This is a genomic window from Brachybacterium sillae, assembly GCF_025028335.1.
GTDB classification, from domain to species: Bacteria; Actinomycetota; Actinomycetes; order Actinomycetales; family Dermabacteraceae; genus Brachybacterium; species Brachybacterium sillae.
The window spans coordinates 1,998,918-2,055,276 of record NZ_JAFEUW010000001.1 but is presented as its reverse complement, the minus strand read 5'-3'; the positions used below and the strand labels follow the sequence as shown (position 1 = coordinate 2,055,276).

The following is a 56,359-nucleotide window of genomic DNA, read 5'->3' as shown; positions in this document are numbered from 1 at the left end:
GGTCCACGCCGAGCTGGTCCGCAAGGGCATCGCCGTGGCCCGGTGCACCGTTGAGCGGCTCATGCGCGCTCACGGGTTGCGCGGGATCGCGCGGGAGAAGACCCGCCGCACCACCCTGAGCGAGGGCGCCGAGACGCCACGGCCGGCCGACTTGGTCGAGCGGCGGTTCGTCGCCGAGGCACCGAACCAGCTGTGGGTGGCGGATCTGACCTACATCCGCACCTACTCCGGGTGGGTCTACGCCGCGTTCGTCCTGGACGTCTTCTCCCGGATGATCGTCGGCTGGCAAGTCTCGACCTCGCTGCGCACCGACCTGGCCCTGGACGCCCTGGACATGGGTCTGTGGGCCAGGCGTCGCGCCGGGCAGGACGTCACCGGTCTGGTCCACCACTCCGACAGGGGCGTGCAATACCGCGCGGTTCGCTACACCGAGCGGCTCGCCGAGGCCGAGGCTGTCGCCTCGGTGGGGTCCCGCGGCGATTCGTATGACAACGCGATGGCGGAGGCGCTGAACTCGCTGTTCAAGGCCGAGTGCGTGCGCAACCCGGTCATGCGTCAGGGCGGCTGGAAGTCCATCAGCGACGTCGAGATCGCCGTCGCTGAGTACGTCGACTGGTACAACCACCGGCGCCTGCACGGCGAGCTCGGCCACGTCCCGCCCGCCGAGTACGAGGCCACCTACTGGGCCACCCACTACCCTGACAACCGCGCCCTCATCGAGGCCGGAACCAACTAACCGAGCCTCCACCAAACCCGAGGCGTTGGAGCCTGTCCGTGGTCCGCGTGTTCATTCCTCTGCTCGTTGCGGTCGCCGTCGGCGCGGTCGTCGCCTATCTGTCGGTCTACCCCTATCTGCTCCCGCCACTCGACGGCGTCCTTCCCCCCGGATATGGAATCGCCACCACGGCGCTTCCGGTGGTGGCGGCTGGGGTGATCACGCTCGCCAGCGCCGTGATCCAGACGGCGGCACTGCGCCAGTGGCGCCCGCGCTAAACGAACCCCGCCCGGTATCTGGGCAGCCCACGTCCGGAGGAGGCGCGTGCCGTTGGACAGCGCGCTCCGGTAGGGCGTGCCCGCCACGCCACGCACCACACGCCACGCGGCAGCGCCCGTCAGTCGACAGCGCGGGAGCCGCTGGCCTCCTGCTCGACCTCGTCGTCGAGGTCGACATCCAGGGCGTCGTCGTCGTCGATGGCCTCCGGCTCGGTCCAGTTCGGCAGGGAGGCGAGGTCGGGACGCAGCGAGGCGGAGACCAGGCCCTGTTCCACTCCGAAGTTCTCGGGGAACCGTTCGGCGTGGTCCTGGGCCAGGGTGTTCTCCCCGGTGTCCAGCTCGTCGACGAAGCCGTCTTCGTCGTCGTCCTGGTCCTGGCCCTGCACCAGACGGGGGCTGAGCTCGTCGATCACGTACTGCCCGCCGCGCACGAAGCCGCGGCGGAAGGCGGCCCGCCCCAGCATGGCACTGGCCACCGGCACGGTGGTCATCTGCGCCAGCAGCACCAGCAGCAGGATGCCTGCCGCCGACCACGAACCGATCACCAGGGCCGCGCCCAGCAGCGTCACAGCGATGCCCAGACTCTGCGGCTTGCTCGCGGCGTGCATGCGCAGCAGCGGATCGGGGAACCGTTCAATGCCGATCGCCGCGACGAGGGTGAGCACGGCACCGAGGCTGAGGAGCACGGAGGCGATGATCTCGGTCAGGCTCATGCGCCCTCCTCCTCCCGCGTCGAACCGCGCCCCGGGTCCGCTCCGTGGAAGTCGGGGTGGGAGGGGGTCACATGGATCGCGTCGTGGGCGCCGGTGGAGGTGGGGGTGTCCTCCGCGGCGGTGCCGGGGCGTCCGCCCCGGAGTTCCTCGCGGGCCACGAAGCGCGCTACCGCTAGGGTCGCGACGAACGCGCAGGCTGTCAGTGACAGCATCGCGACCACTCCCCAGGTGGCTCCCGTCTCCGCCGTGTACAGGGCGATACCCATCACCAGCAGCACGGTGAGCAGGTCCACGGCCACGGCGCGGTCCAGGATTGTCGGCCCGACGATCATCCGGTGGATCACCATCGCCGCCGCGAGGGCGTGAACGGCCGCGACCATCAGCAGCACGATCTCGAAGGCACTCATACGCTGCGCACCTCCTCCAGCACGGGCCGGCGGGCCATGGCCCGCAGAAGCCGCTGTTCCTGCTCCTGGGCGGAGCGGCGGGCGTCCTCCACGGCCTGCTCGTCCTCCGCACCGATCACGTGGAGGAACAGGGTGCCGGTCGAACGCTGAGCCTCCACCACCACCGACCCCGGGATGAGGGTCACCGCCAGGGCCGTGGCGGTGAGGAAGAAATCGGACCGGGAGGCCAGCTGCACCGCCACCACGGAACTGCGCGGTGCCGGGCCCGGCCGCAGGATCATGCGGGACACCTGAGCGGAGCTGCGAGCCACATCAAGGGCGAAGCGCCCCACCAGCACGAGGAAAGGCCAGGGCCGCACTGTGAGCTCCCCGCTGGTCGGTGGCATCGGGAACAGCAGGTGCACCAGCAGCGAGGCGACGATGCCGCCCAGCACGCTCTTCACGCTGACCTCACCCCACAGCAGGCACCAGAAGGCGACACCGATCACCAGACCGGCGGCGCGGTGGGGAAGCTGGGACAGTCGCGGAGACGTCATCGCACCTGCACCTTCCCTCCCTGGTCGTCGATGCGGTAGACGAGCTGCTGGGCAGCATCAGGGCCGAGCACCGCCTCCACGTAGGGGGTGCGCTGCAGCACGTCCTCGGCGGCACCGTCGGCGAATCGCAGCAACGGGCCCGCGAACAGTGTCAGGCACAGAGACGCCGCGACCAGTGCGACGGTGGCCCCGACCATCGGGGCCGGCAGCGGACGGTCGACGTCCTCCAGGGGCTCCGGCGGTTCCTGCCAGAAGGCACGGTTCCAGATCTTCGCGATCGCGTAGAGGGTGAGCAGGCTGGTAATGACGGCCGTGGCCACGAGGATCCACGCCAGCGGTGTGCCCACCGCGATACCGGCACGCACCAGCCCCACCTTCCCCAGGAACCCGGACAGCGGCGGGATCCCGGCGAGGTTCATCGCGGGGACGAAGAACAGGACAGCCACCAGGGGCGCGGTGCGCGCGAGGCCACCCAGCCGCACCAGGTTCGTCGTGCCGCCCTTGGCTTCGATCAGCCCCGCCGCGAGGAACAGGGTGGACTGCACGATGATGTGGTGGGCGACGTAGAAGATCGTCGCGGTCATCGACATCCGGGTGGACAGGCCGATGCCGAAGAGCATGTACCCCATGTGGGAGACCAGCGTGAAGGACAGGACGCGTTTGAGGTCCGTCTGGGCGACGGCCCCGAGGATCCCGATCACGAGGCTGAGGGCCGCGGCGATCAGCAGCAGCGTGGAGGTCTGCGACTGGGGGAACAGCAGCGTCTCCAGGCGGATAATCGCGTAGATGCCCACCTTGGTGAGCAGGCCGGCGAACACGGCGGTGACAGGCGCCGGCGCGGTCGGGTAGGAGTCCGGCAGCCACGCGGAGAGCGGGAAGATCGCCGCCTTGATCGCGAACGCCACCAACAGCAGCAGCTCGATGGTCATCCGCACACCCGGCGGCAACTGGTCCAGCCGCACCGCCAGCTCGGCCATGTTCACAGTACCCACGGCCGTGTAGATCACCGCCAGGCCCGACAGGAAGATCATCGACGACAGGATCGAGACGATGACGTACGTGGTGGCGGCGCGCACCCGGCTGGCGGACCCCCCGAGGGTGAGCAGCACGTAGCTGGCGGCCAACAGCACCTCGAACCCGACGTACAGGTTGAACAGGTCCCCCGCGAGGAAGGCGTTCGACACCCCGGTGACCAGCACCAGGTAGGTGGGGTGGTAGATCGCCATCGGGGTGCGGGCCAGCCGTTCGGTGACCGACTGACCGGTGGAGTACACCAGCACCGCGAGGGTCACGAAGCTGGAGACCACCAGCATCAGCGTCGAGAGCCGGTCCCCGACCAGCACGATGCCGAGCTGCGGCGTCCATCGGCCGATCTGCAGCACCAGCGGCCCGTCACGGTCCACGGTCAGCGCCAGCACCGAGGCGACCGCCAGCACCACCGCGAGCGTGGTGATGGTGACGGCCTCCTGCAACCGCAGGGAGTGCTGCACCAGCAGGGCGAAGGCCGCACCGATCAGCGGCAGCAGCACGGGCAGGGCGAGCAGAGTCTCCATGGTCAGTGCTCACCTCCGCTCGCACCGGCACCGTGATGTCCGGGGCGTTCCGGGGCCGGGTTCTCCCCCTCGGCATGCAAATGCGTTTCCGGGGTGAGGACCTTCGCGTGATCACCCGGGTGCCCCCCGGCGGGGTCGGCGATGCGGGCATGGCCCGACGCCGGCCGTCCTGTCGAGGCGCTGCGGCCCCGCACCGACGGTTCCGAGGTGCGGCGCCACCGCGGGCTGGGGTCGCCCTCGTCGGATTCGGTCGGGTCCTGCGGAGCATCGGCCGCGGAGGACAGGTCTCCGCCGAGCAGATCCTCCTCGTCCGCGAGGCCCTGGGAGCGCAGCAGCGCACCGCGACGGTTCTCCTCCGTGAGGCCCTGCGAGCGGGACAGTTCAGGTCCCCCGCCGCCGCGGCGGCGGCTGCGCCCCAGCACGCGACGATCCTCGACGTCGTCGGGCACCTCGTCATGACCGAACAGCTGCCAGGCGCGGTACGCCAGGGCCATGCCGAAGGCCGTGACCCCCAGGGTGATCACCACGGCGGTGAGCACCATCGCGAACGGCAGCGGGTCGGTGAGGTCCTCCACCGGGGCGGAGCCCTCGAACGGCGGCAGGCCGGGTGTCCCGGCGGCGACGATGAACAGCAGATTCACGCCGTTCCCGGCGAGAATGAACCCGAGCATGATCCGCGTGAGGGTGCGTTCCAGCACCAGGTAGACGCCGCAGGTGATGAGCACTCCGGCGGTGAGCAGCAGGGTGAGGCTAACGGACATCGGCATCGGCCTCCTGCTGCAGATCGATCTGGGCGCCCAGGGCGCGCAGGAAGTCCAGCATCACGCCGACCACCACCAGGTACACGCCGATGTCGAAGATCAGTGCGGAGACCAGGTGCACCTCTCCCAGCGCCGGGAGGTGCAGCGTGACCTGGTAGGACTGGAACACCCCGCCGCCCAGCAGCACGGGCACCACGCCGGTGAGCACCGCGATGCTCAACCCGGTGCCGAGCACCAGACCGGCCTGGACGGGCGCTGCCTCGATCAACTCATAGCGACCACCGGCCAGGTAGCGCAGCGTCAGCGCGAGCCCCGCAACCAGCCCGCCGGCGAACCCGCCACCGGGCAGGTTGTGACCGGCCATCAGCAGGTAGAGGGAGAAGATCATCGTCAGCGGGAAGGTGATGCGGGTGACCACCTCGAGCATCACCATCCGCCGCTCGGGCGCGAGGGTCTGCCCGGCCGTCAGCCAGGTGCGCCACCGATTCTGCCCCGGCTCCCCGCCGTCCACGTCGAAGGCGAGCACGTTGCGGGGCAGGTCCCCGGCGTCGCGGCGGCGCCAGATGGTGGCGGTCTCATCGAGGTCCTTGACCCGGTCGATGCGCGGCTCCCGCCGGGTCACGAAGATCAGGGACGCCACGCCGGTGGCGACCACCAGCAGCACCGAGATCTCCCCCATCGTGTCCCACACACGGGCGTCGACCAGCGCCACGTTCACCACGTTGTGGCCGCCGCCGATGGTGTAGGCCGGTTCGATCAGCTCCGGTCCCAGAGGCTGCGCCACCCGGGCACCGGCGGCGAGCAGGGCCGCCGAACACATCGCCACCGCGGTGCCCAGGGCAATGGCCCACCGCACCCAGCGGTCGAGCTTCAACGGCCGTCGGGAGAAGTGCACCGGCAGGCGCCGCAGCACCAGAACCAGCACCACCGTGGACGCGGTCTCCACCAGCACCTGGGTGGTGGCGACATCCGGTGCCCCCGCGAGAAGGAAGAACATCGCCGCGACATATCCGGTGACGGTGATGAGGAAGACGGCCCGCAGACGCCTGCGGGACCGTGCGGCACCGATCGCGCCGAGGGTGGCGAGGGCGAACAGCAGCGGCTCGGCGGGGTGGTGGAACAGCACGAGCCGGTTGTCGACCGGCAGAGCGCCGAGCGTCGTCGGCACGGTCAGGGCGATCAGCACCAGCAACATGGTGCCGAGCGTCAGCGGCAGGGACCCCCGCTGGAATACCGGGGTGACCTCCACCGCCACGCGGTCTACCTCGCGCATCAGGCGACGAAAACCGCGTTCGGCGTCGACCAGATCCCCCAGCGGCCCCTCCCGGAAGCGGTCCGGGGAGACGGCCGCCTGCAGTCGCTCCATCGGCCGCGCCGCCACCGCCAGCAGCACACCGAAGCCGAAGGTGAGCGCGCTCAGCAACAGCGGCACCCCCAGGTGCGGCACCAGTGCGAGGTGGGTCTCCTCCCCCACCTGCGGCAGATCCTCGACCTGCGCGTGCAGGATGCCCTCCACACCCGTGGCCAGGAAAGGCAGCACCAGCGTGCCCACTGCGATCAGCGCGGGCGGCACCCAGAACAGCACCGGCACCGCGGCCGCCGGCACCGCGGGGGCTCCGGGCGAGTCGAGGAAGGCGCCACGCACGAATCGCCACGAGTAGGCGACGGTCAGCACGCTGCCGACGACCAGGGCCGCCAACAGCACCCGATGCCAGCCGCCGGCTTCCCACAGTGAGGTGTACACGCCCTCCTTCGCGACGAAGCCGAACAGGGGCGGCACCGCCGCCATCGAGGCCGCGGAGAGGATGCCGATCACCGCGGGAACGGGGATCACCCGCCACACCCCGCTGAGCCGACGCAGGTCCCGGGTGCCGAAGGTCTTGTCGATGATGCCGACGACCATGAACAGCGGCGCCTTGAACAGGGCGTGGGCGAGCATCATCCCCATCGCGGCGAGGGTGGTGCCACGGGTGCCGAGGGCCGCCACCGCGGCGAGGAACCCCAGCTGGGACACGGTCCCGAAGGCCAGCAGCAGTTTGAGGTCGGTCTGCCGCAGGGAACGCCATCCGCCCAGCAGCATCGTCGCAGCACCCAACACCGCCACCACGGCCGCCACCCGCGGCATCTGCGCGAAGACGGGCGCGAAACGCAGCAGCAGGTAGATGCCGGCCTTCACCATCGCCGCGGCATGCAGGTAGGCCGAGACGGGCGTGGGCGCCGCCATCGCGCCGGGCAACCAGAAATGGGTGGGGATCAGGGCCGACTTCGAGGCGGCACCGGCGATCACCAGCAGCATCGCGGTGACGAGGTAGGGGCCGCCCTGCTCCCACATCCCGCTGGCGAGGATGTCGGAGAACCGGGCGCTGCCGGCGCGCACCGCCAGCATCTGCAGCCCCACGAACATCGCCAGGCCCCCGGCGGTGGTGGAGATCAGCGCGTTCATGGCGGCGCGGCGGGACGCCTGCTTCCCGGCGTAATGGCCGATCAACAGGTACGAGAAGATCGTGGTGAGCTCCCACGCGATGAACAGGACCATCACGTCGTCGGCCAGCACCAGGGCGGCCATCGCCCCGGCGAAGGCGGTGAGCACCCCGGCGAATCGTCCGAGCCCCGGTTCCCCGTCGTGGAAGTACCGGGCGCTGTAGGCCAGGACCAGCGCTCCGACACCGCACACCAGGAGGGTCATCACCCAGCTGAGGGGGTCCATCCTCACCGTGATCGACAGGTCGAACTGCGGCAACCACGGGATCGTGCGCGTCAGGGGGTGCTCGGCGAGCACGCGGGGATCATGGGCGGCGGTCCACACCGCTCCGGCAAGCGGCACCAGGGCCAGCGGGTAGAAGGCGTGGCGACCGATCCGTCGCACCAGCCACGGGGCGATGAGTGCCGCGACGGCGTGGGCGAGGAGAAGGGTCAGCACGCAGTCTCCTCTCGCTCGGGCGGTTTACCATCACCGGGACGGGCACCCCGGGACTCACGGGCGGGGCCACACTGCGGACGCCTCGACCATTCTATCGACGGACGGGGGTTTCACGTGCGTGTGACCCTAGAGTGAGCGCGTGGACCAGAGCCTCCTCATCTCGGGCCCCCAGGATCGACGTCACGCCGTGCGGGCCTTCGCCCTCTGGGACGGTGGCATGTCGGCGTTCTCCTCGGTGATCCTCACCTTCGTCTTCGCCACCTACCTCACGACCGCGGTGGCCGCCGGGGATCTCACGGATCCGATGGAGGTCGAGGCCGCGCAGGCGCGAGGGGCCCAGGTGCTCTCCGCCGCACAGGCCTGGGGGGCTCTCGCGGTGGCGCTGCTGGCGCCGCTGCTGGGGAACCTCGCCGACAGCGGCCGCGCCCGCAACCCGCTGCTGCGGATCACCACCCTCGCGACGGTGCTGGTGATCGCCCTGATGCCGCTGATCGCCCCCGACCGCTCCCTGCTGTGGCCCGGGGCGATCCTCATCGCCCTCGCGGTGGTGCTCTCGGAGCTCGCCGGGGTGTTCGTGAACTCGGTGCTGCCGGAGATCTCCACGGTGGAGAACCGCGGCCGGGTCTCCGGCACCGCCTGGGCCGTCGGCTACTGGGGGTCGATCCTGGCGCTGGTGGTGGTGCTGCTGGGTTTCGTCATGCCGGGTTCCGGTCTGCTGGGCATCACCGCCGAGCGGGCGTGGAACATCCGGGCGATCCCGCTGTTCGTCGCGGTGTGGATCCTGGTGCTGACGCTGCCGTTGATGCTGCGGGCTCCGCGGCACCGGGGTCGGGACACCACACCGGGGGCGGACCGCTGGACGCCCTGGCAGGGGTACGCACAGATCGGTCGGCACCTGGCCCGCTCGTGGCGGGAGGACCGCATCCTGCTGTGGTACCTGGTGGCATCGGCGATCTACCGCGACGGCCTGGGGGCAGTGTTCGCCCTGGCCGGGGTGCTCGCCGCCACCGCCTACGGCTTCTCCACCCCCGAGGTGATCCTCTTCGGGATCGTCGCGAACCTCGCCGCCGGCATGGGCGTGTTCCTCGGGGGCCGGGCCGACGACCGGTTCGGCCCCCGCCGGGTGATCATCGTCGGCACCCTCGCGATCATCGTGCTGGGACTGGTGGTGCTGGTGCTGCCGCAGAAGGCCGTGTTCTGGGTGATGGGTGTGCTGATCAGCTGCTTCGTCGGGCCGGTGCAGTCGGCCTCCCGCAGCCTGCTGTCGCGGATGTCACGGCCCGGCCGCGAGGCGGAGGACTTCGGCCTGTACGCCACCACCGGTCGGGCCCTCGGATTCCTCGGCACCGGGGCGTTCTCGGTGGCGGTCGCGCTCACCGGGGTGCCCCGTCAGGGCTTCCTGGGGATCCTCGTGGTGCTGCTGGTGGGGCTGCTGGCCTTCCTGCCCATCCCCCTGGGGGCGGCGGGACGGTCCGGACGCGAGAGCGGAGCCGCGGGGGACGCCTCCGTCAGGTGAGGTCCGCCGGGTCGACCAGCACACCTTCACCGTCGAGCACGTAGCCGCCGACGGCGCCGCGCACCGCGAGCGCCAGGTGTCCGGCGGTGCGCAGCACCCGGGTCCACCGGTCCCCCGTCGCCGCATCGGGCGTCTCCAGGGCATCCTCCTCCGGATCCTGGGGATGGTGCTGGATGGTGAAGGAGACCGCCTCCGCCGTCCAGGGCGCCGCGGCCAGAGCCGTCGGCACCGGGTCGAGGGGGCCGCGCGCCACCAACAGATACCCCTGCTCGACGGGCACGCTCACGGCGGCGACGTCACTGTCCGGGGCCGTCGGCAGAGCCGCGGCCGTCGGCTCCACGGCCCGCGCCAGGGCGAGGAGTCCGTCGGCGCCCAGCGCCTCCAGGGCGACCACCTGCAGGTCGCGCACCTGCGCGGGGTGCGGTTCGAGGCGGGCCCCGGAGTCGGTGACGACCGCTCCGCCGAGACGCCGCGCGAGGGTCCACGCGAGATCCAGGGCCCGGCGTTCCGCCCCGAACGGCAGTCCCTCCGCGAAGGCGCGGCCGTACCCGTGGGAGTCGGGGAGCTCGGGGGCGTGCTGCTGCTCCCGCACCCGCGGGGTCTCCAGCGCCCAGCGCCCGGGCCGGCGCCGGCTCGGCTCGTGCCGCAGGCTCACCCCCTCCCCCAGGGCGATCGTGTCATCGACCAGCTGCGCCTGTGGACGCAGACTGCGCAGCATGGTCACGACGTCCTCCGGGGGACGGAGGCGGGCAGCTGCAGGCGGTGACGGACGGTGAGCTGCTCGGCCATGGCGATGTCAGTCCTCGGACGGCTCGGGATCGGTGCTGGGCTCAGCAGCGGGATCCGTGGGGATCACGGTGCGGTGGAAGTTCAGGTAGGAGCGGGAGGCCGTGGGACCACGCTGACCGTGGTACCGGTTGAGATTCCCCTCGGTGCCGTAGGGGCGCTCGGCGGGGCTCGACAGCCGGAAGAAGCACAGCTGTCCGATCTTCATCCCCGGCCACAGCGCCACCGGCAGCGTCGCCATGTTCGACAGTTCCAGGGTGATGTGCCCCATGAAGCCGGGGTCGATGAACCCGGCGGTGGAGTGCGTCAACAGACCCAGCCGCCCCAGAGAGCTCTTCCCCTCCAGCCGGGCGGCGATGTCCTCCGGCAGGGTCACCTGCTCGTAGGTGGAGGCCAGCACGAACTCGCCCGGGTGGAGCATGTACGGCTCCTCCGGATCGACCGCGACCTCCCGGGTCAGCGACTCCTGGTTCCGGGCCGGGTCGATCATGGCGTACTTGTGGTTGTCGAACAGGCGGAAGAACCGGTCGATGCGCACGTCCACGGAGGCCGGCTGGATCATGTCCGGGTCGTAGGGGGTTAGGCGCACGCGACCGGCGTCGATCTCGGCGCGGATGTCACGATCGCTCAGGAGCACGGGCCCAGGATATCGGGCCGACGATTCGCCAGCTCGCGCTCTCGCGGGGTAGACTCTCGGACGCCTGACCGGCACCGCCGGTCGTTCGCGGGTGTAGTTCAATGGTAGAACTTCAGCTTCCCAAGCTGACAGCGCGGGTTCGATTCCCGTCACCCGCTCCGGACAGGCTCCCTGCTGCGGCAGGGAGCCTTTCTCCTTTCCGCGTCACCGTGAGGAAGCCCATCGCATGCCCCGCATCTCCGGCCGGACCCTTGCCGAGCACCGCGACCGTGTGCGTCGTCGGGTCTTCGACGCCCTGGGTGAACTGCTGTCCGAGCACGACTACGAGGACCTGACCTTCGCGCAGATCGCGCAGGCTGCTGGCGTCGGGCGCACGGCGATGTACAACCACTTCCCCGACAGGTCGGTGCTGCTGGCGGAGTATGCGCTGCAGGAGACCACCGACTACCTGGAGCGGCTGCGGGCGGGGATCGCGGGAGCAGACGACCCCACCCAGGAGCTTCGGCTGTACGTGCGCACCCAGGTGGAGCTGAACGACGCCTTCCACATGCCCGGCGGTGGGGCGATCCGCACGCCTCTGCCGGCGGAGACCGCGGTGCGGATGCGGGAGCATGTCCTGCTGATCGAGGACGTGCTGCGGCAGATCCTCCACCGGGGCATCGAGGCCGGGGAGTTCCGCACCGACCTGGCCGTGGATCCCACGATCCGGATCATCCACGCCCTGCTGATCGGCCGCCCGACGGCATCGCGGGAGGATCCCCCCGCGCTGGAGGAGTTCATCGTCCGCGGCGTCCTCGCGGCAACCCCGGTCGACTGACGCGGCCACGCCCGGACCCCTCCGCCTGCTCGGCTGTGCCGAACAGCGGTGCGGGAACCTCGGAGGCGTCGTCCTCGAGGTCGGGTTCGGCAGTGGAGGCGGCGTAGACCGCAGCACCACCGAGGAGGGCCAGGGCCAGCAGGGCGATCCCGGCGCGGAGGAACACGTCGACGGTGCCGGCGTACCAGGCGACCGTCAGCGGTACCAGCAGCGAGGCGACCAGGGCGGAGGCGAGCGCCCCGACGGCGAGGGCCGGCCCCAGGGCGCCGCGCAGCGCCCCGGCGGTGGCGACGGTGCCGAGCGCCCCGGAGTGCGCCCAGGACCCGCGCCCGCCGAAGCGACCGGCCTCGATCAGTTCGAGGGCCCGCTCGGCGGCGATCACCAGCTGGGTGGACCACAGGCTGAGCGCCACCGCCCCGCACAGGGCCACCGCCGCATACGCGACGAGGGCGGCGGGACCTGCCGCGCCCGCGACCATCACCGGCAGCAGCACCGCCGCGACGAGCACCAGGGTGGCGGCGCGGCGGGCACCGGGCAGCACATCCACCAGGGGCAGTCGGCCGGTGTCGTCCAGCAGGGCGGTGCGGGTGTCGACGACGGCCCCGGCGCCGAGGCGGCGGCCGATCTCCAGCACCGAGGCGACCTGGACCAGAAGCATCACCACGCCGAACAGCACACCCGCCGCGACGAACGGGGAGGCGACGGAGGCGTCGTGGATGGCCCGGTCCTCCCACACGGTCTCCGCCCGGGACCCGGCGGCGATCACCGCCTGCATCGCCCCGAGCACGCCGAGACCGACGAGAGCCTGTCCCACCGCGAGCGGGGCGGCGGTCTCGGAGTCGCCATGGCGCACCACCCCGCGGTGGTCCTCCTCCAGGCGCGGATCGTCGAGCAGTTCCGCGGCGTGGGCAGGGGCCGCGTGGGCGACGACCACCAGCAGCGCACCGAGCGCGGCGACCGCGAGCAGCGCCGAGCGCAGGGCCTCCACCCCGGCGGAGGCACCGGCCACCCCGGCCGCGAGCAGCGCCAACGGCACCAGCACGAGAGCGGCCCCGAGAGCGGCGCGGCCGGCGGCGGCCAGCAGCCCGAGAGCACCGCCGGTGCGGCTGGTGCGGGCCACCAGCAGGGACCGTCCGCTGTCGCGGCCGGCCATCGCGGCGGTGAGGATCAGGGCCAGCAGCGCCAGGAGGGCACCCGCGAGCAGCGACCCGGCCACGAGCGCCGCCGGTGAGGTGCCGTACAGGGCGAGCACGTCCAGCAGGGCGGTGTCGTCCCGGGCATCGGAGGTCTGGGCGACGAAGGAGCCGAGGTCGCCGCGGCTCTGGAGGATCTGCGGTTCCAGGGACTCCCGCGGCACCCGCTGACCACCGGTGATGCTGGGGTCGGTGAAGTCGGCCATCCCGGCCTGCCGGAACCGCAGGTCCTGATACTCGGAGGGGATCACAAGGCCCAGCCAGGCCGCGAGCGCGCCGACCGGCAGCAGGGTGGCGATGAGAGCGCGCACGCGCAGGGCGTCGCCCTCGCGCCCGCGGGTGCCCTGCAGCGGCAGCAGCGCCACGACCAGCGATGCCACCAGTGCCAGCAGCAGTCCGGCGGCGGCGGTCAGCACGGCCTCGGCCGCGAGCACGGGGGTGCCGAGGGCGGCGGTGAGCCCCACGGCGGCGGTGGTGAGGACGGTCAGGTCGGCAGCGCGGACGGGACCACGTCGCAGCAGGTCGGCGTCCCGCAGATGCGAGGCGCCGAGGTTGCGCGGGTCGTGGCGGTCGAGATCGTTCTCCTGGGTGCCGGCCAGCAGCGTGGCGGCGGACCCGGCGGAGTGGGCGGCGGCGGTGGCCGCATGCAGCGCCAGCGCCCCGAGGGCGGTGCCGACGGTGAGGGCGATGAGGGCGGAGCCGGCGGTGGCACGCACGCTCCACCACAGGGCGAGGATCGGCACGGCGGGCACCGCCACCGAGGTCGCAGCCACGAGACCGCCCAGCCGCGGAACCAGGCCGAGGCGGCGGTCCGCGGCGAGGCCCTGGGCGCGCCACAGCAAGCGACCCGTCAGGGCCGCGGAGATCACCGGCAGGAACAGACCCACGAGCAGCAGCCCGGCCCGCACCAGCCGTCCGTCCAGCGGTCCGTTCTGCGCCAGCAGCAGCAGGGCCGCAAGGGGCACACCGATCCAGCCGAGGGCGGAGGCGACCGCGCCGAGCAGACCCCCCAGCCGCGCCGCGGATTCCGGTCGCAGCTGCGGGTCGTCGGGATCGGTGGCCAGGCGGCGCGGCAGGATGACCGCAGCGGCGAGCACGCCGACGGTCACCACCGACGTGATCAGGAGGGTCCAGGCGATGTCATCGCCGAGGGGATAGGTGGCGAGGAAATCCACGGGTGAAGCTCCCTGGAACAGGTCGGGGTGGGTCGGAGATCAGCAGCAGGGATCGGCAGCCGGCATCAGAGACGGCGGATTCGGCCGGGTCGCCGCGGCGGTCAGCCCAGCAGGGCCAGGTCCAGATGGTCGGGACCACCGTCGACGACGCGGAACGGCACACCCCAGTCCTGCTGGTGCATGTGACAGGCGGGGAATTCGACGGACGGGTCGGCGTCGCAGCTGGCCGCGCGGGCGTTCACATGCAGTACACCCTCGGTAAGCTCCGGGTCCAGCTCGATCGTCCGCTCCAGCTCGGTGGAGGTCCCCCCGCCGCTGCGGAGCATCCCCCTGGGGGTGGTGCTGATGCTCACCTGGGTGGAGGGGCCGAGGGAGTCGTCGAGCTTGTGACCGGGCGGCGGGGTGAACGTCACCCGCACCCGCAGCGGGCCGGGGCCGATCTCGGTGACGGGCCGTTCGGAACGACGGGCACCCTCGTCGATCACCTGCTCGGCGGCCTTGGCGATGGACACCCAGGTGAGGCGGTGGGCGCCGGATTCGACGACGACCAGCTGGCCGATGCCGTCGACGGGCACTCCGACCACCGCACCGGAGGGTTCGGCGAGGTCCGTGGCGACGGTGACGACACTCCCGGCGGTCTCGTCGATCAGACGGATCGCCCCGTTGTAGGTGTCGCTGACGGCGATGCGGCCGTCGGGCAGAGCGGTCACCCCGAGCGGATGCTGCAACCGGGCACCCTCCAGTGGCCCGTCGACATGTCCGAAGTCGAACAGCCCCTCCCCCACCAGGGTGCGGACGGTGAAGGTCTGCGGGTCGATCACCCGCACCGCGGAGGTCTCCGAATCGGCGATGACGATCCGGCCGTCGGGCAACTCATCGGCGCCGGAGGGCTGCGCCCACCAGGAGCGGACGAGGGCGCCGTCGACGAGGCCCTCCTGGGTGGTGCCGCCGAGCACCGCGAGGGCACCGCGCCGCGGATCGAAGGTCCAGATCTGGTGGATGCCCGCCATGGTGATCACCACGGAGTTCAGCACCGACGACCAGGTGAGGTCCCACGGGGTCGACAGGTCGAAGGTGAGGGGGTCACCGCCGCCGACGGGCAGCTGGCGGCCCTGCATCCACTGGGTGCCGCTGCCGGCGACGGTGGTGACGGTGGTGGCGCTGCGGCCGCGCAGCAGCCGGTTGCGCCCCAGGCGGATGCCGCGCAGGCGATGGTTGGCCGTGTCGGCGACGAGCAGGTCGTACCCGGCGGCGTCGGCGACGTCCTCCGGCAGGGCCACGATGCCGTTGGGTTCGGCGAAGGCGGCCTCCTCGGCCTCGCCGTCCGCGTAGCCGCGACGGCCGGAGCCGATCACCTCGTCGACGGTGACACCGTCGTCGGCGAACACCACCAGGCGATGCTGACCGGCGTCGGAGACGACGAGTCGACCGTCGTCCAGGCGCACCACCTTCGACGGGTACCGCAGCGGCTGCTCGGTACGGGCCTCGAGCACCGTCGGGGCCGGGCCGCGGACGAGGGAGCCGTCGGCCTCGCCCTCGGCGACGAGCCGGCCGATCAGGGCATCGAGGTTCTCGGCATGCCCTTCCCCGGAGAGGGTGGAGGCGATGCGGCCGTGGGTGTCGAGCACCACCAGGGTGGGCCAGGCGCGGGCGCCGTACTCACTCCAGGTGCGCAGCTCGGGGTCGTCGAGCACGGGGTGCGTGACCTCGTAGCGCTCGACGTTCGCGGCGAGCGCGTCGGGGTCCTTCTCGAACTCGAACTTCGGGGAGTGGACGCCGATGACGACCATCTCCTGCGCCCACTTCTCCTCCACGGGCCGCAGTTCGTCGAGCACGTGCAGGCAGTTCACGCAGCAGAAGGTCCAGAAGTCCAGCACGACGACCTTGCCGCGCAGCTGCTCCAGGGTGATCTCCCCGCCGCCGGTGTTCAGCCAGCCGCGGCCGCGCAGGGCACTGCCGCGCACGCGGGCGCCGGTGGCGCTGCCGGTGGGGGTGCCGTCCCCCGCGGACCCGGCGGGGCGGGCGAGGGGGGCGTCGTCATGCGAGGGGGTCTGGGTCATGCGCCCCATTCCATCACGATCACCGCCCTGTGCGGCGGGTCACCAGCTGCGGATCCACTCGTGCAGGGCGGGGTCGTCCAGCGAGGAGAGCCGCACGTGGGCACCGGGCACGTCGCCATCGACCGGGGGGACGGCCAGCAGCCGCAGCCCGGCCGCGAGCACCGCCCGGCCGCCGAGGGCGGAGTCCTCCACCCCGAGGGCCTGCTCAGGGGTGGCGCCGAGCGCGGCGACCGCCGCGGCGTACATGTCCCCGGCGGGTTTCGGGTTCTCGACGGTGTCGGCGGACTGCAGGGTGCTGAAGGCGTCGATCAGGCCGGTGCGGGTCAGCTTGTCGACCAGGGCCTCATGCCAGGAGTTGGAGGCGCAGCCGATCGGCACCTTCGCGGCGATCGCCCGGACGGTCTGCTCGGCGCCGGGGAGCAGGTCGAGGTCGGCGCGCAGGTCCTCCTCGAAGCGGCTCTTCAGCTCGGGGAGCACCTGGTCCAGGTCACGGCCGGAGGCGCGGGCGATGATGGCGGCGGCATCCTCGACGGTGGTGCCGACGATGGCGGCGTCATCCTCGGGGCTGAGGGTGGTGCCGTAGCGCTCCAGGATGGTGCGCTGGGTGCCGTTCCACACCGATTCGGTGTCCATCAGCAGGCCGTCGCAGTCGACGACGACGGCGGAGGGGGTCCAGTCACCGAAGGCGCGGCGCAATGGGTTGTCCGGGTGGGGCCGACGGTCGGGGGCGGTCATCGGGTCACCGTCCAGGTGCGCACCCAGTCGTGGAGCTGCGGGTCGGCGAGGGATTCGAGGGTGCGGGGTGCGGCGGGATGCTGCCCGGGGATGGACGGCACCGCGATCAGCTGCAGCCCCGCGTCGACGGCGGCGCGGGCACCGGTCTCGGAGTCCTCGAAGCCGAGGGTGTCGGCGGGGGCGGCACCGAGCAGCTGAGCCGCATGCGCATACATGTCGGGGGCCGGCTTGGGGCGGGCGACGTCCTCGATGGCGACACTCGCGTCGATCATGGGGGCGAGCCCGAGACGCTCCAGTTTGAGGTCCAGCAGCTCCCGCGGTGAGTTGGATGCGACCGCGACGGGTTTGCGCTCGCTGATCAGGGCGATCAGATCCACCACACCGGGAAGCGGCACCAGCTCGTGGTCGACGGAGGTGCCGTGGCGCTGGCGCAGGTCGTGCGCCACCTGTTCGGGGGTGCGGCCGACCGCCTCGGCGAGGACCGCGAGGACCACCTCGGCGCTGCCGCCGGTGATGCGGCGGCGCACGTCGTCGTGGAGTTCGACCTCGTGCTCGCGCAGGTAGGCGGTCTGGGCCTCGACCCACCGGCCCTCGGTGTCGACGAGCACGCCGTCGCAGTCGAAGACGACGGCGGCGGGCTCCCAGCGGGGCGGCCAGTGATCGAGGGGGGACGGGGCGGGGGCGGGCGCGGCGTCGGTCATATCACCCCAGCGTAGGGGTGGCCCTGGGCATCTCCCTGCTCGCGGAACGCCACCACCGGCGGCGGTCACGCTCCCCGGCCCGCGATCACGGAAGGCGCAGGCTCTCCACCGCGGTGCGGGTGCGTCGCAGCGCCTCCCGGCCGAGGTCGGGCAGGCCCTGAGCGACAGCGACGAACACGCAGTCCACGGCGGTGAGCTGAGCGATGCGAGAGGCGGTCGCACCGGAACGCACCGCCGATTCCTGGGCGGAGGTGATGAGCACCTGGTCGGCCCGCCGCGCCAGGGGGCTTCCGGCCGAGCCGGTGATCGCGACACGGAAGGCCCCCTGGTCACCGGCGATCCGCAGCGCCGTGACCAGTTCCTCGGTACGGCCGGAGTGGGACAGTGCCACCACCGCGTCCTGCGGACCGAGCAGCGCGACCGCAGGCAGGGAGTCGTGGGGGCCCAGGTGCATGTGGGCGGGCAGGCCGATCCGGGCGAGTTTCTGCCCCAGATCCGCGGCGGCGAGGGCGGAGGCGCCGGCGCCGACCACCACGATCCGGCGGGCGCCGCGCAGGTGCTCGGCGACCACCTCGAGGGACGCCAGATCCAGCGCCCGGGCGGTGTCGAGCACGGCTCGGGAGTCGGCGGCGGCGATCTTCCCCACCACGGTGGCGAGATCGTCGTCGGGGTCGATGTCCCCGGTCTCGGGTCCGTCGGCACCCCGCACCCGGGTGGAGACCGCGTCGTCGTGGAGGCGGAACCGGAGGTCGCGATAGCCGGTGTACCCGAGCTCATGGGCGAAGCGCACCACGGTCGCCTCGGAGCAGCCGGCCGATTCCGCCAGTTCGCTGATGGTCATCCCCGCCGCCGTCGGAGGGTCGGCGAGGATCACATCGGCCAGCCGTTGCAGCGCCGGCTGCAGGTCGTCGCGCAGGCTGCGCAGACGGACGGTGACGGGCGCGTCAGCGGCGGCGGTCATCTCAACTCCTCCACGGCGGTGCGGATCCCGGCGGGATCCCCGATGCGGTCGGGGTCCTTGGCGTGCCGGGCCACGGCGGGTGCGGCGGTGGCGGCATCGACCCCGGCGAGCAGCGCCACGAGCGCCACCCGCACCGATCCTCCCGCATCCTCCAGCATCGCGGCGGCATCCTCGGTGCTGCGCCCCGTGGCCTGCACCAGCATCCGCACGGTGCGGGCGACGAGCTTCTCGTTCGTCGGCCGCACGTCGATCATAAGGTTCTCGTAGGTGGTGCCGAGCCGCACCATCGTCGCGGTGGACAGCGTGTTCAGGGCGATCTTCTGGGCCGTCGCGGCCTTCATCCGGGTGGATCCGGTGACGACCTCCGGGCCGACGTCCAGCAGCACGGCGATGTCGGCGATCTCGGCGAGCGGCGCCCGCGGGTTGGCGGCGATCAGTGCAGTTCCGGCCCCCAGGTCTCGGGCCTGCTGCAGGGCTCCGCGCACGAACGGGGTGCGGCCGCTGGCGGCGAGGCCGATGACGAGGTCGGCGGCGGTGCACTGCTGCCGGACCACGCGGGCGCCGCCCTCGGGGTCGTCCTCGGCTCCTTCGACGGCGCGCATCATGGCCTCCGGTCCGCCGGCGAGGTGCGCGGTGACCATGTCCTCGGTGGCGTTGTAGGTGGGCACCAGTTCCACGGCGTCGAGCACCCCGAGCCGGCCGGAGGTCCCCGCCCCGACGTAGTGGACGGTGCCGCCGCCATCGATGGTCTCGACGCAGCGGGCGGCGAGTGCGGCCAGTGCCCCGGACTGCGCCTGCACAGCGGCGACGACGGTGGCGTCCTCGGCGAGGATCCGCGCCACCAGCTCCTCCTCCCCGAGGGTGTCGAGATCCCGGGTGCGGGGGTTGCGCTCCTCCGTGGGCGAGTCCAGGCGCACCAGGTCCCGCCAGGTCTCCCCGGCGGGAGCGGGGGCAGTCCGGGAATCGGATGACGTGGTCACAGGACCTCCAGGGTTCTCGACGATCGGGACGACGGCGGGACTCCCCCGCGGCACCGCGTCGGCCCGGGGCCGGCAGCGGCGGGGGTGACACCGTTCCCGCTCAGCCGAGGCCCGTCACGGCGGCGCGCATCATCGCGCGCCCGGCACCGAAGCTGAGGATCACGCGGTCGTGCTCCGGTGCGGCGGCGGGCACCCCGGTGTGGACGATGATCGCCGCCGGATGCCGCTCCAGGGTGCGGTCCAGGGCGGCCCGTTCCTCGGCGTCGCTGCGCGGCAGGCGCGTGAGCACCAGCACCAGGTCGGCATCGGCGGGGCCGACGATCCGACGCCCGGCCTCCCGCAGGGCCTCCTCGAGTTGGGGGGCGCGCGCCCCGGAGGCGTGGTCGGGGCGACGCCGCACGTCGATCACCGCCACCGAGGCGTCCTCCCCGGTGCGGCGCGAGGCCGGGCCCCGGAGCACCGCGGGGAGCGTCACGGCGCGGCGGGCGGCCTCGGCCCCCAGCTGATGGAGCGCGGTGAGGGCCTCGTCGAGCGGCGGGGCGGGGGTGGTGCGGCGGCGGGCGCGCAGGGCGGCCAGGCGGTGGCGGGTCCGGGCGGCTCGGCGGGTGAGCTCCGCGCGGGGGAGGCGCCCGTCCGCCACGGCACCGGTGAGGGCGTCGTGGGCCTCCCGCAGCATCTGCTCGTCGTCGCGGCGCAGGGAGGTGCCCAGGCACAGCAGGTCGGCACCGGCCTCCACGGCCCGCACGACCGCCTCCCGGTAGCCGGGGTCGCGGGAGACGGCGGCCATGTCGAGGGCGTCGGTGATCACGAAGGGATCGGTGCCGTCCGTGATCCCTTCCAGCAGCGGCCGGGACCAGGTGCTGATACTGGCGGGCCCCTCCCCCAGGGCCGGGACCAGGACGTGGGCGGTCATCACCGCATCGGGGGCGGGCGCCACGCGCCATGGCGCCAGGTGCGCCCGCTCGACCTGTTCGCGGGGCAGGTCGATCACCGGCAGCCCGGTGTGGGAGTCGACGGCAGTGGCGCCGTGCCCGGGGAAGTGCTTCCCGCAGGTGCCGACTCCGGCGTCTCGCAGTCCCTCGGCCGCGGCGGACGCATGGCGGGCCACCCGCTGCGGATCATCGCCGTAGGCGCGGGTGCCGATCACCGGGTTCGCGGGATCGGTGGAGACATCCAGCACCGGCGCAAGATCCAGGTCGATGTCGCAGGCGGCGAGCACCCTGCCCAGGGCGCGACCGGCACTGCGGGTGAGCTGCTCGTCGTCGATCCGTCCGAAGGCCCACGCCGTCGGCAGGGAGGAGCCGGTGCCGGCCTGCAGCCGGGTGACATCCCCGCCCTCCTCGTCGATCGCGACGACAATCTCGTCGGCGAGCCCGTGCAGCTGTCGGGCGAGGCGCCCGGCGGTGGCGGTATCGGGGGTGTTGTAGCCGAAGAGGATCACCGCGCCGAGGCCCTGCTGCACCGGTTCGTGCAGCCAGGCGGGCACCTCCGTGCCGGTGAAGGAGGCCATGAGCAGGGCCAGCACGTCGCGGTCCCAGGCGGTGCTCATCCCTTCACCGCTCCCTGCGTGAGACCGGAGGCGAGGTTGCGCTGCACCAGCACGAAGAAGATCACCACCGGCAGCGTGATGACGGTGGAGGCGGCCATCACCGCACCCCAGTCGGCGGTGTTCTGGGTGAAGAAGGTGCGCAGTCCGACACCGGCGGTGTACTTGTCGCTGTCCTGCATGAAGGTCAGCGCCACGATGAACTCGTTCCATGCCGTGATGAAGCTGAACACGCTGGTGGCGACGAGGCCGGGGGCGACCAGCGGCAGCAGCACGGAGCGGAACATGCGCCACCATCCGGCGCCGTCCACGTAGGCGGCCTCCTCCAGTTCCTGCGGCACGGCGGCGACGAACCCGCGCAGGTTCCAGATCGCGAAGGGCAGGGAGAACGCCACGTACACGATGGTCAGACCCAGCAGGGAGTTGAGCATCTGCAGCGAGCGGGCCTGCAGGAACAACGGGATGACCAGCGCCTCGAGCGGCACCATCTGGATCATCAGGATCATGATCAGCACCTGGGTACGCAGACGGAACCGGAAGCGGGCCACGGCGACGGCCGCGAACAGCGCCACCAGGCCGCTGAGCAGCACGGTGCCGAGGGCCACGATCAGGGAGACCTGGAGGTAGCGCAGGAAGTCGCCGCGCACGAACACGGTGTGGAAGTGCTCGAGCGTCAGACCCGACGGGAGCAGGCTCGCGCCGCGGGTGAGCGGAGAGGGATCCACGGCGGTGGAGGCCATCCAGTAGAAGGGGAACAGGCTCACCGTCAGCAGCGCGATGACGCCGAGCGCGCGCAGCAGGCGCCCGAGGGCGGTGGGGCGTCGGCCGATCACAGTTCCTCCTCCTTCATCAGCACCCGCATGTAGATGGCGGAGATGATCAGCAGCAGCACCGTCAGCAACACGGCGATGGTGGAGCCACGGCCGTACAGGCCCTGCCCGAAGGATTCGGTGTACGACCACACCCCGAGGTTCATGACGTCACGGTTGGCGCCGTCACCGCCGGGCATCAGGTAGATCTGGGCGAACAGCTTCATGTCCCAGATGGTCGACAGGATGATGCACACCGCGAGGATCGGCCGGATCGCGGGCAGAGTGATGCGGGTGAACTGCTGCCACCCACCGGCGCCGTCCATGGTGGCGGCCTCGTACAGCTCCCGCGGCACGGTGAGCAGCCCCGCCAGCACGGTGACGGCGATGAAGGGGAACCCGTGCTGCACCACGTTCAGCAGGGCGATGAGGTAGAACAGCCAGCGGTTGGTGAACCAGTTGTAGCTGCCCGGTTCGAACAGGCCGAGCATGCCGAGGCCCTCCGCCACGAAGCCGGAACGCGGGTCGAACAACCACACGAACACGTAGGTGCCGGTGAGGGCCGGCACCGCCCAGGCGACCATGATCGCGGTGGTGCACACGGAGCGCCACAGAGGGCTGAGGCGCTCCAGGAACACCGCGATCGCCACGCCCACCACCATCGTGACCACCACGCAGAGCACGGCGAACCCGACGGTGTTGGGCATGACCGTGGTCCACAGGAACCGATCGCCGAGGATGTCGGTGTAGTTCCGCAGGCCGATGTAGTTCGAGTCACCGCGCAGCAGGTTCCGCAGGCGGTAGTCCTGGAAGGACAGGTTGACCACGCGCGCGAGCGGCCACAGCAGCAGCACGCCGAGCACGATCAGGGCGGGGGCGAGGAGCAGCCACGGTGCGGCGCCGCGCTCGAGGCGGCGCCGCACCGGGAGGGTGCGCTGGGCGGTGGAGGTCATGCTTGGAAGATCTGGTCCATCTCCTGGGCCGCCTCATCGGCGGCCTGCTGCACCGGGGTGCCGCCGAGGATCTTCGTCAGCAGCGTCGGAAGGGTCTTCTTGCCCTCGATCTGGCCCCAGGCCGGGGTGACCGGGACGGAGGTGCCGCCCTCGCTCATCTGTTGCGCGAAGACCTTGGTGATCTCATCGCCCTCCGAGACCACCTGGTCCAGAGCCTCCTGCGACCCCGGGAAGAAGTTCGTCTCCGTGGCCCAACGGGTGGCGAAGTCGCCGGTCGCCATGAGCTTGATCAGCTCGAAGGCGAGCTCCGGCTCTTTGGTCTCAGTGAACCGACAGAGGTGAGACCCACCGAGGAAGGACCCCGCCACAGCCGAATCCTTCGCGGGGATGGTGAAGGCGACGAGCTTCTCCGCCAACTCCGGATTGTCCTGCTTCACGGTCGCCGGGACCCACGACCCCGTCACGAACATCGCGACATCGCCCTGCGTGAAGGCGGCCAGGGAATCGGTCTCCTTCCAGGTCGACGCCGCGGGGGTGGAGGAGTTGTGCTTCAGCGCGAGATCGGCGTAGAACTGCAGACCCTCGACGGCAGGAGGCTGGTTGATCGCGGCCTTCCAGGCGTCCCCGTCCTGGGTGGCGATCTCTCCGCCGGCACCCCAGACGAAGGGCATCATGGCGAACAGGCTCGCACCTGGGACCGGGAAGGGGATGAGATCGGGGTTCTTCTGCTTGAGCGTGGTGATCATGTTGAGCAGGTCGTCCCACGAGGCCGGCTGCTGGTTCACCCCGGCCGCGTCGAGGATCTCCTTGTTCGCCAGGATCGAGCGCACGCCGGCGTACCACGGCATACCGTAGAGACGCCCGTCCAGGGTGCCGGCCTCCACCAGACCAGGGACCAGATCGGCATCGAGTCCGGCCGCCTTGATGTCGTCGGTGAGGTCGTCCAGACCGCCGGCGTCGGCGAACTCGGGAGTCCAGGTCGTTCCGACCTCGGCGACATCCGGGCCGGTGCCGCCGGACATGGCGGTCACGAACTTGTCGTGCGCGCCGTCCCACGGCTGCACCTGCACATCCAGCGTCGCACCGGTGCGCTCGGTGAAGGCCTGCTTCAGTGCCTCCACGTACTCGTCGGTCTTGGCGTTGGTCCCCTCCATGATCCAGAGGGTGAGGGTCTTGCCCTTGTTGGCCTCGGTGTCGGTGGGGTCGGCACCGGAACCGGCCGAACCGCCGCTCCCGCCGCAGGCGGCGAGGGTGAGGGCGGCGGTGCCGACGGCACCGGAGGCGAGAACACGTCGTCGTGCGATCATGAGCACTCCTTGGAAGAGTTTCGGGGCAACCGTTGCGGAAGAAAGTTCCCTTCCGGGCTGCTAGGGTCGAAGTTACCATGAATCGCGTCACATCGGAGCCTCTCGTGCTCGCCGCGGATGTCGGCGGCACCTCCACGCGTGTGCTGATCGCTCCCGCCGACGCCGATCCCGCCGCCCTCCCCCTCACCGCGGACGGCGCCCCGGCACCCACCGCGAGGGGCAGCGGCGCGAACATCCGGTCCGGGGGCCTGGGCGCCCTCGGCGCCGTGCGCGCCACCACCGCCCGCGCCCTCCAGGCCCTCGGAGCCCACGGTGAGCAGGTCCGGGCGGCGGTGTTGGGGATGTCCGGCGCCGGTCCCGCCCGGCGCCGGGAGATCACCCAGCGGGTGCGGTCCGACCTCGCCGAGCTCGGCATCTCCCCCGAGGTCGTCGAGGTGCGCGACGACCTGATCACCGCCTTCCTCTCCGGTGGTGTCAGCCTGACCGGCGTCCTGCTGCTGGCCGGCACGGGTGCCGCCGCCGTGCGGGTGGACCACGGGGTCGCGGTCGCGCGCCGGGACGGCATGGGGTGGCTGCTGGGCGACGTCGGCTCCGCGGTGTGGATCGGCCGCCGGATCGTCGAAGGGGTCGCCGCCGACCTCGACCACCGCGGGCACCCGACCGAGCTCACCTCCCTGCTGCAGGCTGACCTGGGCCTCCCACGGGCCGGGTCCGCGACCACCGGCGACCCGCGCCAGGACCTCATCAGGGCGCTCGACCCCCTGCGGCCCTCGGAGCTCGGACGCTTCGCGCCCCTCGCAGCCCGCGCATCCTCCGATCCGGTGGCGCAGGGGATCCTCCACGACGCCGCCGCGCACCTGCTCGCGCATGTGGAGGCCCTCGACGGCTCCGGCACCCTGCCTGTGGTCCTCGCGGGATCCGTGGTGGCCACCGACGGTCCGGTTCGGGAGACTGTGCATCGACGGCTCGAAGCCTCCGGTCGGCGTGTGGTCACCGCCCGCGACGGTCTACTCGGGGCGTTGACCCTCGCACACCGACTGCTGCAGGAGCCCCGCCACCCATGAGTGCTCGCCCCCGTCGCGCGCCCCGCGCACCGCACCCACGCTCAGCACGCTCCCGGGCCCAGACTCTGGCGCTGCGGACGGAGTCCGGACGGTTGTCGATCGGCATAGCGGTCGCTGTCGTCCTCAGCGTGATCGTGGCCGAGTCGGTGCCGGAGTTCCGGAGCGCCTTGTGGGAAGCCCGCGTCTCGGCGGCGCTGGCACTGAGCGCTCTCATCGTCACCCTGTACGGATTCATCGAGGCGACGCTGATGATCGCCGTCTACCGCCGGCTGTCGCGGCGCGAGCTGATCATCCTGGCGCGCCGCCGACGCGCCCGCCGGGCGATCCCCCTGTACCGCTGGACCGACACCGGGAGTCCCCAGTCCGAGGCCGCACAGCTCGCCGGGGTGGCGGCCATCGGCATCGGACTGTTGCTGACCCGGCCGGACGGTCTGCCCACCGGCCTGCTGATGGCGATCGCCATCGGGTCGGTGATCATGGCGTGGATCAGTTGCGCGAGCGCCTACGCGATCGAGTACGCGGCCCTCGATGCCCACGGGGACGCCCTGGAGGTCCCCGGGGCAGCCCCACCGGACCGGGCGTTCGAGGAATACCTCCACCTCGCGATCATCGTGCAGACCACGAACGGCCCCGCCGACGTCCTGCCCCGCACGCGCGCGGCGCGGCACGCTGTGCGCACGCAGTCGATCCTCGCGTACATCACCACAACCGTGCTCATCGCCATGGGCGCCTCCGTTCTGCTGACCGCGCTGTGATGCCGGACGGGTGAGCGCCCCCGCCAGCCCAGAGCCCCAGCAGGCGCGGCCACTAGGATGTGGGCGATCTGGCCCCGTCCCCGGAAGGCTCCCCATGTCCGAGCTGCTCGACGACACGGTCCCCACGCGCGAGAAGGTCCTCGTCGTGGGTGCCGGCCCCGCCGGACTCGCCGCTGCGGCGGCGCTGAAGGCCCTCGGGGTCCCCTTCGACCTCGTCGACCGCTCCCCCGACGTCGGCGGCATCTGGCATGACGACCGGGTTGACACCCCGGTGTGGTCCGCGATGGAGATGATCTCCTCCACCGCGTTCACGCAGTACGAGGACCTGCTGCAGCCGGCCTCCTACCCCGCGTTCCTCAACCCCGCCCAGATGGCGAAGTACCTGCGCGCCTACGCGGCCCGGTACAACCTCACCGACCATTTCCAGCCGCGCACCGAGGTGGAGCACGCCCGCCCCTTCGAGGAGGGCCGCTGGCAGGTGACGCTGTCCAACGGGCGCATCGACGTCTACCGCGCGATCGTCGCGGCACACGGCATCGCCTCCCGCCCGCATGTGCCCGAGTGGGCCCAGGGGGCTGACCCGGAGCGGGTGATCCACGCCTGGCAGTGGACCGGCAGCGCCGGCCTGGAGGGCCGCCGCGTGCTGGTCGTCGGGTCCGGTCAGTCCGCCGCTGACATCGCCGTCGACGCCGCCCGTCGGGCTCAGGAGGTCCGCTGGTCGGCCCGCAGTGGCCACTGGGTGGTGCCCCGCACCGTCGGCCCCCTCCCGGGGGACGTCGTCGCCTCCCGGGAGCCCGCCCTGCTGGGCCGACTCAACACGACCATCGCCGATGCCGCCATCGGGCGTCTCGCCGGGAACCCGGCATCGGTGGGCCTGCCGGCCCCCCGCGCCTCCGTGCTGGAGGACCGGGTCATCGTCTCCGACGACGTGCTGGACCGGGTGCGCGAGGGCCGCATCACCCCCGTCGCCGATGTGCGGGACCTCGCCGCGGACGGCACCGTCACCCTCACCGACGGTGCCACCTGGACGCCCGACCTGATCGTGCTGGCCACCGGGTACGAATCCGGGGCCGACTACCTCGATGAGGACGTGCTGCCGACCACCGCCGACGGCGCCCCCGACCTGTTCCTCGGCGCCTTCCCCCGCCACCGCGACGACCTCGTGGTGCTGGGGCAGGTGCGGGTCAACGGCGGGGTGCTGCCGGTGCTCGTGGAGCAGGCCGACATCGCCGCGTACTTCCTCCACGCCGTCGCCACCGGTGACCCGCGCGCCGAGGATTTCCGCCGCGTCCGCTCCGGCGGCGACGCCGGGGCACTCGCGGTGGCGCATCGCCGACAGGCTCCGACGGGGCTGCGGGGCCGTGTGCGCCGGGGGCTGGAGTCGGCGCGCCGTCAGGCCCGTCGCACGCCCGCCCCGCAGGCGGTCACCGAGCGCGGTCAGCTGCCGCTGTCGGACCGGGCCGAGCTGCTGGAACGGCTGCGCGGGGTGCGCGAGATCTTCGACTGACCCGTCGTCCCCGGGGACAACGCCTGGTCGGCGTGCGCCCGCCGGATGCCCACCTGCGCGACGATCTGAGCCAGCGCCACCACGGTGAGGGCGATCGCCGCGCCGCGCCGCTGATCGACGAGGGCATCGGCCCACCAGGCCCGGCCCGTCGCACCGAACCAGGAGGGGGCGAGCACGGCGTCCCCGATCAGGGCCACCAGCAGGGCGGCGCCCAGCAGGACGGCCGGGGCGGCCACCGCCAGACGCACCGCTTCGGGGCGCCCCGGGCCTGAAGCGTACGCACGCGCCGTGAGGGCGATGCCCGCCCCCGCCAGCAGCGGCAGCACCACCAGGGCCAGATGCGCCACATGGGATCCGGCGGCGGCGCGCAGCAGCGGGGACAGCAGCGCGGCCACCTCCACCGCCGCCAGCGCGCAGGTCACCACGATCGCGGGGACAGGGCGGCCGGCGACCAGCCGGCGCAGCGGCCGCGGCACCGGCAGCAGCAGCCCGATGAGCGGACCGGCCACCGCCAGCAGCAGTGCCTGCGACACCAGGTAGGCGCTGGCGAGCACCTTCGCGTACACCGCGAGCGGCCCCGACAGCACGAGCAGCAGCACCACCGAGATCAGCGCCAGAGCCACCGCGCGAACCCTCCGCCTCGTCGCCGTGCCCCGTGCCCGCACCGCCACCAGCACGGCGAAAGCCGTCGCCGCGATCGACAGCGGCTCCGGGCGCCAGGCGGTGAGCGCGGTGGTGAGCGTGGGTTCCGGGGGCAGGGGGTACCCGGTGAGGATGGCGGCGGGGCCCAGCGGCGGCACCTCGTCGTCGGCGGGCGGCGGGGAACTCGACAGCGCGGCGGCCAGGGCGATCGCCCCCAGCATCAGGGCGATCTCCAGGGCGGCCAGGTGCCGGTACGCGGCCACTGCCTGCACCTCGCCGTCCTCCACCCGGCGGGCGAGTTCCCGGCGCTGAAGGTGGCCGAGACCTCCCAGGGCCAGCAGCAGCACGGCCTTCGCGAGAGCCAGCTGCACGTACACGCTCGTCAGCACGTCGGACGGCCCGGTCATCCGCACCGCGAGGGCCCACAGCCCGCTGGCGCCGACGGTGACCCAGCAGGCCAGGGCGAGAGCGGAGAAGCGGTGCAGCACGGCGGCGTCATCCCGGGAGCGGGCCGGCAGCAGCTGCAGCACGATGAGGCCTCCCACCCACACGCCGACGGCCACCAGGTGCAGGGCCATGGTGGAGGTCGCGACCTCATGGGCGGTGTTCCCCGCAGCATGGCCGGTCATGCCCTTCGCCGCCAGCGCCAGCACCGCCATCCCGGTGACCGCGCGCGCGAGATGCCCGGAGGTTCCGAGGATCGCCACCGCGGTGCTGGCGGCGGCGGTGATCAGCGCGATGAGCTGCCACAGCCCGAGGTCGGTGCCGAGGTAGACGCCGAGGTCGGAGCCGAAGGCCGGATCGGTCAGCGCCTGCCCGGTGGCGAGCGAGTACCCGAGGAGCAGGCCGAGCAGCTGCGCGAGGGTCCACACCCCCGCGGTGATCGCCGCGATCATGAGGGCCCGGGCCCGGTCGTGGTCCTCTCGCAGCACCCACCCGGCCAGCAGTGCCGCCCCCAGGCACAGGGATCCGGCGATGTCGGCCACCACCGCGACGGGGGCGCCACCGCGACGGGTGAGGGTGTCGGCCGCGATCAGGACGGGGTTGCCCGCCTCGGCGAGCGCCGCCGCCCCGACCGCCACGAGAGCGGCCAGCACCAGTCCGAGACACAGGGCGATGACCCGCTGGCGCAGGGGGCGGGAGGGCACGGCGGCCTCCACGGTGCTCACCTCTGCGGGCGGGGGCGTCGTCGCGCGGGGGTTCACAAGGCCACCGCCAAGCCCGCCCACAGCGCCGCCATTCCGACTCCGCAGGTCAGCAGCAGGTACCCGACGGCGCTGACGGTCGCGCCGCGACGCACCAGCGCCACCACATCCAGGATCATCGTGCTGAAGGTCGACAGGGCCCCGCAGATCCCGGTGCCGAGCAGCGCGAAGGACAGCTGCCCGATAGTCGTCGTCGGGGAGCCGAGCAGGGCCATGACCACCCCGAACAGGAAACACGCCAGCACATTCGCGGCGAAGGTCCCCCACGGCATGGTCACCGCGACACCGGGGGCGCGGCCCTCCTCTCCCGGGACGAGTCGCGGCGTGGGCGGGCGAAGGGCGGCGAGCAGCTCTCCGATCCCCCAGCGCCCCAGGGCGCCGAGCGCTCCGCCGAGGGCGACACACAGCGCCAGACCGAGCTCGAGCATCAGGAGGCCTCCTTCGCGCTCGTCGGCACCGGGTCGGTGCCGTCCCCGGCGGGGGTGCGCCGGCGGCCCAGGCGCATCCCCAGGGCCATGCCGAGGACGGCCGCCCCAAGTCCCCCGAGGACGGAGGCGTTGCCGTACCCGAAGGCGAGCAGCGGGAACCGTGAGCCGACCATCGCGGCCCACTCCAGCACCAGCAGCGACATGGTGGTGAACCCGCCGAGCATGCCGGTGCCGATCAGGGGCCGCCACCAGGCGGGCAGTCGGCGGTCGACCTCGGACCAGCCGGTGAGCAGCCCCAGCAGGAGGCACCCCAGGATGTTCGTCGCCAGGGTGTCCCAGGGGATCTCCACCAGGGTCGGGGAGAACGCGGTCGTGACGGAACGTCCCAGGGCGTAGCGCAGAAGCGCGCCGATCGCCCCACCCGCGGCGACCAGCAGCACGGTGGTGCGGCGCCGCAGCGGCACCGGCGGCGGGCCCGAGCCGATGACCTCCTCATCGCCGCGCAGATCGGCCTCGGTGAGGGCCGCCATCTCCACGGTGCGCATCCGCGGGTCGTCGCGGCGGCGGGGCGAGGAGGGGGTCGAGGTCACCGCACCAGAGTACGGGGCACGCGGCGGCGCCGAGGGGTCAGCCCCAGACCAGGCTGAGCTCCGGCCGCTCCAGCACCGCGGAGATGTCGTGCAGCAGCTGCGAGCCGAGAGCGCCGTCGATCAGTCGGTGGTCGAAGCTCAGGGACAGCTGCACCACCTGTCGCGGCACGATCTGCCCGTCCACCACCCACGGCTTCTCCTGCACCGTGCCGATGCCGAGGATCACCGACTCCCCGGGGTTGAGGATCGGGGTACCGGAGTCGATGCCGAACACCCCGAAGTTGGTGATGGTGATGGTGCCGTGGCGGGTGGCCGACAGCGGGGTGGCGCCCGCGCGGGCGGTGCGGGCGAGATCGTTGATGGCCTCGGCGAGTTCCCGCAGGGTCAGCAGGTGGGCGTCCTTGATGTTCGGCACGATCAGACCGCGCGGGGTGGCGGCGGCGATACCGAGATTCACGAAGTGCTTGTAGACGATCTCCTGGGCGTCCTCATCCCACGAGGCGTTGACCTCCGGGTTGCGGCGGATCGCCACCAGCAGGGCCTTCGCCACGACGACCAGCGGGGAGACCTTCACATCGGCCCATTCACGGTCGTGCCTCAGCCGCGCCACGAGGTCCATGGTGGCGGTGACGTCGACCTCGTTGAACACGGTGACGTGCGGGGCGGTGAAGGCGGAGGCCACCATCGCCTCCGCGGTGCGTTTGCGGACGGAACGGATCGGCACCCGGGTGGTGCGGTCGTCGCTGGTGACCCCGGCGAAGCCCTGGGCGGCGCCGGGGCCCTGCGCGGAGCTGGAGGCCATGGCGCCCTCGAGTCCCTCCGGGGCCTGCGGTGACTCGTCGGGGAAGTACGCACCGTCAGTGCCGCCGACGGCCCTCTGCTGGGCCGCCAGGACGTCCTCCCGGGTGACGGTGCCACCGGGCCCGGTCGCCAGGACATCCGCCAGGGCGATGCCGAGGTCCCGGGCGAGCTTGCGCACGGGCGGCTTGGCGAGGATCCGGTCGACGGGCACCTGGTGGTCGTCACCGGCGCGGCGGCGCCGACGCCTGGACGGGGCCGCCTCCCGGCTGCCGTAGCCGACGAGGGTCGGCGGGGCGGCGTCCTGCGCGCTCCCGGTCTGGTTCTGCGCGGCCTGGTCCTGCGGGTCACCGGGGGCCGTCGGGACCTCCGCGGCGGGCGGTTCGGCGTCAGACACCGCGGCCTCCGCACCGGCGTCATCAGGATCCGTATCCGCAGGGCTCGCGTCGTCGGCGGCGTCGGTGTCGACCTCGATCATCGGGGTGCCGACGGTGATCTCCTGCCCCACCTCGACCAGCACCGCGGTGACGCGCCCGGCCACATGGCTGGGCAGCTCCACCGCGGACTTCGCGGTCTCGACCTCGATCACCGGGTCGTTGATGCGGACGGTGTCCCCCACCGCCACCTTGAGGCTCAGCACCTCGGCCTCGGTGAGCCCCTCCCCGGGGTCGGTCAGGGCGATGCGCACGATGTTCGTCACGGTGTCCTCCGCGCGTGGGTCGAGATATCCGGTGGGTCGGGTGTCGGTCGGGCGGTCAGGCGTCGAGGGCGCGGTCGACGGCATCGAGCACGCGGTCCACGTCCGGCAGGTAGGCGTGCTCCATCCGCGCCGGCGGGTACGGCAGGTGGTACCCGCCCACGCGCAGCACCGGCGACTCCAGGTGGTAGAAGCACTCCTCGGTCACGCGGGCGGCGATCTCCCCGCCGAGTCCGCCGAAGACCGGGGCCTCGTGCACCACCACCAGGCGGCCGGTGCGCTGCACGGAGGCGGTGATGGTGGGCATGTCCAGCGGGGAGAGGCTGCGGGCGTCGATCACCTCGAGGTCGATCCCCTCGGCCTCGGCCATCTCGGCGGCCTGCATCACCAGCGGCACGCTGGGACCCCAGGCGAGTAGCGTTGCGTCCCGGCCCGGGCGGCGCACCACCGCGTCGTGCAACCCCAGCTCGGGCCGCCGGTCGGGGTCCACGTCGCCCTTCTCCCAGTACCGACGCTTGGGCTCGAGCATGATCACCGGGTCATCGGACTCGATCGCCTGACGGGTCATCCAGTAGGCGTCCTGGGCGGTGGCGGGAGCGACCACCCGCAGCCCCGCGGTGTGGACGAACAGGGCCTCGGGGCTCTCCGAGTGGTGCTCCACCGCGCCGATGCCGCCGCCGTGGGGAATACGGATCACCAGGGGCATCCGCACTCGCCCCTGGGTGCGGTTGTGCATCTTGGCGACCTGGGTGGTGATCTGGTTGTACGCCGGGAACACGAAGCCGTCGAACTGGATCTCCAGCACCGAGCGGTAGCCGCGGAAGGCGAGACCGACGGCGGCGCCGACGATCGACGCCTCGGACAGGGGGGTGTCGACCACGCGCTGGGGCCCGAATTCCGCGAGCAGACCGTCGGTCACGCGGAACACGCCGCCGAGGGTGCCGATGTCCTCCCCCATCAGCAGCACCTTGTCATCGGCGCGCATCGCATCGCGCAGACCCAGGGTGATGGCCTTGGCGATCGGCAGACGGGTCACGCTCATCGTTCCTCCTCCCCGTCGTGGGCGAGAGCCTGCCACTGCAGGAACTCCTCGCGCTCGGCCTCGACCAGGGGGTGGGGTTCGGCGTAGGGGTGGTCGAACATGACCACCGGGTCCGGGTCCTCGAGGGCGTGGATGTGGTGGTGCAGTTCCATGGCGAGGTCGTGCGCCTCCTCGTCGCAGCGGGAGATGTACGCATCGTCGATCTCGTCCAGGGAGCGCAGGTGCGCGCGCAGCCGCGCGATCGGGTCCTTCGCCGCCCACTCCTGCTCCTCGTCGCGGGTGCGGTAGCGGGTGGCGTCATCACTGGTGGTGTGCGGGGCCATGCGGTAGGTGAGGGCCTCGAGGAAGGCGGGGCCGTGACCGGCGCGGGCGCGATCCATCGCCACCCGCACCGCCGCCAGGCACGCCAGCACGTCATTGCCGTCAAGCCGGGCGGAGGGAATGCCCCAGCCCCGCGAGCGCTGGGCCAGCGGCACCCGCGACTGCACGGTGCTCGGCACGGAGATCGCCCAGTGGTTGTTCTGGGTGAAGAACACGACGGGCGCCTGGAACGACGCCGCCCAGGTGAAGGCCTCCGACACCTCGCCCTCGCTGGAGGCACCATCGCCGAACAGGGCGAGCACGGCGGTGTCCTCGGTGGCATCCCCGGTGCCGACCAGGCCGTCGCGCTGCAGCCCCATGGCGTAGCCGACGGCGTGGGGCGCCTGCGCGCCGAGCACGATCATGTACGGGTGGGTGCGCAGCTCGTAGGGGTCCCAGCCACCGTGGTTGATGCCCCGCCAGATCTGCAGGATGGTCCACGGCTCGATGCCCCGCGCCCACGCGACGCCGTGCTCACGGTAGGTGGGCACCAGGTAGTCCTGGGTGCGGGCGGCGTGCCCGGCTCCGATCTGGGCGCCCTCCTGCCCCAGCGCACTGGCCCACAGTCCCAGCTGCCCCTGACGCTGCAGGCTGGTGGCCTCGACGTCGGCGGCGCGGATCATCACCATGTCGCGGTAGTAGCCGCGCAGCGCCTCGGGGGTGTCGAGACCCTCGGCGGCGAGGGCCGCGTCGAGCTCGTCGTGCGGGGTGCGGGTGCCGTCGGGCGCGAGCAGCTGCCAGGCGGGCTCGTCGGACGCCGGCTCCGGGATGGTGGTGCGAAGAACGCTCACCCGGCCGATACTAACTTACGGTGCCGTAGGTTGCACGGGGTCTCAGGCATGCGGACCCCATTCCGGACGAGGGGTGTCCGGGCCCCGGTAGGGCTCATCCCCCAGCTCGACCTGCAACCGCGCCAGCTCCGCCCGCAGTTCCGCGACCACCGGTGCGTACGCGGGGTCGTCGACCACGTTGTGCAGCTCCAACGGGTCGACCTCTCGGTCGTACAGTTCGAACTCCTGCGGCACGATCTCGTCGGAGGACCCGGCTGCCCCCATCCCCGCCCCATAGCAGTCGATGTAGGTGTAGCGGGCGGTGCGCACCCCATAGTGGGCGGGGGCTCGGTGGTCGCAGTCCAGATGCTCCCAGTACCGGTAGTACATGGCGGTCGGCCAGTCAGCCGGGACGGTCCCCCGCAGCAGCGGCAGCAGTCTGCGGCCCTGCTGGGCGGGCAGCTCGGCCTGCGGGTCCAGCCCGGTGGCCTCCAACAGGGTCGCGGCGATGTCGACGTTCGTGGCGAGCGCCCCGACAACACCCCCGGCGGGCACCTCCCGCGGCCAGCGCACCATCATGGGCATCCGCAACGACTCGTCGAACATCAGGCGCTTGTCGTACCAGCCGTGCTCCCCGAGGAAGAAGCCCTGGTCGCTGAGGTAGATCACCAGGGTGTTCTCGGCGAGCCCCTGGGCGTCGAGCTCGTCGAGCAGGCGTCCCATGGAGTCGTCGACCGCCTGCACCGTCTGGAGGTAGTCCCTCAGGTACAGCTGATAGTTGCGGTGGGTGCGCGCCTCCCGGTTCTCCTCCCCCTGCAGCTCGGGCGGCAGCGGCTCCTTGAGGTCGTTCTCGGTGAGGTCGTCGGCGATGGTCATCCGCACCTCGCGCATCTGGCGGGAGCGGGAGGCATGGTCGTCGAACAGGGTCTCCGGCTCCGGGATGGACCCGGCCGGGTAGAGGTGGCGGTGGCGATCGTGGGGCTGCCAGTTGCGCTGCGGGGCCTTGTGATGCACCAGCAGACAGAAGGGCTGTTGCGGGTTCTCCCGTCGCTGCTCGCGCAGCCAGTCCAGTGACATATCGGTGACGATGTCGGTGGCGTAACCGGGAACCACCGCACGCCCCTCCGGGCCGATCATCACGGGATCGTGGTACTCACCCTGACCGGGGAAGATGCGCCAGGCGTCGAAGCCGCGCGGCAGCGCCTGCTCGCTCTCCCCCAGATGCCATTTCCCGAACAGGGCGGTGGCATAGCCGTGATCGTGCGGCACCTGCGGGAAGGTGGGCAGGCGATGATCGAACTCGGTGTAGATGGTGGCGGCGCCGTGCACGTGGCTGTAGGTGCCGGTGAGGATGCTGGCGCGGGAGGGCGTGCACACGGAGTTGGTGCACAGCATCGCATCGAGGCGGGCCCCCTCCTGCGCCAGACGGTCCAGGTGAGGGGTCGAGTTGAGGCCACCCCCGTAGGCGGAGATCGCCGCGGCGGCGTGGTCGTCCGACAGGACGATGAGGATGTTCGGTCGGGACGACGCCGCGCCGGATGCCTGGGCGGTCGGTCGGGCGACCGGCTCACGGGTCGACCGGGGGGGTCGACGAGGCCGTCGGCTGGGGGCTCGGGGTGTCGGTCATCGTGTCTCCTCGACGGATCCGGCGCGCGATCTCGAGGCGCGTGCGCACGCCCGCTCCAGTTCCTTCTCGGTGGTCTCCAGCCACCCGATGTACAGGGAGGTGTTCTGCCAGCCCCGGTGGTGGGTCAGGGCCTCGATCTCCATCAGTCACTCCGGGTCGATCTCGGGGACGGTGTCGGGGTTGGGCACCGGCTGGAACGGGCCGGGTTCGGCCGCGCGCTGCGCCCGACGGAACTCGAGCTCGCGGCGCAGGATCCGCAGCGCCACCTCGGGGCCCAGCTGCCCCGCGAAGTTCATCCACACCATGAAGGCCGGATCCATGGGGCGCTCCGCCGGCTCGAACTCCGACTCCCCCCACCGGCACAGCTCGCGGCGGCCCGCCTCGGTCAGGGAGTAGACCCGAGCATCCGGGCCGGTGTCGCGATGCTCGGTGGTGGAGGAGACCAGGCCGTCGGACTCCAGCGCCGCCAGAGCCCGATAGACGGGGGTCATGCTGGGACGGCGACCGAGCCAGCGCCCTTCGGTGCGCAGCCAGCGGCCGATGTCGTACCCGCTAGAAGGTCTAAGGGCAGCATCAGGGGGGCAGACACCGAGACCGCCTCAGTGGTTTCTTCTTCCGTTGCTCTAACCCTCAAGGCCGAACGCCTCTGTGACCTGCTCAATGGTGAACTTCTGCCGAAGCTTCGCCGCGGTGTTCTGGTTCGCGAACATGCCGTTCCTCCAGACCGCTCGCTCGCGTGGCACCGCCTTGATCCACGCGACGGGCACGACCCACTCGGCGTTCTCGTCCTCCGCGTCGCCATCATGCCGATACGTCCCGGCGAGCGGGAGGCTCTGCAGCGGGGTCTCGACGCCGTCGACCTCGACGAGCGCCTGGTCGAAGCGACGGGCCTCACCGATGACGGTGCCGACTCCGACGTAGCCGGACTTGGGGATGTGCACGAAGACTCGTGCGCCGATCGGCAGATTCTTCAGGGTCCGGGAGAACCATGCGCCGCCACCACCCGAAACGAAGCCGTACTTCTGCGCGTCTGCCCACTGGCGGGTGCCGCTGTCCTCGCCGAACGCGACGTACCAGTCGCTCCCGTTCCACGCTTCGCGGGTCTTCGTCTGACGTGCGGGGGCAACGCCGGGAGTCTGCTGCCCGTCGTGCTCAACCAGCCAGCTGCGCGCCAGGTACATCGCACCGTTGTCCTCGAAGTGGCGGAAGAAGACGACGTTGATGGGCACCCCGAAGTCCTCGTTCAGGAAACGCACGATGCGCTCCGTGGCTGCGTCGACGCTCGCGGCCACGATGGTGAACGTCTGCGTGCTATTGACATCCTCGGGGAGGGTCTCGTTGAAGCACTCGGCGAAGGCTTCCTCCAGTGCAACGCCAGGCCTGTACGTCTCGAAGATCGCTTGGATCTCGGCGCGTCCCAGCCCGGCGACCCAGGAGCCGTAATCGAGAGCTTGCGCGGTGACGTCGCGCGGGGTCTTGTCGCGCTTGAGCTCGATGACGTGCACGGCCGCGGTCTCGTCGAGCGCCAGCAGGTCGATGAACCCGCCGAACGCGGTCGCGACCTGCCGCCCGATGAGCAGCAGTGTCTCTCCGAGCATCGACGGATCCGACTCGATGTAGTTCTCGAGCTGGGACTCCAGGCCGATCGAGGTCGGGACGATGCGGCTGAGCTTGTTGCCGTCAGCGCGCCAAAGTCCCATTTCGACCGCCACGATCAGCCCTCCGCCTCGAACATTTCGGGCGCGAGGCCCTCCACAACCCGTCGGTCGTCACCGAACGGGTGACCACGCCGCCCGACATTGGACGGCAACAGCGGAGCGATCCGCTTCCACTGCGCATCCGTGAACACCCGATATCGAGAACCCGTCGACCTCACCCCACCAGACTGCCGCGAACCTCACGATGCATATGGGAGACACGCTCCTAGCCGGCTGCCGGGCCAATAGACCCAGCAGGGCATAGTCCCTCACGATCCCTCCCCGAGCCTGGTCGCACCTTGGCGCATCAGCTATGACCGCCGATGCATAGTGTGGCATGCCGTCGGGCCCGGCGGTGACACCGTGGGGAGAGAGGTCGCGGGCGGCGGCACCGCGGGGAGTGACACCACGGGTGGGAACGCTGCGCGGACCCTGCGGGAACGTCCCGGATACAGTGCCGTCATGCGTGAGGCGTCCGTGCGACTGCACCTGTCCGGTCAGGAGGCACGGATCGTGCCGCATCCCCACCTGGGCGGCTACGCCCTGGAGATGGGTGGTCTCGAGCAGTCCCACGTGGACCTCACTGATCCCACCCAGATCCACCACGAATATCTGCGGCGCATCGCCACCGTCCTGGATGACGCCTTCCCCGCCGGGCAGCCGCTGCGGGTGCTGCATCTGGGGGCGGGGGCGCTCACCCTCGCGCGATACCTGCAGGCCACCCGACCCGGCTGCGCCCAGACGGTGATCGAGATCGAACGGGAGCTGCCGGGGTTCGTCACGGACCACCTGCCGCTGCCCCCGGGCACGGACCTCACCGTGATCATCGGCGACGCGCGCCAGGAACTGGAGCACCTGGTGGCGCAGGGGTGGCGGGTCGACGCCGTGATCGTCGATGTGTTCAGCGGCGAGGCCACGCCTGAGCACCTGACCACCCCGTCATTCCACGCCCTCACCCTGCAGGCTCTCGGCCCCGGCGGGGCGGTGCTCGTGAACGTGGGGGACGATCCGCCGCTGCGGTTCTTCGCGCAGCAGGCGCGGGCACTCGAGGAGGCGACGGCGGAGGCCGTGCTGGAAGGGCCGTGGACGCTCACGGCCTCGACGATGCTGCAGCTGCAGCAGATGGGGAACCTGGTGCTGGCGGCTGGGGATGCGCTCGCTGCGGGCGGGCCCGAGGCGCAGATCCTTCGGCGCTCGCAGTGGCTCGCGGCCGGGCCCCACCCGGCGGCGGTCCTCGACCCCCACGAGACCGCGCAGCTGGTGTCGCGGATCCTCACCGAGCACTGACCGGCCCGGCGGCCGGGCTCAACGCTGACGCCAGGCCCCGCACACCTCGAGGATGCGGTCGTTGGCCTCGTCCTCCGCGATGGTGATGCGCACACCGTCATCCCCGTAGCGGCGCACCACGAGGCCACGGTCGGCGCAGAAGTCGGTGAACTCCTGACACTGCTCCCCCAGCGGGAAGAACACGAAATTGCCCTGCGAGGCCGGCAGCTCCCACCCCTGCTCCGCGAGCCCGGCCATCACCCGGGAGCGCTCGGACCGCAGGTGGGCAGTGCGTTCGGTCATGAGCGCCATCACCTCGGGCTCGAGGGATGCGAGCGCTGCGGCCTGCGCCAGCAGGTTGGTGCCGAACGGAAGGGTCACCTTCAGCAGGGCGTCGGCCAGCCGCGGATGCGCCAGGGCGTACCCGACGCGCAACCCGGCGAGGCCGTGCGCTTTCGAGAACGTGCGCAGCACCAGCAGGTTCGGAAACTCGCGGAACAGGCCCTCCGCGTCGATCCGCAGCTCCGGCTCCACGAACTCGCGGTAGGCCTCATCCAGCGCCACCACCACGTGGGAGGGCACCCGGCCGAGCACGGAGCGCACCTGCTCGGTGGTGAGGATCGGACCCGTCGGGTTGTTCGGGGTGCACAGGATCATCAGGGTCGTGCGGTCCGTGACGGCCGCGACCATCGCGTCAAGATCGTGCTCGAAGGTCTCCGTCAACGGGATCTGCCGACTCACACCCCCCTGCGCCCCGACGAGGATCGGGTAGGCCTCGAAGGAGCGCCACGGGAAGACCACCTCATCACTCGGATCCACCACGGCGCGTACCAGATCCCCGGTGACTGCGACGGCGCCGGTGGAGACCACGATCTCCTCCGGCGTGACGCCATGCTCGGCGGCGAGGGCCTGCCGCAGCTGCTGGTTCATCATGTCGGGGTAGCGGTTCGCGCCCTCCAGCGCGGCGATCACCGCTTGACGCACGGAGTCGATCGGCCCGAACGGTGATTCGTTCGACGAGACCTTGTACACCGTGAGGTCCTCGCGCTGCGGCGCCGGTCTCCCGGCGACATACGCGGGAAGCGCGTCCAGGGCGGGTCGCAGCCGGATCGCCTCCTCCCCCGGGGGGCTCGGCGGGTTCTGCTCGGTCGGCGCGTGCTCAGGGGCCATGCAGGTGAACGTACCCGGTCCCCGGGGACCGGTGTCCCGGGCGTCCGCGGGCTCGGAGCGGCCGCGGGCTCGGGGCGGTTGCTCCGCAGCGACATCGGACTGCGGCGACATGATGTCCCGTAGGTCGCGACATCATGTCGTCTGAGTCCACCAATCCGCGCGCGGCGCCGGCCGCACCGGGCAACGCCGGTACCCCGAGGAGGAGTCATGCAGGGATCCCGAGTCGTATCCCGTGGGGCTGCCGTGGGCACGGTGCTACTCGTCTTCTCGGCCTGTGGTGGCTTCGACACTCCCCTGCCCGCCGAGGACGCCGTCGCGCACTATGACGACGTCGCGACCACTGTCGCCGACGCCGCGGCTCCCGAGGCCTCGTGGAACCACGCCGAGTCCACCCGCCACGTGACGGCCGAGGACCCGGGCACCTGCCGCTACACCCCCGGTGACTGGTCGATGGACGGCCCCCTGATCTCACGTGACGGCAGAACCTGGGACGACCTCATCGGTGATCTCGGGCCGTCCCTAGAGAAGGCCGGTTTCGACCCTGTCGACGCTGCGTCCGAGCAGGCGTCGCGCCGCGTGCTCGAGACCACAGATGCGCACGGTGCGACGCTCCAGCTCACCGAGGACGGCAGAATGCGGATCCACAGCGCCCTCGTGGACGCCGACGCGTGCACTGAGTCCGCTCTCGGCATCGACTGACTGCTCCCCTGCGCACGCCTCATGCTCGCGCACCGCCCGTGATCCTGCCCCCGGTGGTGCGGGCGCGTCGGACGGGCGATGGAACAATGGCCCCATGCCGCAGTCCTTCGCCGACATCACCCCGCGCATCGCCCTGACCCCGCTGGACGGCCGCTACCGCGCGCAGGTCGCACCGCTGGTCGACCACCTCTCCGAGGCCGCGTTGAACCGCGCCCGCCTGGTGGTGGAGACGGAATGGGTGATCCATCTGCTCGACGGCGAGGTCATTCCCGGCCTGCGCCGGCTCACCGAGGAGGAGCGCGCCCTGCTGCGCGCCATCCCCGAGGACTTCGGCGCCGAGGGCATCGCCGAACATGCCGAGATCGAACGCGAGACCGTGCATGACGTAAAGGCCGTCGAGTACTACATCAAGAGTCGCCTGGCCGGCACCTCCCTGGAGCCCCTCGCGGAGATCGTGCACATCTACTGCACCAGCGAGGACGTCAACAACCTCTCCTACGCCCTCATGGTCAAGGGCGCGGTCGAGCAGGTGTGGCTGCCGGCGCTGCGGGAGCTCATCGACGACCTCACCCACCTGGCCCGTGAGACCGCCGAGGTGCCGATGCTCTCCCGCACTCACGGCCAGCCCGCCACCCCCACCACGCTCGGCAAGGAGCTGGCGGTGTTCGTGCATCGCCTGCAGCGGCAGGCCCGCCGCATCGCCGCCGATGAGGTGCTCGGCAAGATCAACGGTGCGACCGGCACGTACGCGGCGCACGCGGTGTCGGTCCCGTCGGCGGACTGGCAGCGGGTCTCCCGCACCTTCGTGGAACATCTGGGTCTGACGTGGAACCCGCTCACCACGCAGATCGAGTCGCACGACTGGCAGGCGGAGCTGTACTCGGATGTGGCCCGCGCCGGGCGCATCCTGCACAACCTCGCCACCGACGTGTGGACGTACATCTCGCTGGGCTTCTTCCGGCAGCGGCTGTCGGCGCAGGGCGGCACCGGCTCCTCCACCATGCCGCACAAGGTCAACCCGATCCGCTTCGAGAACGCGGAGGCGAACCTGGAGATCTCCGGGGGCCTGTTCGGGGTGCTGGAGCAGACCCTCGTCACCTCCCGCCTGCAGCGTGACCTCACCGACTCCACCACGCAGCGCAACATCGGCCCGGCCTTCGGGCATTCGCTGCTGGCGATCTCCAACCTGCGCAAGGGCCTCGCGGGCCTGGACGTCGACGCCGAGACCATGGCCGCCGATCTCGAGGCGAACTGGGAGGTGCTCGGTGAGGCCGTGCAGTCGGTGATGCGCACCCTCGGCGTGCAGGGCACCGAGGGCATGGAGAACCCGTACGAGCGGTTGAAGGAGCTCACCCGCGGGCATCGCGTGGACGGGGCGGCGATGCGCGAGTTCATCGGCTCGCTCGGGTTGCCCCCGACGGAGCGCGACCGCCTGCTGGCCCTCACTCCGCAGACATACACGGGACTCGCCGCGCAGCTGGTGGAGCACCTCGATGACTGAGCACGGGACCGACCGCGCAGCGGCCGGCGAGGTGGCGCCCGATGCCGAGGTGCCTGGTACCGAGGTGCCCGGTGCCGAGGTGCCCGAGTCGTACGACACCCTGGGCCTCGACGGCTCCGGGGAGGCCGACGGGGCCGCTCTGCCGAGCACTCTCGACTCCGCTGCCGCCTCCCCGTCGCCCGATGCCCCTGGGGTCTCCCCCGCGACGCACAGCACGCCGGGGTCGCCGGACGCCTCCACCCCCGCCCCCGGCTACCACGACGCGAAGGCCGCCTACCTGCGCCGCCTGAAGCTGGTGGAGGGCCAAGTGCGGGGGCTGCAGCGGATGATCGAGGACGACGTCTACTGCATCGACGTCCTCACGCAGGTCAGTGCCGTGACGAAGGCTCTGCAGTCCGTCGCCACCGCCCTGGTCGACGACCACATCCACCACTGCGTGCACCAGGCCGCCCACTCCGGAGACCCGGCCGAGCTCGACGCCAAGATGGATGAGGTCATGACCGCGGTCAAGCGCCTCATGCGCTGACAGCCCGCAGTCGGCCTGCGCCGCACCCTCGCACCCGGCCGTCCCGGTCCAGCCCGCCCGCCCCCTCGCGCCCGCGCGCCCGGACGTGTGGAGGATAAAGTGGGGAATTCGGGTCGAATTCCCTACTTTATCCTCCACACGTGGGCGGGGGTCCGCTGTCGGACAGGGGCCCAGACGCGTTCGGCACAATGGCGTGATGCCCGTCCCTCACCCTCGTGTCGAGCCCCTCCCCCGCCGGTGGTTCGACCGGCCCGTTCTCGAGCTCGCGCCGCTCCTGCTGGGGTGCGAGCTGATCGGGCGGGGAGTGCGTCTGAGGATCACCGAGGTCGAGGCGTACGTCGGGGCGCTGGATCCGGGGTCGCATGCGTACCGTGGTCGCACCGCCCGCAACGCGACCATGTTCGGTCCGCCCGGGCACCTGTACGTGTACCGGCACATGGGCCTGCACGTCTGTATGAACGTCGTCGCCGACGCCGAGGGCACCGCGACCGGGTGTCTGATCCGGGCGGGAGAGATCGTCGAGGGAGCCGACCTGGCCCGGGAACGCCGCAGTGCACGTGGCGTCACCCGTCGTGATCGTGATCTCGCACAGGGTCCCGGCCGCGCCACCGTGGCCTGCGGGGTCACCTGGGAGGACAACGGCATGGATCTCTGCACGCCCATCACACCCGGGGCGGACCTCCTGGACTCGCCGGTGTTCCACGTCCTGCCCCGCGATCCGGAGCGGCCGACCCCGGTGGTGGCCACCGGCCCCCGGATCGGGCTGCGCGAGGAGGCGAGCGACCCCGGCCTGTACCCGTGGCGGTTCCGGATCCTCGGCGACGCCACCGTCTCCGGCCCCGCCGCCCTCAACCGGACCGGTTAGCCGCGCGCCACAGCGGCGGCCAGGGACCGCGCCGCCTGCGCCCCGTATCCGCCGCCGAAGAGCAGCGCATGCACCAGAAGCGGCACCGCCTGGTACGGCAGCACCCGCTGCTCCCACCCTGCGGCCAGGGGGAAGGCCGCGTCGTACGCCGCGAAGGCCTGCTCCCCGAACCCGCCGAACAGCCGCATCATCGCCAGGTCCACCTCCCGGTGGCCGTACTGGATGCTCGGGTCGATCAGCCATGAGCGGCCCTGCGGATCGAGCAACCGGTTGCCCGCCCACAGGTCACCGTGCAGCAGCGACGGCGGCTCCGGCGGTCCCAACACCGCGACCACCACTGGCGCCTCTGGATCCACCCCGACAGTCAGCTCGGCGAGACGGTGGGCGTCGCGCACCGCCGCCGCGGGCAGGTTGCCCGCGCGGTGCGCCTGCTCGGCGAGCGGCACGATCCTCCGCCCCACCCAGGACTCGGTCCAGGTGGAACAGGGGGTGAGGTCGATCGGGGCCTCCCCCAGCCAGGCCACGGGGCGCTCCGGGTCACCGTACGGCCCGGGGCGAGCGGTGCGGCGGTGCAGCTGGGCGAGCTCCCGACCGAAAGCCTCCTCCGTCTCCGGGGTGCGGCGGCCCGTGGCGTCGATCCGGTCGATCACCAGCCGCGTCGCATCGACTGACCGGACCTGCGGCACCCGGGCACCGGCGGCGGCGAGGCGTCGCAGACCGTCGGCCTCCCGCGTGAGGAAACCCTCCAACCCGTCGGGCCGTTCCTTGAGGAACACGTCCGTGGCGACCACGCCCTCAGCGGGGCCGCACCGACACGGAGTCGACCACCGCGTCCTCCCCCGCGCTGAGTGCGAAGGCCACCGCCTCGGCCACCGACTGCGGTCGCAGATAGTTCTCGGGCTCGTACTCGCCCTGCTCGAAGTCCCGCAGCTGCCGCTGCATGTCGGAATCCACCCGCCCCGGATGCACGCTGGTGACGCGCACCCCGTGCGGAGCCTCCTCGGCGCGCAGGGCATCGGTGAGGGCCCGCAGCGCGAATTTCGACGCCGCGTAGGCGCCACCGCCGGGATTCGCCCGGAACCCGGAGCCGGAGTTGATGGTGACGACGGTGCCGCGGGCCTGCCGCAGGGCAGGCAGCAACAGCCGGGTGAGACGCGCGACGGCGATCACGTTCACATCGAAGGACCGTTCCCAGTCCTCATCGGTGAGCTGCTCCAGGCTGCCGGAGGCCAGCACCCCGGCTGAATGCACCACGGCGTCGAGGCCGCGCGGCAACTCCAGGGCAGTGACGGCGGCCTCCACGGCAGCGGCGTCGGTGAGCTCGGCGACGAACGCCTCGGCACTGGGCAGGGCGGCCGCCTGAGCAGCCATCGCCTCGCGATCCCGGCCGGCGAGGATCAGGTGGTGCGTCGGCGCCAGACGCTCGACGATGGCGGCGCCGATGCCGCGGGCCGCACCGGTGATCAGGACGGTCGGCGGGACCGCGGAGTCCCGGGGGTGAACGGTCTCGGTCAAAGCCTCGGCCACAGCTGCTCCCATGTCGTCACCCACGTCCTGTCCCGTCCGACGCTCACAGGATGTACGGCTCGGCGTCGCCGTCGGCGGTCAGCGGCAACCCGGCCTCCGACCAGGCGCCCATGCCACCGCGGACGTTGATCGCGTCGTAGCCGTTGCCGTTCAGCCACTGGGTCACCTGGGCGCTGCGCCCGCCTCCGCGGCACACGATGTACAGGTCGCCCTCCTCCGGCAGCTCCCCCATCCGTTCGATGAGGGAGCTGGCGGGGAGGTGCTGCGCGGTCGGGGCGTGCCCGGCGTCCCACTCGGACTGTTCACGTACGTCGATCAGGTGGGCGCCCTCGGGCACCTCGGTGGGGTCCACACTCTCGAAGGTCATGCCCCGAGGATACGCACGCCATGTGGAGGCCCGATGGGTGTCGACGCCGACGTCCCCACCCCGCCCCGACCCCCACGACGCGCGCCATCCCACAACGCACATCGGCCCCGGAGGCGAATCCTCCGGGGCCGATGTCGTGCTGTGGTCCGATGCTCGGCTCAGCCGAAGCGACCGGAGATGTAGTCCTCGGTCTGCTTGTTCGAGGGGTTGGTGAACATCTTCTCGGTCTCGTCGATCTCGATCAGATGCCCCGGCTTGCCGGTGCTGGCGATGTTGAAGAAGCCGGTGCGGTCGGAGACGCGGGAGGCCTGCTGCATGTTGTGGGTGACGATCACGATCGTGTAGTCGGTCTTCAGCTCATGGATGAGGTCCTCGATCGCGAGGGTGGAGATCGGGTCGAGGGCCGAGCATGGCTCGTCCATGAGGATGACCTCGGGCTTCACCGCGATGGCGCGGGCGATGCACAGACGCTGCTGCTGGCCGCCCGACAGACCCATGCCCGGTCGGTCCAGGCGATCCTTGACCTCTTCCCAGAGGTTCGCGCCGCGCAGGGACTTCTCCACCAGCTCGTCACCGGCGGACTTGGAGATGCGCCGGTTGTTGAGCTTCACGCCCGCGAGCACGTTGTCGCGGATCGACATGGTGGGGAACGGGTTGGCCTTCTGGAACACCATGCCGACGCGGCGGCGCACGTTCACCGGATCGACGCCCGGGCCGTAGATGTTTTCGCCCTCGATCTCGACCTTGCCCTTGGCGTAGGCGCCGGGGATCACCTCGTGCATGCGGTTGAGGGTCCGCAGGAAGGTGGACTTGCCGCAGCCGGAGGGGCCGATGAGTGCGGTGACGGACCGCGGGTGGATGGTGACGTTGACGTCCTCCACCGCTAGGAAGTCGCCGTAGTAGATGTTGAGGTTCTCGACGTTGATGGCCTGAGGCACGATCGGTCCTTTCGAGGAGGGCTCAGCGGCCGAGCTTCGGCGCGAAGAAGTAGCTGACGAGTCGGGCGATGATGTTCAGCGCCATGACGATGAGGATCAGGGTGAGCGCCGCCGCCCAGGCGCGGTCGTAGTTGACCGTGGTGGAACAGGCGTGGGCGACCTTGGTGATCGGGTTCGTCATGGTGTCGGAGTTGCAGACCGCGTTGCCGAGCCGGTACTGGCTGTTGATGAACGTCGGCAGGGTCTGCATGCGCCCGGAGAACATGTTGGCGTTGAGCATCGGCAGGGAGCCGACGGTGAGCAGCAGCGGCGCGGTCTCGCCGATCACGCGGGCGATCGCCAGGGTGATCGCGGTGGTGATGCCGGCGATGGCGGTGCGCAGCACCACCTTCACGATGGTCAGCCACTTCGGCACGCCGAGCCCGTAGGCGGCCTCGCGAAGCTCCAGCGGCACCAGACGCAGCATCTCCTCACTCGACCGCACGACCGTGGGGATCATCAGCACCGACAGCGCCACGGAACCCATGAGGCCGATGCGGATGCCCGGGTCGTTGGTGATGGTGATGAACAGCGCCAGACCGAACAGACCGGCGACGATCGACGGGATACCGGTCATCACGTCCACCAGGAAGGTGATGCCGCGGCCGAGGGTGCGCATCCAGCCGTAGCGGGCGTACTCCACCAGGAAGATCGAGGTGAACAGGCCGATCGGCACGGAGATGAGGGTGGCGCCGAGGGTGATGAGCAGGGTGCCGACGATGGCGTGGGAGATACCGCCGGCGTCCATACCGCCGATGACACCGGCCATGTCGGTGCCCCAGAAGGCGAAGGGCGTCGGGTCGAAGAGCTTCGCCGCACCGCGCACGGTCACCTCGAGCAGCAGCGACACCAGGGGGATCATCGCGAGGGCGAAAGCTCCGACCACCAGGAGGGTGACGAAGCGGTCCATGGCCCAGCGGCGTCCCTCACGAGCCCGGGAGTAGGCGTAGGCGACGACGAGGTGCAACAGGTAGCCGACCACCACCAGGGCACCGATGTTGAATGCGCCCAGGGCCAGCAGCAGGATCGCGGCGAGCACCAGCGCGGCGATCCCGGTGAACACCAGGTGGTAGACGGGCAGGCGGGTCTCCCCGGCACGGGAACCGGAGACGAGCGCGCGCGAGCCGGAGGGCGGCGTGGTCGTGGGCGTGGTCGCGGTCATGTCTCTCAGCCCTTCTGACGCTTGGTCACGATGGCGCGGGCCAGCGCGTTGATGATGAAGGTGATGACGAACAGCACCAGACCGGTGAAGATCAGGCGGGCCATCACGTCCGGGCTCGCCTCCGCACTCTGGGAGGCGATGTTCGCGGCGATCGACTGGTGGCGGCCGACCTCGAGGATGTGCAGCGAGAACGTGGCCCCCGGGGAGAGCACCATGAGCACGGCCATGGTCTCGCCGAGCGCGCGACCGAGGCCCAGCATCGATGCGGACACCACGCCGGAGCGGCTGAACGGCAGCACCACCGTCTTGATGGTCTCCCAGCGCGTGGCTCCCAGAGCGAGGGCCGCCTCCTCCTGCAGGCGCGGCGTCTGCAGGAAGACCTCGCGGGACACAGCCGTGATGATCGGCAGGATCATCACCGCGAGCACCACGGAGGCACTGGCCAGGTTGCGCATCGGCGCAGTGGGCTCACCCGCGAACAGCGGGATCCACGCGAAGTATTTGTTGAGGAACAGGTAGAGGGGCTCAAGCCTCGGCACCAGCCACACGCCGCCCCACAGACCGAAGACCACCGACGGGACGGCGGCCAGCAGGTCGATCATGAAGCCCAACGGCGTGGCGAGCGCGCGCGGCGCGAAGTGCGAGATGAACAGGGCGATCCCGATCGCCACCGGCACCGCCATGATCAGCGCCAAGACGGCGGCGAACACGGTGCCGAACACCAGCGGCATCGTGAACTCCACGAGGGAGACCGCATCGGCGTTGCCCGTGACCTCGCGACTGTCGCGGATGGCGGGCATGGAGCGCAGGGTCAGGAAGATCGCGACCAGCGCCAGGGTGAGGAAGATGATCAGCCCGGACCCGACCGAGAGGCCGGAGAAGACGACGTCACCCGGTCGACGCACGGACTTGGCGGGACCCGAGTCCGCCTCGGGGCGGGGAGCCGCGGGCGGCGGCGTGGAGGTGGCTGCGGTGGTGCTCACTATGGGCCTTCCTGAAGCAGCGGGGAATCGGGACGGGGCTCGGAGCCCTCACGCACGGCGCGCGCCGCCGGGGGCGTGGATGCCCCCCGACGGCGCGGCGGTCACGACATGGTCGTGGGTGCGGTATCGGTGATCAGCTGGCGGCCTTGATCTTGTCGATCGAGGCCTTGGCGTCGGTGGAGAGCTTCTCCGTCAGCGGCGCGTTGCCGGCGGCCTCCTGGGAGGCCTGCTGGCCCTCCTGGGAGGTGATGTAGTTGGCGTAGCCCTTCACCAGGTCGGCGGTGGCCTGATCCTGGTAGGTGTCGCACAGCACCAGGTAGGAGACGAGCACCAGCGGGTAGGCGCTGGGGTCGGTCAGCTTGCGGTCGAGCTCCACGACGATGTCGCCCTCCTCGCGGCCCTCGGCGCGCGGGGACAGCTCGACAGCCTTGGCGGCGGCCTCGGGGCTGTACTCGACGAACTCCTCACCGACCTTGATCTTGGCGACGCCCAGGTTGCCGGCCTTGGAGGCGTCGGCGTAGCCGATGGTCCCGTTGCCACCCTCGACGACCTTCACCAGACCGGAGGTGCCGTCGCCGGACTGGCCGCCCTGCACCGGCCAGGTCTCGACCTCGCCGTGGGTCCACACGTCACCGGCGGTCTCGGAGAGGTAGTGGGTGAAGTTCTCGGTGGTGCCGGAGTCGTCCGAGCGGTGCACCGGGACGATCGCCAGGTCGGGCAGCGTGGCGTCCGGGTTGTCGGCGGCGATCTTCGGATCGTTCCACTTGGTGATCTGACCGGAGAAGATGCCCGCGATGGTCTGCGGGGAGAGCTGCAGGTTGTCCACGCCCTCGAGGTTGTAGATCACGGCGATCGGGGAGATGTACACCGGGACGTTGAAGGCCTTGCCACCCTGGCAGGTGTTCGCGGACTGGGTGATCTCCTCCGGCGTGAGGGCCGCGTCGGAGCCGGCGAACTGCACGCCGCCGTTGAGGAACTGCTCACGGCCGGCGCCGGAGCCCACAGCGTCGTAGGTGACCTGGGCCTCGGGGTTGAGGGCTATGAAGCTCTGGGTCCACGCGGCCTGAGCGGCCTCGGCGGAGGAGGCGCCCGCACCGGCGAGCTGACCGGAGAGGGCGCCGGAGGTGGCACCACCGTTGTCGGAGGCGCCACCGTTCTGGCCGCCGGCGGCGTTGTCGGTGCCGCCACCACAGGCGGCGAGGCCGAGCGCACCCGCGAGGCCGAGCGCGGCGAACGCGACGATCTTGTTCTGACGAGCAGTCACAGCTGTTCCTTTCGAGGGGCGCTACAGCCCGGACGAGGTGGGCGCCGCGGTCCGGCGCCGCGTCCGAAGGTAGGGAGCACAGATGACGCGCCAGCCCCATTCACGTGAACGGTGGGTAAACGGACCGCTCTGGAGGTCATTGTTGCAGGTCAGCAGAGCATTACGGATACGTCACATTCGTCTGGGAGTGCTGCTTCAGGCGTGCCGCTGCGAGGCTGTTCAGTAACCCGAGGCCCCCAGGAACACCACGAACACCACCCAGATGAGGATGAAGACCAGCGCGATCACCATCAGCGCCGTCCCGATCCACCCCATGACGATGCCTGCGACGGCGAGACCGTCGCCGTCCTTCTGTCCACCGCGCGTCTCCTTCCGGGCCGAGTATCCGAGGAACAGCGCCACCGGGGAGACGATGTACAGCTGGAGGACGACCCCGATCAGGCCGAACACCAGCGCGGCGATCGCCTTGCCGGACGTCTCACGGGGCACCGCGCCGGTGGCGGCACCCGTGCTGCCCTGACCGTCGGCGCTCTTACCGTAGACGGCCTGCCCGACCGTGCCCGGAGTAGACGCGCTCTGGCCGTAGATGTTTTGGCCGTAGGTGTTCTGGCCGTAGATGTTTTGGCCGTAGGTGTTCTGGCCGAAGGTGCTCTGGCCGTAGGACGTCTGGCCGTAGGCGCTCTGACCGGCCGCGTTCTGCTCCGGGGCGCTCTGGCCGTACGTGCCCGGGCCATACCCGTTCTGCCCGTAGGCACTCTGCCCCGAGGCTCCGTGCCCATACGCGCCACCCCCGTACGCGCCGCTCTCGTAGGGGCTAGAGCCGTAGGGACTGCTCGCCGAGCCAGAGGTCGTCGAGGTCCCGCTCGGCGCGGGGCTCCATGCCGCGGAACCACCCGCGGGCGCGGCCTGACCGGGCCGCCCAGCGTCGGGGTACCACGCCTCGCCGGCGCGCTCCGCACCTTCGTGGGAGGGATTCTCGGGGGACGGAGCCGACGGGTACGACGAGAAGTGGGTCATGGGCCCATCATGGACGATGCTCAGGGCCGCCGTCCCTCGATATTGGGCAGATGTCGTTCGATTGCGACAACCGTTCCCTCCGGCGTCACATGGAGAACCAGCATCTCCCCGGCAGCCAGGAACGGATCCGAGCGCGGCAGTTCCAGTGCGACCTCACGGGTGGAGAACTCTCTGACCTGGGACATCACGGTGGGCAGCACCGGCCGGTGGGTGCACAGCACCAGAGGACGGGCCGCGCGGAGGACCCGCTCGACCACTGCCCCGGCCCGGGAGGGCCGAGCCGCGTGGCCGGCCTCCGTCAGCTCGTCCTTGGTGATGACCTCCAACCCTGCCGCCCGCGCGTAGGGTTCGACAGTCGCGAGGCACCGCTTCCAGGGACTGGAGACGACCGCGGCGGGTGCGAAGGCGTCGAGCACCGGGGGCAGCGCCGCAGCCTGGTCACGTCCCTTGCTGTTCAGCGGGCGACTCCCCTCCCCCTTGCGCCACTTGGCCCGCGACCGCGCTGCGGCGTGGCGCTGGATCACGATCGGCTGGGTGCGCAGCGCCCCGGCCTTCTGTTGGCGACGAAGAGCATCGATGAGCACCCGGTCGCTCTGCCGGGTCAGCAACCGGTCGGCGCGCGCCAGGGGCACCCACCGCACCTCGTCGATCTCCTTCGGGTTCTCCGGTCCCGGCCCGGTGGTGGAGCGCACCGTCCCCACCCAGTACTGCACGATCTTGGTCCGCCCGTCGGGCAGCAGATACACGGCGGTCGGCAGCGGACGATGCAACCGCACCTTCACCCCGGTCTCCTCGGCGACCTCCCTCACCGCCGCCGCCGGGAAGGTCTCGCCCGGGTCGAGCTTCCCCTTGGGCACCGACCAGTCGTCGTAACGGGGTCGATGCACCAGCAGGACCTCGAGATCCTGGTCACCCTCGCGCCACACCAGGGCACCGGCGGCGAGCACCGGCGCGGTCCTTTCGGGGGTCACACGCATCTCAGCCCTCCCCGTCCTCGACCGGTCGCGTGGTCGCCCGGGGCGCAGCACCCTGCGCGGCGTACTGCACGTGGCGGCGCCTCTCCCGGAAACCCAGCGTCTCGTACAGGCGCACCGCACCGATGCTGTCCGCCTCGACGAACAGTTCCGCCACCCGGGCCCCGTCCTGCCGAACCGCCTCCAGGGCGCGGGTGAGCAGCATGCTCGCCAGCCCTCTCCCCTGGGCCTCCGGATGGGTGGCGACCACATACACCTCCGCGGTCGCGCTCCCCGGGGCACGCTTGATCCACACCACCGCCGCCGGACGTCCGTCCAGACGGGCCAGGTGCACGTCAGCGGGCGAGAACCACGGCTCGGCGCGGCGGGCATCGAGATCCTCACGGGTGAGGGTGCCCTGTTCGGGGTGGTGGGCGAAGGCGGCGGCGTTCAGGGCCAGGAAGTCCGCGGCGTCACGGTCATCGTGCAGACCCCCGACGGTGAGCCGCGGCGCCTGCGAGGTTCCCGCCGCGCCCCTTCGCGGCGACCGTGGGGCGATCGGATCGTCGAGGGGGAGTTCCATCTCCAGCAACACGCGCTGCGCGTCGAGCCCCGCCCCCGCAGCAGTGCCCCCGCGGGGGGCAGGTCCCCGTGCGCCCACACCCGCGCGGTGGGCCGGCCGCTCAGCGCCTCACGCAGCAGGGCGGTGCCGTGGCCGCGTCGGCGGTGTTCCGGGGCGACGAAACCCTGCACGGTGCCGTCCTCCAGGATGCTCACGACCCCGACCACGGAACCGTCGGATCCCTCCCGCGCCAGCAGGTGAGTGGCCCGACGCGAGCCCTCACCGCGCAGGGCCAGGAGGGCCGCTTCATCGAGGGGGGCGACGCCGTCGGCCGCCTCCACCCGGTGCACCAGTCGGAGGATGTCCTCCACGGGGGGCCGGGGGGTGCTGTCGATGGGGAGCACGTCGCTCCTTCCGTCGCGTCAGGGGCCGAGGCGGTGGTCGGCTCGTAGACTAACGGTCCAGTCGTCGGCACGAGCACACGGGAGGTCCCATGACGCCCGCGCCTCGGGCTCCGCTCGGTGCCGCTCTCGCCCTGCTCCTGGCTCTGGCCGCGCTCAGCGGGGCCGCCGCCCCGGTGATCGGCGCGGGCGTCGTGATCGTGCTCTCCCTGGCGATCGGTGCCGGGTGGCCGTCCCTCGCGGAGCTGCGGGCCAGCCACGGCACCCGCCGCGTGGTCGCGCTCACCGGTGTCGGCTCGGCCCTGCTGACCCTCACCGCCGGGGAGCGTCTGGACCCCTTCGCGGCTCTCGCCGTGGTGTGCGCGGGCGGGGTCTTCGCGGCGTTCGTCCATCAGATGCTCCGCCAGGAGCGCACCGGCCTCGCAGCCTCCCTCACCAGTACGGTCGCCGGTGCCCTGCTCACCGGCCTCGCGGGGGCCTGGGTGACCGCACTGGTCGTCGCGTCCGCCACGGGGTTGATGGTGGTGCCGGTGGCTGCGGCCATGAGCCTCGCCGTGGGGTCCCTGGTGGCCTCCCTGCCGATCGCCCCCACCGTCAGGATCATCGCCGGGGTGGCCGCTGCCTCCGCCACCGCGATGGTGCTGCTGGACCGCCTGGGCGGGTTCCCGTTGTGGCAGGGCGGCCTGCTGGGATTGCTGCTCGCCTGCGGCACCGCCGGGGTGGTGGCTCTGCTGCAGTCGCAACTGGTCTCACGCGACCCGGCACCATCCCTGGCGGCGGCCGCCGCGCCCGTCGCCACGGCCGGGACCATCGTGCTGCTGGCCGTGCAACTGCTGCGCTGACCGCTGCGGCAGCACGCCCCGCTGCGGCATGGCAGCCCGCGCGGCCGCCCCGCGCGACCCGCACCCACTCGCCCTGCGACCACCGGTCCGTGTGTCGGCGGCGTCGATAGACTGGGCGGCATGTCGATGATCTCGCTGTTCTTCCTGCTGCTGTCGGCCCTGGTCGGCCTGGGCACCGCCGGGTTCGCGGTGCTGGTGATCTCGCGTCTGTTCGGTCGCTGAGATGCCCATCCCTCTGGATCTCTCGCTCCCGGAGTCGCTGTACCCGCTGGCGTGGCTGGTCGGCACCTGGGAGGGCGAGGGCGCCGTGCAGTTGCGCGGTGAGGATGGCGAGATCGTCGAGCGCCGCGTGGAGCAGCGCCTGCAGGCGACCCCCACCGAGGAGGGGCAGTTGTCCTGGCACGCCGTCACGCATCTGATCGACACTGCTGCCCCTCTGCCCCCCACGTCCGCCTTCGCGAAGGACGGCACAGTGCCACCGCGGTACGTCGGCACCGGAGAGCGGCACGAACTGCTCGACGAGCGGGGCGTGTGGACGGTCGGAGAACCGCTGCCCGGCCAGGATCTCGCGGCCGCCCGCGCGGCACGTCCCGGTGACCCCGCCGGCATCGTGTCCTACGCGCTGGATGCCCGCTTCGCCGGTGACGACTCGGCGGACGGCGACCCCACCGCCGCTCCGGCGTGGCGGGGGGAGGTGCGGGGGCCGCGCATCCAGCTCGGCGTGGCTGATCCCCTGCCGGAGACCCGCCTGTTCGGTCTGGTCGGCGGCCGCCTCATGTGGTTGTGGGAGCGGGCCGCCGACGCCGCCCATCCCGAGGATCTGCGTCCCTACCTCTCCGTGGAGCTCGACCGTGTCTGAGGTGACCACCGGGACAGCGGGTACCCCGATCGGTCCGACTCGCCTCCCCCTGTTCTCCGTCGGGGCCGTCCTGGGTGACGGCCCCGACGCCGTGGTGCCCGTCCACTACGGCGCGCCGCTGCGGGAGCAGCGCCGTCTGCTCGCTGGCCGCGCCGTGGTGGATCTCGGCCAGATGGAGGTGCTGGAGGTCCGCGGGGCGGACCGTCTGACCTGGCTCACCACCGTCACCAGCCAGGTGCTGACCGATCTCGCCCCCGGGGAGTCCCGCGCCCTCACGGTCCTGTCACCGCAGGGCCGGGTGGAGCACCTCGCCGCCGCCGCGCCGCTGACCGACGACCCCGATGCCCTGCTTCTGATCACCGATGCCGGGGGACGCGCCGGGCTGCTGCGGTACCTCACGATGATGCGGTTCGCCGCTCGCGTCGAGTTCCGCGAACGCGACGACCTGCGGGTGCTGGGAGCAGTGCGCCCGGCAGCGGAGGTGCTGCGCGAGGACACTCCGCCCGCCGTCGCGGTGTGGCGGGATCCGTGGCCGGGCGTGGTTCCCGGCGGGGTCGCCTACGGCCCCGACCCGGATGAGGTCACCGACTGGGTGCTCACGGTGGTGGAGGACGCCGCCGCCCGACGCGTGGACTGGTCGGTCGAACAGCTGGCCGGGATGGCCGCCGCGGAGGCCCTGCGCATCGCCCGCCACCAGGTGCGTGCCGCCCGGGACCTCGACGACCGCACGATCCCCCATGAGGTGGATCTGTTGCGCACCGCCGTGCACACCGCGAAGGGTTGCTACCGGGGGCAGGAGACCGTCGCCAAGGTCCTGAACCTGGGGCAGCCCCCGCGTCGCCTGGTCATGCTGCACCTCGACGGGTCACAGGATCTCCCGCCGCGCCCGGGTGGCCGTGTGCTGCTGGGGCAGAAGGAGGTCGGTACCGTCACCTCCACCGCGATCCACGCCGACCTTGGGCCGATCGCCCTGGCACTGGTGCGTCGTGCCCTGCCGCTGGAGGCCGACGTCGTCGTCGAGATCCCCACCGGGGTGGAGACCGCGGACGGCGGGGATCCGGCCGTGCTGCAGGTCGATGCCCGGCAGGAGGCGGCCGTGCTGCCGCGCGACCACGGTCCCCGTCCCGCGACGGCCCGGCTCTGAGGGGCGCAGCGGGCGATGACCGGACACTCCCCCGAGACCTCGGTGCCCGCGGCGGCGCCGGCACCCGGTCGTACCCGCGGGGACCGCATCCGTCACGGCCTCTCCGCGCGCCTGCGCAACGGCCTGGAGCGCAGCCGCGGCGGCTCCCTCAACGTCGCGCGCGCGGCCCTGGCGGCCTCCCTCGCCTACGCCGCCAGTCACCTGGTGTGGGGCCACGAGTTCCCGTTCTTCTCCTCCATCGCCGCGTTCGTCATCATCGGTTTCACCAGTGACGCCAAGATGCGGAAGCTGTGGGAGATGGGCGGCGGCGTCATGCTCGGCGTGCTGCTCGGGGAGGCCGCGCGGTCGTTCATCGGCTCCGGCACCTGGCAGATCTTCGTGGTGGTCCTGGTGGCCGGGCTCGCCTCCCGACTGCTGGATCCGGGGATCCTGTTCGGCGTCCAGTCGGCGATCCAGTCACTGCTGGTGGTGGTCATGCCCGTCACCCCCGGGATGACGCCGCAGGGCCGCATCCTCGATGCCCTCACCGGTGTGGTGGTCGCGTTCCTCGTGCATCTGCTGCTCGCCGGGGATCCCCGCCGGATGCAGCGTCGAGCCGCGGATCGTTTCTACACAGAACTCGATGCCACCCTCACCGCCCTGGCCCTCGCCTCCCGCACGGGGTCGCGGGAGGTGGCCGACGCCGCGCTGCGCACCGTGCGGGCGAACTCCCAGCGGCACACCGACTACTGGCGCCTGGCCAATCAGGCCGCCGACGAGGTCGCCCACTTCTCCCCGCACGGTCTGCGCCGTGGACGGGATGTCGAGCGCCTGCAGCACCTCTTGATCGGTTCCGACCGGGCCATGCGCAACGTCCGCATCATCGCCCGCCGCACCGCAGGGTTCATCGCGGCGGTGCAGGGCGCCCCGCATTCGGCCCTCGCCGATGCCTTCGTCGCCGGGCAGGAGGCCGTGGTGGCACTCCGCGACGGCATCGCCGAGGACGTCGATTTCACCGAGGCCCGCCGGCGTCTTCGCCTGTTCGCCTCCTACC

54 protein-coding genes, 1 tRNA gene and 2 pseudogenes (2 of these 57 only partly in view) are annotated in these 56,359 nt (G+C 71.6%); 17 read left to right on the top strand and 40 right to left on the bottom strand.

Annotated elements, in window-relative coordinates; translation table 11 throughout:
• Window positions 1-736 (top strand): IS3 family transposase gene (locus tag JSY14_RS09450; RefSeq protein WP_432803630.1) (it extends 571 nt beyond the left edge of the window). Within the gene, window positions 1-736 belong to an annotated coding region that runs on past the window's edge; the region does not span the whole gene.
• Between the two features lie 38 nt (window positions 737-774).
• Entirely contained in the window at window positions 775-993 is a 219-nt protein-coding gene (locus JSY14_RS09445; RefSeq protein WP_259558600.1) for a hypothetical protein, read from the top strand.
• Between the two features lie 119 nt (window positions 994-1,112).
• Here JSY14_RS09445 and mnhG read toward each other — a convergent pair whose 3' ends face one another.
• Genes mnhG through JSY14_RS09415 form a run of 6 tightly spaced genes read right to left on the bottom strand, consistent with a single transcriptional unit; the run spans window position 1,113 to window position 7,883 of the window.
• A complete protein-coding gene (mnhG, locus tag JSY14_RS09440; protein ID WP_259558599.1) occupies window positions 1,113-1,706 on the bottom strand; it encodes a monovalent cation/H(+) antiporter subunit G in 594 nt (197 codons plus the stop codon).
• A complete protein-coding gene (locus tag JSY14_RS09435; protein ID WP_259558597.1) occupies window positions 1,703-2,113 on the bottom strand; it encodes an MrpF/PhaF family protein in 411 nt (136 codons plus the stop codon). Before JSY14_RS09435 ends, mnhG begins: the two co-directional genes overlap by 4 nt.
• Entirely contained in the window at window positions 2,110-2,649 is a 540-nt protein-coding gene (locus JSY14_RS09430; RefSeq protein WP_259558596.1) for a Na+/H+ antiporter subunit E, read from the bottom strand. The genes JSY14_RS09435 and JSY14_RS09430 overlap by 4 nt, the downstream gene beginning before the upstream one ends.
• The gene (locus JSY14_RS09425; protein WP_259558593.1) at window positions 2,646-4,202 is read right to left on the bottom strand and encodes a Na+/H+ antiporter subunit D; all 1,557 of its coding nucleotides are present in this window, start codon (window positions 4,200-4,202) and stop codon (window positions 2,646-2,648) included. The genes JSY14_RS09430 and JSY14_RS09425 overlap by 4 nt, the downstream gene beginning before the upstream one ends.
• 2 nt (window positions 4,203-4,204) lie before the next feature.
• On the bottom strand, window positions 4,205-4,969 hold the full coding sequence (locus JSY14_RS09420; protein WP_259558591.1) for a Na(+)/H(+) antiporter subunit C: 765 nt from the start codon (window positions 4,967-4,969) through the stop codon (window positions 4,205-4,207).
• Complete coding sequence (locus JSY14_RS09415) at window positions 4,953-7,883, bottom strand: Na+/H+ antiporter subunit A (RefSeq protein ID WP_259558589.1); 2,931 nt, start codon at window positions 7,881-7,883, stop codon at window positions 4,953-4,955. The genes JSY14_RS09420 and JSY14_RS09415 overlap by 17 nt, the downstream gene beginning before the upstream one ends.
• 139 nt (window positions 7,884-8,022) lie before the next feature.
• Here JSY14_RS09415 and JSY14_RS09410 point away from each other — a divergent pair, with 139 nt between their 5' ends.
• Complete coding sequence (locus JSY14_RS09410) at window positions 8,023-9,399, top strand: MFS transporter (protein ID WP_259558587.1); 1,377 nt, start codon at window positions 8,023-8,025, stop codon at window positions 9,397-9,399.
• Here the strand turns inward: JSY14_RS09410 and JSY14_RS09405 are convergent.
• Both JSY14_RS09405 and dcd read right to left on the bottom strand, forming a co-directional pair.
• Window positions 9,392-10,117: a hypothetical protein gene (locus JSY14_RS09405; protein WP_259558586.1), complete on the bottom strand. Its 726-nt coding sequence runs from the start codon at window positions 10,115-10,117 to the stop codon at window positions 9,392-9,394. The two genes, JSY14_RS09410 and JSY14_RS09405, sit on opposite strands and share 8 nt — an antisense overlap.
• A gap of 78 nt (window positions 10,118-10,195) precedes the next feature.
• Window positions 10,196-10,822: a dCTP deaminase gene (gene dcd, locus JSY14_RS09400; RefSeq protein ID WP_259558585.1), complete on the bottom strand. Its 627-nt coding sequence runs from the start codon at window positions 10,820-10,822 to the stop codon at window positions 10,196-10,198.
• Window positions 10,823-10,909: 87 nt separating this feature from the next.
• On the opposite strand from dcd, the gene JSY14_RS09395 reads away from it, so the two are divergent.
• Both JSY14_RS09395 and JSY14_RS09390 read left to right on the top strand, forming a co-directional pair.
• A tRNA-Gly gene (locus tag JSY14_RS09395) sits at window positions 10,910-10,980 on the top strand.
• Window positions 10,981-11,048: 68 nt separating this feature from the next.
• Window positions 11,049-11,639 carry a TetR/AcrR family transcriptional regulator gene (locus JSY14_RS09390; RefSeq protein ID WP_259558584.1) on the top strand — a complete coding sequence of 197 codons (591 nt, stop codon included), beginning with the start codon at window positions 11,049-11,051 and terminating at the stop codon, window positions 11,637-11,639.
• Here JSY14_RS09390 and JSY14_RS09385 read toward each other — a convergent pair.
• From JSY14_RS09385 to JSY14_RS09340, 10 genes are all read right to left on the bottom strand, one after another.
• Entirely contained in the window at window positions 11,599-14,007 is a 2,409-nt protein-coding gene (locus JSY14_RS09385; RefSeq protein ID WP_259558583.1) for a pyrophosphatase, read from the bottom strand. The genes JSY14_RS09390 and JSY14_RS09385 overlap by 41 nt on opposite strands.
• Window positions 14,008-14,108: 101 nt before the next feature.
• Window positions 14,109-16,067: a redoxin domain-containing protein gene (locus JSY14_RS09380; RefSeq protein ID WP_259558582.1), complete on the bottom strand. Its 1,959-nt coding sequence runs from the start codon at window positions 16,065-16,067 to the stop codon at window positions 14,109-14,111.
• A gap of 39 nt (window positions 16,068-16,106) precedes the next feature.
• On the bottom strand, window positions 16,107-16,802 hold the full coding sequence (locus JSY14_RS09375) for an HAD family hydrolase (protein ID WP_259558581.1): 696 nt from the start codon (window positions 16,800-16,802) through the stop codon (window positions 16,107-16,109).
• Complete coding sequence (locus JSY14_RS09370; RefSeq protein WP_259558580.1) at window positions 16,799-17,503, bottom strand: HAD family hydrolase; 705 nt, start codon at window positions 17,501-17,503, stop codon at window positions 16,799-16,801. Before JSY14_RS09370 ends, JSY14_RS09375 begins: the two co-directional genes overlap by 4 nt.
• 85 nt (window positions 17,504-17,588) lie before the next feature.
• Window positions 17,589-18,464, bottom strand: coding sequence for a MurR/RpiR family transcriptional regulator (locus JSY14_RS09365; protein ID WP_259558579.1), 876 nt, complete (start codon window positions 18,462-18,464; stop codon window positions 17,589-17,591).
• Window positions 18,461-19,444 (bottom strand): N-acetylmuramic acid 6-phosphate etherase, encoded by a 984-nt coding sequence (locus JSY14_RS09360; protein ID WP_259558577.1) that lies wholly within the window; start codon window positions 19,442-19,444, stop codon window positions 18,461-18,463. The genes JSY14_RS09365 and JSY14_RS09360 overlap by 4 nt, the downstream gene beginning before the upstream one ends.
• Before the next feature lie 100 nt (window positions 19,445-19,544).
• Window positions 19,545-20,993 (bottom strand): glycoside hydrolase family 3 N-terminal domain-containing protein, encoded by a 1,449-nt coding sequence (locus JSY14_RS09355; protein WP_259558575.1) that lies wholly within the window; start codon window positions 20,991-20,993, stop codon window positions 19,545-19,547.
• On the bottom strand, window positions 20,990-21,820 hold the full coding sequence (locus JSY14_RS09350; protein WP_259559648.1) for a carbohydrate ABC transporter permease: 831 nt from the start codon (window positions 21,818-21,820) through the stop codon (window positions 20,990-20,992). Before JSY14_RS09350 ends, JSY14_RS09355 begins: the two co-directional genes overlap by 4 nt.
• Window positions 21,820-22,752: a carbohydrate ABC transporter permease gene (locus JSY14_RS09345; RefSeq protein ID WP_259558572.1), complete on the bottom strand. Its 933-nt coding sequence runs from the start codon at window positions 22,750-22,752 to the stop codon at window positions 21,820-21,822. Before JSY14_RS09345 ends, JSY14_RS09350 begins: the two co-directional genes overlap by 1 nt.
• The gene (locus tag JSY14_RS09340) at window positions 22,749-24,059 is read right to left on the bottom strand and encodes a sugar ABC transporter substrate-binding protein (protein WP_259558570.1); all 1,311 of its coding nucleotides are present in this window, start codon (window positions 24,057-24,059) and stop codon (window positions 22,749-22,751) included. Before JSY14_RS09340 ends, JSY14_RS09345 begins: the two co-directional genes overlap by 4 nt.
• Window positions 24,060-24,136: 77 nt before the next feature.
• Here JSY14_RS09340 and JSY14_RS09335 point away from each other — a divergent pair, with 77 nt between their 5' ends.
• From JSY14_RS09335 to JSY14_RS09325, 3 genes are all read left to right on the top strand, one after another.
• Window positions 24,137-25,123 (top strand): N-acetylglucosamine kinase, encoded by a 987-nt coding sequence (locus JSY14_RS09335; RefSeq protein WP_259558567.1) that lies wholly within the window; start codon window positions 24,137-24,139, stop codon window positions 25,121-25,123.
• Between the two features lie 92 nt (window positions 25,124-25,215).
• Window positions 25,216-25,878 carry a DUF1345 domain-containing protein gene (locus JSY14_RS09330; RefSeq protein WP_259558565.1) on the top strand — a complete coding sequence of 221 codons (663 nt, stop codon included), beginning with the start codon at window positions 25,216-25,218 and terminating at the stop codon, window positions 25,876-25,878.
• 94 nt (window positions 25,879-25,972) lie between these two features.
• Window positions 25,973-27,385 carry a flavin-containing monooxygenase gene (locus JSY14_RS09325; RefSeq protein ID WP_259558563.1) on the top strand — a complete coding sequence of 471 codons (1,413 nt, stop codon included), beginning with the start codon at window positions 25,973-25,975 and terminating at the stop codon, window positions 27,383-27,385.
• Here the strand turns inward: JSY14_RS09325 and JSY14_RS09320 are convergent.
• The 11 genes and pseudogenes from JSY14_RS09320 to JSY14_RS12580 all read right to left on the bottom strand — a co-directional run.
• Complete coding sequence (locus tag JSY14_RS09320; protein ID WP_259558561.1) at window positions 27,316-29,175, bottom strand: copper resistance D family protein; 1,860 nt, start codon at window positions 29,173-29,175, stop codon at window positions 27,316-27,318. The genes JSY14_RS09325 and JSY14_RS09320 overlap by 70 nt on opposite strands.
• A gap of 53 nt (window positions 29,176-29,228) precedes the next feature.
• Entirely contained in the window at window positions 29,229-29,660 is a 432-nt protein-coding gene (locus JSY14_RS09315; protein ID WP_259558560.1) for a fluoride efflux transporter FluC, read from the bottom strand.
• Complete coding sequence (locus JSY14_RS09310; protein WP_259558558.1) at window positions 29,660-30,250, bottom strand: fluoride efflux transporter FluC; 591 nt, start codon at window positions 30,248-30,250, stop codon at window positions 29,660-29,662. Before JSY14_RS09310 ends, JSY14_RS09315 begins: the two co-directional genes overlap by 1 nt.
• A gap of 37 nt (window positions 30,251-30,287) precedes the next feature.
• A complete protein-coding gene (locus tag JSY14_RS09305; RefSeq protein WP_259558556.1) occupies window positions 30,288-31,748 on the bottom strand; it encodes a dihydrolipoamide acetyltransferase family protein in 1,461 nt (486 codons plus the stop codon).
• A 55-nt stretch (window positions 31,749-31,803) separates the two neighbouring features.
• Window positions 31,804-32,787, bottom strand: a complete 984-nt coding sequence (locus JSY14_RS09300) for an alpha-ketoacid dehydrogenase subunit beta (protein WP_259558554.1) — start codon at window positions 32,785-32,787, stop codon at window positions 31,804-31,806.
• Window positions 32,784-33,938 carry a thiamine pyrophosphate-dependent enzyme gene (locus JSY14_RS09295; protein ID WP_259558553.1) on the bottom strand — a complete coding sequence of 385 codons (1,155 nt, stop codon included), beginning with the start codon at window positions 33,936-33,938 and terminating at the stop codon, window positions 32,784-32,786. The genes JSY14_RS09300 and JSY14_RS09295 overlap by 4 nt, the downstream gene beginning before the upstream one ends.
• 42 nt (window positions 33,939-33,980) lie before the next feature.
• Window positions 33,981-35,423, bottom strand: a complete 1,443-nt coding sequence (locus JSY14_RS09290; protein WP_259559647.1) for a sulfatase family protein — start codon at window positions 35,421-35,423, stop codon at window positions 33,981-33,983.
• A gap of 117 nt (window positions 35,424-35,540) precedes the next feature.
• A complete protein-coding gene (locus JSY14_RS09285) occupies window positions 35,541-35,687 on the bottom strand; it encodes a hypothetical protein (RefSeq protein WP_259558551.1) in 147 nt (48 codons plus the stop codon).
• A 3-nt stretch (window positions 35,688-35,690) separates the two neighbouring features.
• Window positions 35,691-36,095 (bottom strand): annotated as a pseudogene (locus tag JSY14_RS09280) (PadR family transcriptional regulator); the annotation flags it as partial.
• Window positions 36,096-36,167: 72 nt separating this feature from the next.
• On the bottom strand, window positions 36,168-37,256 hold the full coding sequence (locus JSY14_RS09275) for a DUF8606 domain-containing protein (protein ID WP_259558549.1): 1,089 nt from the start codon (window positions 37,254-37,256) through the stop codon (window positions 36,168-36,170).
• 32 nt (window positions 37,257-37,288) lie between these two features.
• Window positions 37,289-37,420 (bottom strand): annotated as a pseudogene (locus JSY14_RS12580) (IS5/IS1182 family transposase); the annotation flags it as partial.
• 283 nt (window positions 37,421-37,703) lie between these two features.
• Between JSY14_RS12580 and JSY14_RS09270 the strand changes: the two are divergent.
• Window positions 37,704-38,528 carry a spermidine synthase gene (locus tag JSY14_RS09270; protein ID WP_259558546.1) on the top strand — a complete coding sequence of 275 codons (825 nt, stop codon included), beginning with the start codon at window positions 37,704-37,706 and terminating at the stop codon, window positions 38,526-38,528.
• A gap of 18 nt (window positions 38,529-38,546) precedes the next feature.
• On the opposite strand, the gene JSY14_RS09265 is transcribed toward JSY14_RS09270, so the two are convergent.
• Entirely contained in the window at window positions 38,547-39,677 is a 1,131-nt protein-coding gene (locus JSY14_RS09265) for a histidinol-phosphate transaminase (RefSeq protein WP_259558543.1), read from the bottom strand.
• 207 nt (window positions 39,678-39,884) lie between these two features.
• On the opposite strand from JSY14_RS09265, the gene JSY14_RS09260 reads away from it, so the two are divergent.
• From JSY14_RS09260 to JSY14_RS09245, 4 genes are all read left to right on the top strand, one after another.
• The gene (locus JSY14_RS09260; RefSeq protein WP_259558541.1) at window positions 39,885-40,376 is read left to right on the top strand and encodes a hypothetical protein; all 492 of its coding nucleotides are present in this window, start codon (window positions 39,885-39,887) and stop codon (window positions 40,374-40,376) included.
• Window positions 40,377-40,470: 94 nt separating this feature from the next.
• Window positions 40,471-41,877, top strand: coding sequence for an adenylosuccinate lyase (gene purB, locus JSY14_RS09255; RefSeq protein WP_259558539.1), 1,407 nt, complete (start codon window positions 40,471-40,473; stop codon window positions 41,875-41,877).
• Window positions 41,870-42,403, top strand: a complete 534-nt coding sequence (locus tag JSY14_RS09250; RefSeq protein WP_349773607.1) for a metal-sensitive transcriptional regulator — start codon at window positions 41,870-41,872, stop codon at window positions 42,401-42,403. The genes purB and JSY14_RS09250 overlap by 8 nt, the downstream gene beginning before the upstream one ends.
• A gap of 196 nt (window positions 42,404-42,599) precedes the next feature.
• A complete protein-coding gene (locus JSY14_RS09245; RefSeq protein WP_259558537.1) occupies window positions 42,600-43,268 on the top strand; it encodes a DNA-3-methyladenine glycosylase in 669 nt (222 codons plus the stop codon).
• Here the strand turns inward: JSY14_RS09245 and JSY14_RS09240 are convergent.
• From JSY14_RS09240 to JSY14_RS09195, 10 genes are all read right to left on the bottom strand, one after another.
• Complete coding sequence (locus JSY14_RS09240; protein ID WP_259558535.1) at window positions 43,265-44,059, bottom strand: fructosamine kinase family protein; 795 nt, start codon at window positions 44,057-44,059, stop codon at window positions 43,265-43,267. The two genes, JSY14_RS09245 and JSY14_RS09240, sit on opposite strands and share 4 nt — an antisense overlap.
• Before the next feature lie 4 nt (window positions 44,060-44,063).
• Window positions 44,064-44,807 (bottom strand): SDR family oxidoreductase, encoded by a 744-nt coding sequence (locus tag JSY14_RS09235; RefSeq protein ID WP_259558534.1) that lies wholly within the window; start codon window positions 44,805-44,807, stop codon window positions 44,064-44,066.
• A 31-nt stretch (window positions 44,808-44,838) separates the two neighbouring features.
• Window positions 44,839-45,162 carry a rhodanese-like domain-containing protein gene (locus JSY14_RS09230; protein WP_259558532.1) on the bottom strand — a complete coding sequence of 108 codons (324 nt, stop codon included), beginning with the start codon at window positions 45,160-45,162 and terminating at the stop codon, window positions 44,839-44,841.
• A gap of 158 nt (window positions 45,163-45,320) precedes the next feature.
• Window positions 45,321-46,100 (bottom strand): phosphate ABC transporter ATP-binding protein PstB, encoded by a 780-nt coding sequence (pstB, locus tag JSY14_RS09225; protein WP_259558530.1) that lies wholly within the window; start codon window positions 46,098-46,100, stop codon window positions 45,321-45,323.
• A 22-nt stretch (window positions 46,101-46,122) separates the two neighbouring features.
• The gene (gene pstA, locus JSY14_RS09220) at window positions 46,123-47,301 is read right to left on the bottom strand and encodes a phosphate ABC transporter permease PstA (protein WP_259558528.1); all 1,179 of its coding nucleotides are present in this window, start codon (window positions 47,299-47,301) and stop codon (window positions 46,123-46,125) included.
• Between the two features lie 5 nt (window positions 47,302-47,306).
• Window positions 47,307-48,284: a phosphate ABC transporter permease subunit PstC gene (gene pstC / locus JSY14_RS09215; protein WP_432803629.1), complete on the bottom strand. Its 978-nt coding sequence runs from the start codon at window positions 48,282-48,284 to the stop codon at window positions 47,307-47,309.
• A 133-nt stretch (window positions 48,285-48,417) separates the two neighbouring features.
• A complete protein-coding gene (gene pstS / locus JSY14_RS09210; RefSeq protein WP_259558526.1) occupies window positions 48,418-49,548 on the bottom strand; it encodes a phosphate ABC transporter substrate-binding protein PstS in 1,131 nt (376 codons plus the stop codon).
• Between the two features lie 219 nt (window positions 49,549-49,767).
• A complete protein-coding gene (locus JSY14_RS09205) occupies window positions 49,768-50,565 on the bottom strand; it encodes a DUF4190 domain-containing protein (RefSeq protein WP_259558524.1) in 798 nt (265 codons plus the stop codon).
• 20 nt (window positions 50,566-50,585) lie between these two features.
• Complete coding sequence (locus JSY14_RS09200; RefSeq protein ID WP_259558522.1) at window positions 50,586-51,542, bottom strand: NUDIX hydrolase; 957 nt, start codon at window positions 51,540-51,542, stop codon at window positions 50,586-50,588.
• 1 nt (window position 51,543) lies between these two features.
• Complete coding sequence (locus tag JSY14_RS09195) at window positions 51,544-52,101, bottom strand: GNAT family N-acetyltransferase (protein WP_259558520.1); 558 nt, start codon at window positions 52,099-52,101, stop codon at window positions 51,544-51,546.
• A gap of 472 nt (window positions 52,102-52,573) precedes the next feature.
• On the opposite strand from JSY14_RS09195, the gene JSY14_RS09190 reads away from it, so the two are divergent.
• From JSY14_RS09190 to JSY14_RS09175, 4 genes are all read left to right on the top strand, one after another.
• On the top strand, window positions 52,574-53,323 hold the full coding sequence (locus JSY14_RS09190; RefSeq protein WP_259558518.1) for a hypothetical protein: 750 nt from the start codon (window positions 52,574-52,576) through the stop codon (window positions 53,321-53,323).
• Between the two features lie 223 nt (window positions 53,324-53,546).
• Window positions 53,547-54,182, top strand: a complete 636-nt coding sequence (locus JSY14_RS09185) for a heme-binding beta-barrel domain-containing protein (protein ID WP_259558517.1) — start codon at window positions 53,547-53,549, stop codon at window positions 54,180-54,182.
• Window positions 54,175-55,326, top strand: coding sequence for a CAF17-like 4Fe-4S cluster assembly/insertion protein YgfZ (gene ygfZ, locus JSY14_RS09180; RefSeq protein WP_349773606.1), 1,152 nt, complete (start codon window positions 54,175-54,177; stop codon window positions 55,324-55,326). Before JSY14_RS09185 ends, ygfZ begins: the two co-directional genes overlap by 8 nt.
• 15 nt (window positions 55,327-55,341) lie before the next feature.
• Window positions 55,342-56,359: the 5' portion of an FUSC family protein gene (locus tag JSY14_RS09175; protein WP_259558515.1), read on the top strand. It continues 293 nt past the right edge of the window; the window shows 1,018 of its 1,311 coding nt (coding positions 1-1,018); the start codon lies at window positions 55,342-55,344; its stop codon lies beyond the right edge, outside the window.

Excerpts from the sequence above, each read along its gene's own strand:
- mnhG (WP_259558599.1), bottom strand. The coding sequence starts at position 1,706 with ATGAGCCTGACCGAGATCATCGCCTCCGTGCTCCTCAGCCTCGGTGCC.
- JSY14_RS09435 (WP_259558597.1), bottom strand. The coding sequence starts at position 2,113 with ATGAGTGCCTTCGAGATCGTGCTGCTGATGGTCGCGGCCGTTCACGCC.
- JSY14_RS09430 (WP_259558596.1), bottom strand. The coding sequence starts at position 2,649 with ATGACGTCTCCGCGACTGTCCCAGCTTCCCCACCGCGCCGCCGGTCTG.
- JSY14_RS09425 (WP_259558593.1), bottom strand. The coding sequence starts at position 4,202 with ATGGAGACTCTGCTCGCCCTGCCCGTGCTGCTGCCGCTGATCGGTGCG.
- JSY14_RS09420 (WP_259558591.1), bottom strand. The coding sequence starts at position 4,969 with ATGCCGATGTCCGTTAGCCTCACCCTGCTGCTCACCGCCGGAGTGCTC.
- JSY14_RS09405 (WP_259558586.1), bottom strand. The coding sequence starts at position 10,117 with ATGCTGCGCAGTCTGCGTCCACAGGCGCAGCTGGTCGATGACACGATC.
- JSY14_RS09390 (WP_259558584.1), top strand. The coding sequence starts at position 11,049 with ATGCCCCGCATCTCCGGCCGGACCCTTGCCGAGCACCGCGACCGTGTG.
- JSY14_RS09380 (WP_259558582.1), bottom strand. The coding sequence starts at position 16,067 with ATGACCCAGACCCCCTCGCATGACGACGCCCCCCTCGCCCGCCCCGCC.
- JSY14_RS09375 (WP_259558581.1), bottom strand. The coding sequence starts at position 16,802 with ATGACCGCCCCCGACCGTCGGCCCCACCCGGACAACCCATTGCGCCGC.
- JSY14_RS09370 (WP_259558580.1), bottom strand. The coding sequence starts at position 17,503 with ATGACCGACGCCGCGCCCGCCCCCGCCCCGTCCCCCCTCGATCACTGG.
- JSY14_RS09365 (WP_259558579.1), bottom strand. The coding sequence starts at position 18,464 with ATGACCGCCGCCGCTGACGCGCCCGTCACCGTCCGTCTGCGCAGCCTG.
- JSY14_RS09355 (WP_259558575.1), bottom strand. The coding sequence starts at position 20,993 with ATGAGCACCGCCTGGGACCGCGACGTGCTGGCCCTGCTCATGGCCTCC.
- JSY14_RS09345 (WP_259558572.1), bottom strand. The coding sequence starts at position 22,752 with ATGACCTCCACCGCCCAGCGCACCCTCCCGGTGCGGCGCCGCCTCGAG.
- JSY14_RS09340 (WP_259558570.1), bottom strand. The coding sequence starts at position 24,059 with ATGATCGCACGACGACGTGTTCTCGCCTCCGGTGCCGTCGGCACCGCC.
- JSY14_RS09335 (WP_259558567.1), top strand. The coding sequence starts at position 24,137 with ATGAATCGCGTCACATCGGAGCCTCTCGTGCTCGCCGCGGATGTCGGC.
- JSY14_RS09325 (WP_259558563.1), top strand. The coding sequence starts at position 25,973 with ATGTCCGAGCTGCTCGACGACACGGTCCCCACGCGCGAGAAGGTCCTC.
- JSY14_RS09315 (WP_259558560.1), bottom strand. The coding sequence starts at position 29,660 with ATGCTCGAGCTCGGTCTGGCGCTGTGTGTCGCCCTCGGCGGAGCGCTC.
- JSY14_RS09300 (WP_259558554.1), bottom strand. The coding sequence starts at position 32,787 with ATGAGCGTGACCCGTCTGCCGATCGCCAAGGCCATCACCCTGGGTCTG.
- JSY14_RS09285 (WP_259558551.1), bottom strand. The coding sequence starts at position 35,687 with ATGGAGATCGAGGCCCTGACCCACCACCGGGGCTGGCAGAACACCTCC.
- JSY14_RS09270 (WP_259558546.1), top strand. The coding sequence starts at position 37,704 with ATGCGTGAGGCGTCCGTGCGACTGCACCTGTCCGGTCAGGAGGCACGG.
- JSY14_RS09265 (WP_259558543.1), bottom strand. The coding sequence starts at position 39,677 with ATGGCCCCTGAGCACGCGCCGACCGAGCAGAACCCGCCGAGCCCCCCG.
- JSY14_RS09260 (WP_259558541.1), top strand. The coding sequence starts at position 39,885 with ATGCAGGGATCCCGAGTCGTATCCCGTGGGGCTGCCGTGGGCACGGTG.
- purB (WP_259558539.1), top strand. The coding sequence starts at position 40,471 with ATGCCGCAGTCCTTCGCCGACATCACCCCGCGCATCGCCCTGACCCCG.
- JSY14_RS09250 (WP_349773607.1), top strand. The coding sequence starts at position 41,870 with ATGACTGAGCACGGGACCGACCGCGCAGCGGCCGGCGAGGTGGCGCCC.
- JSY14_RS09245 (WP_259558537.1), top strand. The coding sequence starts at position 42,600 with ATGCCCGTCCCTCACCCTCGTGTCGAGCCCCTCCCCCGCCGGTGGTTC.
- JSY14_RS09235 (WP_259558534.1), bottom strand. The coding sequence starts at position 44,807 with ATGGGAGCAGCTGTGGCCGAGGCTTTGACCGAGACCGTTCACCCCCGG.
- JSY14_RS09230 (WP_259558532.1), bottom strand. The coding sequence starts at position 45,162 with ATGACCTTCGAGAGTGTGGACCCCACCGAGGTGCCCGAGGGCGCCCAC.
- pstA (WP_259558528.1), bottom strand. The coding sequence starts at position 47,301 with ATGACCGCGACCACGCCCACGACCACGCCGCCCTCCGGCTCGCGCGCG.
- JSY14_RS09205 (WP_259558524.1), bottom strand. The coding sequence starts at position 50,565 with ATGACCCACTTCTCGTCGTACCCGTCGGCTCCGTCCCCCGAGAATCCC.
- JSY14_RS09200 (WP_259558522.1), bottom strand. The coding sequence starts at position 51,542 with ATGCGTGTGACCCCCGAAAGGACCGCGCCGGTGCTCGCCGCCGGTGCC.
- JSY14_RS09195 (WP_259558520.1), bottom strand. The coding sequence starts at position 52,101 with ATGGAACTCCCCCTCGACGATCCGATCGCCCCACGGTCGCCGCGAAGG.
- JSY14_RS09190 (WP_259558518.1), top strand. The coding sequence starts at position 52,574 with ATGACGCCCGCGCCTCGGGCTCCGCTCGGTGCCGCTCTCGCCCTGCTC.
- JSY14_RS09185 (WP_259558517.1), top strand. The coding sequence starts at position 53,547 with ATGCCCATCCCTCTGGATCTCTCGCTCCCGGAGTCGCTGTACCCGCTG.